This window comes from Streptomyces sp. NPDC006174 (genome assembly GCF_040614075.1).
Taxonomy (GTDB): domain Bacteria; phylum Actinomycetota; class Actinomycetes; order Streptomycetales; family Streptomycetaceae; genus Streptomyces.
The window spans coordinates 338,149-395,819 of record NZ_JBEXTJ010000001.1 but is presented as its reverse complement, the minus strand read 5'-3'; the positions used below and the strand labels follow the sequence as shown (position 1 = coordinate 395,819).

45 protein-coding genes and 1 tRNA gene (2 of these 46 only partly in view) are annotated in these 57,671 nt (G+C 69.6%); 20 read left to right on the top strand and 26 right to left on the bottom strand.

Annotated elements, in window-relative coordinates; translation table 11 throughout:
* Positions 1–404: the 3' portion of a PspA/IM30 family protein gene (locus ABZ267_RS01800; RefSeq protein WP_356746932.1), read on the top strand. The gene continues 313 nt to the left of window position 1, outside the view; only the last 404 of its 717 coding nucleotides appear in the window; the start codon falls outside the window, past its left edge; it ends in the stop codon at positions 402–404.
* 38 nt (positions 405–442) lie between these two features.
* Here ABZ267_RS01800 and ABZ267_RS01795 read toward each other — a convergent pair whose 3' ends face one another.
* From ABZ267_RS01795 to ABZ267_RS01775, 5 genes are all read right to left on the bottom strand, one after another.
* On the bottom strand, positions 443–3,010 hold the full coding sequence (locus ABZ267_RS01795) for a SpoIIE family protein phosphatase (protein WP_356747251.1): 2,568 nt from the start codon (positions 3,008–3,010) through the stop codon (positions 443–445).
* Positions 3,011–3,203: 193 nt separating this feature from the next.
* Positions 3,204–3,713, bottom strand: coding sequence for an ATP-binding protein (locus tag ABZ267_RS01790; RefSeq protein ID WP_356746933.1), 510 nt, complete (start codon positions 3,711–3,713; stop codon positions 3,204–3,206).
* Between the two features lie 139 nt (positions 3,714–3,852).
* Positions 3,853–4,257 (bottom strand): NUDIX domain-containing protein, encoded by a 405-nt coding sequence (locus tag ABZ267_RS01785; RefSeq protein ID WP_356746934.1) that lies wholly within the window; start codon positions 4,255–4,257, stop codon positions 3,853–3,855.
* A gap of 104 nt (positions 4,258–4,361) precedes the next feature.
* Positions 4,362–4,562 carry an SPOR domain-containing protein gene (locus ABZ267_RS01780; protein ID WP_356746935.1) on the bottom strand — a complete coding sequence of 67 codons (201 nt, stop codon included), beginning with the start codon at positions 4,560–4,562 and terminating at the stop codon, positions 4,362–4,364.
* 253 nt (positions 4,563–4,815) lie between these two features.
* Positions 4,816–5,568, bottom strand: coding sequence for a GntR family transcriptional regulator (locus ABZ267_RS01775; protein WP_356746936.1), 753 nt, complete (start codon positions 5,566–5,568; stop codon positions 4,816–4,818).
* Positions 5,569–5,886: 318 nt separating this feature from the next.
* Between ABZ267_RS01775 and ABZ267_RS01770 the strand changes: the two genes are divergently transcribed.
* Positions 5,887–7,296, top strand: a complete 1,410-nt coding sequence (locus ABZ267_RS01770; protein WP_356746938.1) for a glycoside hydrolase family 18 protein — start codon at positions 5,887–5,889, stop codon at positions 7,294–7,296.
* Positions 7,297–7,373: 77 nt separating this feature from the next.
* Here ABZ267_RS01770 and ABZ267_RS01765 read toward each other — a convergent pair whose 3' ends face one another.
* Positions 7,374–8,960, bottom strand: coding sequence for a S8 family serine peptidase (locus tag ABZ267_RS01765; protein ID WP_356746940.1), 1,587 nt, complete (start codon positions 8,958–8,960; stop codon positions 7,374–7,376).
* Between the two features lie 238 nt (positions 8,961–9,198).
* On the opposite strand from ABZ267_RS01765, the gene ABZ267_RS01760 reads away from it, so the two are divergent.
* Positions 9,199–10,311 (top strand): threonine synthase, encoded by a 1,113-nt coding sequence (locus ABZ267_RS01760; RefSeq protein ID WP_356746942.1) that lies wholly within the window; start codon positions 9,199–9,201, stop codon positions 10,309–10,311.
* 31 nt (positions 10,312–10,342) lie between these two features.
* On the opposite strand, the gene ABZ267_RS01755 is transcribed toward ABZ267_RS01760, so the two are convergent.
* Entirely contained in the window at positions 10,343–11,176 is an 834-nt protein-coding gene (locus ABZ267_RS01755; RefSeq protein WP_356747253.1) for a TioE family transcriptional regulator, read from the bottom strand.
* 69 nt (positions 11,177–11,245) lie between these two features.
* Here ABZ267_RS01755 and ABZ267_RS01750 point away from each other — a divergent pair, with 69 nt between their 5' ends.
* Complete coding sequence (locus ABZ267_RS01750) at positions 11,246–12,460, top strand: erythromycin esterase family protein (protein WP_356746944.1); 1,215 nt, start codon at positions 11,246–11,248, stop codon at positions 12,458–12,460.
* Positions 12,461–12,597: 137 nt separating this feature from the next.
* Positions 12,598–15,246, top strand: a complete 2,649-nt coding sequence (locus tag ABZ267_RS01745) for a glycosyl hydrolase family 65 protein (RefSeq protein WP_356746946.1) — start codon at positions 12,598–12,600, stop codon at positions 15,244–15,246.
* A gap of 56 nt (positions 15,247–15,302) precedes the next feature.
* Here the strand turns inward: ABZ267_RS01745 and ABZ267_RS01740 are convergent, their stop codons facing one another.
* On the bottom strand, positions 15,303–16,412 hold the full coding sequence (locus ABZ267_RS01740) for an SPFH domain-containing protein (RefSeq protein WP_356746948.1): 1,110 nt from the start codon (positions 16,410–16,412) through the stop codon (positions 15,303–15,305).
* Positions 16,413–16,450: 38 nt separating this feature from the next.
* Positions 16,451–16,888 carry an NfeD family protein gene (locus tag ABZ267_RS01735; RefSeq protein WP_356746950.1) on the bottom strand — a complete coding sequence of 146 codons (438 nt, stop codon included), beginning with the start codon at positions 16,886–16,888 and terminating at the stop codon, positions 16,451–16,453.
* Positions 16,889–17,622: 734 nt separating this feature from the next.
* Between ABZ267_RS01735 and ABZ267_RS01730 the strand changes: the two genes are divergently transcribed.
* Positions 17,623–17,694: transfer RNA gene (locus ABZ267_RS01730), tRNA-Arg, on the top strand.
* Positions 17,695–17,831: 137 nt separating this feature from the next.
* Here ABZ267_RS01730 and ABZ267_RS01725 read toward each other — a convergent pair.
* From ABZ267_RS01725 to ABZ267_RS01695, 7 genes are all read right to left on the bottom strand, one after another.
* Complete coding sequence (locus ABZ267_RS01725) at positions 17,832–19,010, bottom strand: hypothetical protein (protein WP_356746952.1); 1,179 nt, start codon at positions 19,008–19,010, stop codon at positions 17,832–17,834.
* Positions 18,991–20,397 (bottom strand): N-6 DNA methylase, encoded by a 1,407-nt coding sequence (locus ABZ267_RS01720; protein ID WP_356746954.1) that lies wholly within the window; start codon positions 20,395–20,397, stop codon positions 18,991–18,993. The genes ABZ267_RS01725 and ABZ267_RS01720 overlap by 20 nt, the downstream gene beginning before the upstream one ends.
* Entirely contained in the window at positions 20,394–20,579 is a 186-nt protein-coding gene (locus ABZ267_RS01715) for a hypothetical protein (RefSeq protein ID WP_098019748.1), read from the bottom strand. Before ABZ267_RS01715 ends, ABZ267_RS01720 begins: the two co-directional genes overlap by 4 nt.
* 226 nt (positions 20,580–20,805) lie before the next feature.
* A complete protein-coding gene (locus ABZ267_RS01710) occupies positions 20,806–24,132 on the bottom strand; it encodes a type I restriction endonuclease subunit R (protein WP_356746956.1) in 3,327 nt (1,108 codons plus the stop codon).
* Positions 24,129–25,418, bottom strand: coding sequence for a restriction endonuclease subunit S (locus ABZ267_RS01705; RefSeq protein ID WP_356746958.1), 1,290 nt, complete (start codon positions 25,416–25,418; stop codon positions 24,129–24,131). Before ABZ267_RS01705 ends, ABZ267_RS01710 begins: the two co-directional genes overlap by 4 nt.
* Complete coding sequence (locus tag ABZ267_RS01700) at positions 25,411–27,045, bottom strand: class I SAM-dependent DNA methyltransferase (RefSeq protein WP_356746960.1); 1,635 nt, start codon at positions 27,043–27,045, stop codon at positions 25,411–25,413. Before ABZ267_RS01700 ends, ABZ267_RS01705 begins: the two co-directional genes overlap by 8 nt.
* 37 nt (positions 27,046–27,082) lie before the next feature.
* Positions 27,083–29,230 carry a hypothetical protein gene (locus ABZ267_RS01695; protein ID WP_356746962.1) on the bottom strand — a complete coding sequence of 716 codons (2,148 nt, stop codon included), beginning with the start codon at positions 29,228–29,230 and terminating at the stop codon, positions 27,083–27,085.
* 352 nt (positions 29,231–29,582) lie between these two features.
* Here ABZ267_RS01695 and ABZ267_RS01690 point away from each other — a divergent pair, with 352 nt between their 5' ends.
* Positions 29,583–31,331: a DUF6119 family protein gene (locus tag ABZ267_RS01690; RefSeq protein ID WP_356363241.1), complete on the top strand. Its 1,749-nt coding sequence runs from the start codon at positions 29,583–29,585 to the stop codon at positions 31,329–31,331.
* A 138-nt stretch (positions 31,332–31,469) separates the two neighbouring features.
* Positions 31,470–32,861: a hypothetical protein gene (locus ABZ267_RS01685; protein WP_356746964.1), complete on the top strand. Its 1,392-nt coding sequence runs from the start codon at positions 31,470–31,472 to the stop codon at positions 32,859–32,861.
* 17 nt (positions 32,862–32,878) lie between these two features.
* On the opposite strand, the gene ABZ267_RS01680 is transcribed toward ABZ267_RS01685, so the two are convergent.
* The 3 genes from ABZ267_RS01680 to ychF all read right to left on the bottom strand — a co-directional run bounded on the left by ABZ267_RS01680 (position 32,879) and on the right by ychF (position 34,928).
* The gene (locus tag ABZ267_RS01680; RefSeq protein ID WP_356363566.1) at positions 32,879–33,292 is read right to left on the bottom strand and encodes a PIN domain-containing protein; all 414 of its coding nucleotides are present in this window, start codon (positions 33,290–33,292) and stop codon (positions 32,879–32,881) included.
* Entirely contained in the window at positions 33,274–33,558 is a 285-nt protein-coding gene (locus ABZ267_RS01675; RefSeq protein WP_006138089.1) for a hypothetical protein, read from the bottom strand. Before ABZ267_RS01675 ends, ABZ267_RS01680 begins: the two co-directional genes overlap by 19 nt.
* Before the next feature lie 281 nt (positions 33,559–33,839).
* Positions 33,840–34,928, bottom strand: coding sequence for a redox-regulated ATPase YchF (gene ychF, locus ABZ267_RS01670; RefSeq protein ID WP_356746967.1), 1,089 nt, complete (start codon positions 34,926–34,928; stop codon positions 33,840–33,842).
* A 363-nt stretch (positions 34,929–35,291) separates the two neighbouring features.
* Here ychF and ABZ267_RS01665 point away from each other — a divergent pair, with 363 nt between their 5' ends.
* A complete protein-coding gene (locus ABZ267_RS01665) occupies positions 35,292–35,897 on the top strand; it encodes a DUF6542 domain-containing protein (RefSeq protein WP_356747255.1) in 606 nt (201 codons plus the stop codon).
* Positions 35,898–35,974: 77 nt separating this feature from the next.
* Here the strand turns inward: ABZ267_RS01665 and ppgK are convergent, their stop codons facing one another.
* Positions 35,975–36,712, bottom strand: coding sequence for a polyphosphate--glucose phosphotransferase (gene ppgK / locus ABZ267_RS01660; RefSeq protein ID WP_356746969.1), 738 nt, complete (start codon positions 36,710–36,712; stop codon positions 35,975–35,977).
* Positions 36,713–36,749: 37 nt separating this feature from the next.
* Positions 36,750–37,739 carry a 4-hydroxy-3-methylbut-2-enyl diphosphate reductase gene (locus ABZ267_RS01655; RefSeq protein WP_356746971.1) on the bottom strand — a complete coding sequence of 330 codons (990 nt, stop codon included), beginning with the start codon at positions 37,737–37,739 and terminating at the stop codon, positions 36,750–36,752.
* A gap of 89 nt (positions 37,740–37,828) precedes the next feature.
* On the opposite strand from ABZ267_RS01655, the gene ABZ267_RS01650 reads away from it, so the two are divergent.
* The 4 genes from ABZ267_RS01650 (at position 37,829) to ABZ267_RS01635 (ending at position 41,603) form a co-directional block, all read left to right on the top strand.
* Positions 37,829–39,232, top strand: a complete 1,404-nt coding sequence (locus ABZ267_RS01650) for an APC family permease (protein WP_356746973.1) — start codon at positions 37,829–37,831, stop codon at positions 39,230–39,232.
* 138 nt (positions 39,233–39,370) lie between these two features.
* A complete protein-coding gene (gene xseA / locus ABZ267_RS01645) occupies positions 39,371–40,615 on the top strand; it encodes an exodeoxyribonuclease VII large subunit (RefSeq protein WP_356746975.1) in 1,245 nt (414 codons plus the stop codon).
* A 10-nt stretch (positions 40,616–40,625) separates the two neighbouring features.
* Positions 40,626–40,877 carry an exodeoxyribonuclease VII small subunit gene (locus ABZ267_RS01640; protein ID WP_356746977.1) on the top strand — a complete coding sequence of 84 codons (252 nt, stop codon included), beginning with the start codon at positions 40,626–40,628 and terminating at the stop codon, positions 40,875–40,877.
* 135 nt (positions 40,878–41,012) lie between these two features.
* Positions 41,013–41,603, top strand: a complete 591-nt coding sequence (locus tag ABZ267_RS01635; RefSeq protein ID WP_356746979.1) for a malonic semialdehyde reductase — start codon at positions 41,013–41,015, stop codon at positions 41,601–41,603.
* Between the two features lie 79 nt (positions 41,604–41,682).
* Here the strand turns inward: ABZ267_RS01635 and ABZ267_RS01630 are convergent, their stop codons facing one another.
* Complete coding sequence (locus tag ABZ267_RS01630) at positions 41,683–42,258, bottom strand: DUF4245 domain-containing protein (protein ID WP_356746981.1); 576 nt, start codon at positions 42,256–42,258, stop codon at positions 41,683–41,685.
* 184 nt (positions 42,259–42,442) lie between these two features.
* On the opposite strand from ABZ267_RS01630, the gene glpX reads away from it, so the two are divergent.
* Positions 42,443–43,474: a class II fructose-bisphosphatase gene (gene glpX / locus ABZ267_RS01625; RefSeq protein ID WP_010063347.1), complete on the top strand. Its 1,032-nt coding sequence runs from the start codon at positions 42,443–42,445 to the stop codon at positions 43,472–43,474.
* A gap of 57 nt (positions 43,475–43,531) precedes the next feature.
* Here the strand turns inward: glpX and ABZ267_RS01620 are convergent, their stop codons facing one another.
* Together ABZ267_RS01620 and ABZ267_RS01615 are read right to left on the bottom strand one after the other, a co-directional pair.
* A complete protein-coding gene (locus ABZ267_RS01620; RefSeq protein ID WP_015611061.1) occupies positions 43,532–43,903 on the bottom strand; it encodes a WhiB family transcriptional regulator in 372 nt (123 codons plus the stop codon).
* A gap of 165 nt (positions 43,904–44,068) precedes the next feature.
* A complete protein-coding gene (locus ABZ267_RS01615; RefSeq protein ID WP_356746984.1) occupies positions 44,069–44,764 on the bottom strand; it encodes a DUF1707 domain-containing protein in 696 nt (231 codons plus the stop codon).
* Between the two features lie 191 nt (positions 44,765–44,955).
* On the opposite strand from ABZ267_RS01615, the gene ABZ267_RS01610 reads away from it, so the two are divergent.
* Both ABZ267_RS01610 and ABZ267_RS01605 read left to right on the top strand, forming a co-directional pair.
* A complete protein-coding gene (locus ABZ267_RS01610) occupies positions 44,956–46,626 on the top strand; it encodes a fumarate hydratase (RefSeq protein WP_356746986.1) in 1,671 nt (556 codons plus the stop codon).
* A 583-nt stretch (positions 46,627–47,209) separates the two neighbouring features.
* Positions 47,210–48,514: a M18 family aminopeptidase gene (locus tag ABZ267_RS01605; protein ID WP_356746988.1), complete on the top strand. Its 1,305-nt coding sequence runs from the start codon at positions 47,210–47,212 to the stop codon at positions 48,512–48,514.
* 50 nt (positions 48,515–48,564) lie between these two features.
* On the opposite strand, the gene ABZ267_RS01600 is transcribed toward ABZ267_RS01605, so the two are convergent.
* On the bottom strand, positions 48,565–50,124 hold the full coding sequence (locus tag ABZ267_RS01600; RefSeq protein WP_356746990.1) for a ricin-type beta-trefoil lectin domain protein: 1,560 nt from the start codon (positions 50,122–50,124) through the stop codon (positions 48,565–48,567).
* Positions 50,125–50,231: 107 nt separating this feature from the next.
* Here ABZ267_RS01600 and ABZ267_RS01595 point away from each other — a divergent pair, with 107 nt between their 5' ends.
* The 3 genes from ABZ267_RS01595 (at position 50,232) to ABZ267_RS01585 (ending at position 54,689) form a co-directional block, all read left to right on the top strand.
* Positions 50,232–51,647: a class II fumarate hydratase gene (locus ABZ267_RS01595; protein ID WP_356746992.1), complete on the top strand. Its 1,416-nt coding sequence runs from the start codon at positions 50,232–50,234 to the stop codon at positions 51,645–51,647.
* A gap of 95 nt (positions 51,648–51,742) precedes the next feature.
* A complete protein-coding gene (locus ABZ267_RS01590) occupies positions 51,743–52,429 on the top strand; it encodes a DUF402 domain-containing protein (protein WP_356746994.1) in 687 nt (228 codons plus the stop codon).
* Between the two features lie 367 nt (positions 52,430–52,796).
* Positions 52,797–54,689, top strand: a complete 1,893-nt coding sequence (locus ABZ267_RS01585) for a SpoIIE family protein phosphatase (protein WP_356899700.1) — start codon at positions 52,797–52,799, stop codon at positions 54,687–54,689.
* A gap of 66 nt (positions 54,690–54,755) precedes the next feature.
* On the opposite strand, the gene ABZ267_RS01580 is transcribed toward ABZ267_RS01585, so the two are convergent.
* Positions 54,756–56,993 (bottom strand): transglycosylase domain-containing protein, encoded by a 2,238-nt coding sequence (locus ABZ267_RS01580; protein ID WP_356746998.1) that lies wholly within the window; start codon positions 56,991–56,993, stop codon positions 54,756–54,758.
* A 240-nt stretch (positions 56,994–57,233) separates the two neighbouring features.
* Between ABZ267_RS01580 and ABZ267_RS01575 the strand changes: the two genes are divergently transcribed.
* Positions 57,234–57,671: the beginning of an SPFH domain-containing protein gene (locus ABZ267_RS01575; RefSeq protein WP_356746999.1), read on the top strand. 534 nt of this gene lie beyond the right edge of the window; the window shows 438 of its 972 coding nt (coding positions 1–438); the start codon lies at positions 57,234–57,236; its stop codon lies beyond the right edge, outside the window.

Sequence of the window (57,671 nt, the reverse complement as noted above, 5' to 3'; positions counted from 1 at the left end):
AGGTGGCGCTCGGTCGGCAGCTCCAGTCGGAGCAGGAGGCGAAGACGGCCGAGCCGACGATCGCCTCGCAGACCGAGGTGGTGGCCAAGCTCAAGACCGGGCTCGACCAGATGAAGGCCAAGCTCTCCGAGCTGAAGGCCAAGCGGGACGAGCTGGTGGCGCGCGCCAGGTCCGCACAGGCGCAGAACCAGATGATGGACGCCGTGAAGGACATCGACGTGCTCGATCCGACGAGCGAGCTGAGCCGCTTCGAGGACAAGGTGCGGCGCGAGGAGGCTCGGGCCTTGGGCAAGCAGGAGCTGGCCGCCTCCTCGCTGGACGCGCAGTTCGAGCAGCTGGACAGCCTGGGCGCCGGCGCCGAGGTGGAGGCGCGCCTGGCGGCCCTGAAGTCGGGGTCCTCGTAACCGGTCGTAGCTCCTGAAGTCAGGCTCCACGCAACCGGTCAGTACATGCTCAGGAGCTGCTCCACGGAGAGTTCGGCGGCCGGTGCACCGGTCGGCAGGGCCAGTTCGAACCAGACGGTCTTGCCGCGCGGCGTGCGGCGCGAGCCCCAGGCGGCGCTGAGCAGGCCGACCAGCTGGAGGCCGCGCCCGCCTTCGTCGGTGTCGCGGGCCCGGCGGCGGCGCGGCTGGACGAGTCCGGCGTCCCACACCTCGCAGACCAGGGTCCGGTCGCGCAGGAGCCGGAGCCGGATCTCGCCTTCGCCGTACCGCAGCGCGTTGGTGACCAGCTCGCTGACGAGGAGTTCGGTGGTGTCGACCAGGTCGTCCAGGTCCCAGGCCATGAGCTGCGAGCGGGCCAGCTCGCGTGCGCGGCCCACCGAACGGGGTTCGCGCGGCAGCCGCCAGTCTCCGACGGCCTCCTCCGGCAGGCCCTGGATGCGGGCCATCAGCAGCGCGATGTCGTCCTCGCCGTGGCGGGTGTCGAGCGTGGAGAGGACGAAGTCGCAGGCGTCCTCCAACGGCATCTGCGGCCCGGTGAGCACCGAGCGCAGCGCGTCCAGGCCCTCGTCGAGCGGCTGGTCGCGGGATTCGACGAGTCCGTCGGTGTAGAGGGTGAGCAGCGCGTTCTCGGCCAGCTCCACCTCCACCTCCTCGAACGGCTCGCCGCCGACGCCGAGCGGCATTCCCGGCGGTACGTCGATGAGCCGGGCGGGCCGGCCGGGCTCGACCACGGCCGGCGGGAGGTGGCCGGCGTTGGCGAACGTACAGCGCCGGGTGACCGGGTCGTAGACCGCGTACACACAGGTCGCCAGATACACCTCGGAGAGGTCCGCCTCGCGGGACTTCTGGGCTGCGCGGGAGGGCCACTGGGCGCCTCCGCTGCCGCCGAGCCCTTCGCTGCGCTCGCCGCCGCCCGGTGAGCCGAGGCCGCGTGCGACCTCGTCCAGGGCGGAGAGCACTTCGGCGGGTTCCAGGTCGAGGAGGGCCAGCGTCCTTACGGCGGTGCGGAGTTCGCCCATGGCGACGGCGGCGCGCAGGCCTCGGCCCATGACGTCGCCGACGACCAGCGCGGTGCGGTGTCCTGGCAGCTCGATGACGTCGAACCAGTCGCCGCCGACCTCGGTGGCGGTGTTGCCGGGGAGGTAGCGGCAGGCGATGTCGAGTCCGGCGGCCTCGGGGTCGCCGGGCGGCAGGAGGCTGCGCTGGAGGATCAGGGCGCGTTCGTGCTCGCGGCGGTAGAGGCGGGCGTTGTCGATGCAGACGGCGGCGCGGGCGGCCAGCTCGGTGGCCAGCGCCCGGTCGCGCTCGCCGAACGGCTCGCTCCCTTTCGTACGGGAGAACTGGACGAGGCCGACGACGGTGTCGTGCGCGACCATCGGCACGGCGAGCGTCGACTGCACGAACCCCATGTCGTCGCCGGGCACCGCCTCCACATGGCCCGAGCGCAGCGCGGTGGCGCACGGCGAGCCGAACGGGAAGCGGTGGACGGAGCCGAGCGCGGGCGGCAGGTCGTCCGGGCCCGGCGCGCCGCTGCCGGCCACGGCGGTCGGCAGGGCGTCGGCGACGGCGCTGGCGTGGGCGACCCGGCGCAGCTCCGCCGAACCGCCGGCGGACTCGCGGTGGGCGGGTCCCCAGGAGCCGGGCGCGGCCTCCTCGCCGGTGAGCAGGCCCTGGTAGAGGTCGACGGTGGCCAGGTCGCAGAAGCCCGGGACGGCCACGTCGAGCAGCTCGCGCGCGGTGGTCTCCAGGTCGAGCGAGTTGCCGATACGGGCGCTGGCCTCGTTGAGGAGGGCCAGGTTGCGGCGGGCGCTGGCGGCCTCGCGGGCGGCGATGTGGCGGCGGGTGACATCGGTGGCGAGGCCCGCGACGCCGACGGGCCGGCCGGAGCCGCTGTGCACCCGGTAGAGGTTCATGGACCAGTGGCGGCGGCCGGTCTCGCCGGGCGTGGGGCCGACCAGCTGGAGGTCGGTGACGGACTCGCCGGTCTGCAGGACGCGTTTGAGCGTGGCGGCCAGCCGGTCGGCCTCCGGGCCGGGGAGGTAGTCGTCGACCGTGCGGCCCCGGTGGTCGTCGGCGGCTCCGCCGAAGACGGTCGCGAAGCGCTGGTTGGCGCGGACGACGGTGAAGTCCGTACCGAACAGCACGAAGCCGAACGGAGATTGGCCGAATATGGCCTGCGAGGCGGCGAGGTCCGTCTCGATCCTGCGCAACGCGCGGACGTCCACGACGATACAGAGCGCGGCCCGCTCACCGTCCGCTGTCTCACTGGGCATCACATAGACCTCGGCGAGCCCGTGCGCACCACCCTCGCCCGGCATCCGGAACGGGACGAGGCCCGTCCACTCCTTGCCGTCCAGGATCTCGCCGACTCTCCGGTGGCCGTCGATGCGCAGCTCGGCAGGCATGAAGGCCTCGACCGGGTCGCGGCCGATCGCCACGTCGGCGGCCATGCCGAAGAGGCCGGCGGCCCGGCGGCTCCACTGCTCGATCAGACCGTCGGCCCCGATCGAGAAGGAGGCGACCCTGATGTAGTCGTAGATCGAGCCGGGCGGACTGCTCTGCCACACGACGTCGCCCGTTGTCCCAGGTATTTCGCTCACGCGACCGTCCCCTCCAGCTCACACACCGGACCGGTCCTGCCCGCAGTATTCAGCACTACGGCCCCGACCGACACGGCGTTCACGATCACAGCAAGGTCTCAGTCCCTTTCAGCCAGGTCCTGCCCGACCTCTGGTGATCGCTGTGCGTCCCACCCCACTCCTAACCAGGGAGAGCGAGCTCGAACCACACCGTCTTGCCGCTCTTTCCGCGACGAGTCCCCCAGCGACGTGCGGAACAGGCCACGAGCTGCAGTCCCCGGCCACCTTCGTCGTCGGGTCCCGCACTGCGTTCGGTGGGTGGATCCGGAAGCGGATCGGAGACTTCCACCAGCAGTCCGGGGGCGGCGGACGGGCGGTCGGCGGTACGGGGACGGTCGGTGGCGGCGAGCCGGAGGTCGGTGGAGAAGTCTCCGGTCAGCTCGCCGGATCCGTTGCTCCCGGCGGCCGGCTGGGTGCGCTCGAGCCGTACGCCGATGGGGCCGGAGGCGTACCGCAGGGAGTTGGTGACCAGCTCGCTGACCAGCAGAACCGTCAGGTCACCGACCGCCGTGTCCAGGCCCCAGCAGTCCAGGGCGTCACGGACGGCGTGCCGGGCGCTGCGCACGGAACCCGGTTCGGCCGGGAAGGTCCACTCGGCGCAGTCACCTTCGGTCTCGATCACGCCGATCACTTCCCGGGGCCGGCCACGGACTCACCCCACAGAAAAATGGGGACAAAAAGCCCATACCCACCATTTATGGCTTACTACCGCGCAGCGCGGCGTTTGGTGCAGACGGGCGTACCGGGTCGCGGCCGCCACAGGCCTCGGATCAGCGGAGTTCGCCCGCGGCCGCCAGGTCGTCGAAGAGCAGCTGGTCCACCGGCGGCACGAGCGGGCGGTCGGCGTAGGAGAACCACGCCACCTCCTCGATCTCGCTGCTCGCGGCCAGGACGCCGCGATGGTCGGCGTAGTAGCAGCTCATACGTACGAGGGGGGCGCCGGGACCGTCATGGGCGTGCGCCTCGTACGTACCGGCGTGGACGACGGTCTCCGGGATCAGGCCGACCGTCAGCTCCTCCTCGATCTCGCGCAGGAGCGTCTCCAGGTCGGTCTCGGCGCCTTCGCGCTTGCCGCCCGGGATGTAGAAGACGTCCTTGCCCTGCGGCCGGGCACAGAGGATCCTGCCGTCCTCGATCAGCACCCAGGCCACCGTGTCGATCAGCACCGCCATCACCGCTCCGTCCTCGCTCGCCTCGTCCGGAACGCTCCGACCGGACGGGCGGGACCCTACCGCCTGCGCGGCAGGGTCCTGGAAGACCTCGGCGGGGCTTCAGACCCTCAGGCCCGGCCGCCCTGTCCCACGCGCTCCACCCGGTACACCTGGCGGTGCTTGCGGTCGTCGAGGCCGTCGGCGACCTTCTGCGCCTCGTCCTGCGTGGCGTATCTGCCGACGCGATAGCGGTTGCCACCGTCGTCCTGCCGTATCACCAGCCACGGGAGCACGGCACCGCTGTCGCTCATCGTGTCGCTCCCCCACATGTCGCCCCTCTTTCCACCGACGTACGCGACACCGACGTACACAACACCGGCGTGCGCGCCTCTAAGGATCCCCAGGAAACCGCAGTGCGCATATGCCCGAGCGTACGCCTGACCTTCACTCAGCGCAGGCGTCTTTGCACAAAGAGATACACATCCGGCCATGACGAAGGGGGCGCATCCGCCGGATGCGCCCCCTTCTCGACCTCATCGTCCCTGCTCGCGAAGGAGCGGAACAACCCGACGGGGCGTCAACTCATCTGACCGGCAAGTGATAAGCGACCCGATAGCGGTCGGCGGGCACCACCACGTCCGCGGTCTCCACCGCGCGCCCCGAGGCGTAGTACGTGCGGCCGATCACGATGACCACATGGCCAGGCACCCCGCCGAGCGCCAGCAGCTCCTCCGCGAGCCCGGGCCGCGCGCCGACCTCCTCGGCCACGTTGTCCACGACGATGTCGATCGCCGCCATCCGGTCGACCACACCGCAGCCGCCCAGCGGACCCTCCTCAGGAAGCATCACCGGCGTACGCCCGGTGACAGAGAGGGGCTCCCAGGAGGTGGAGAGCATGATCGGCTCGCCCGCCTCGCGGAACACGTAATGCGTCCGCATGACCCGGTCGCCCGGCTCGATGCCGAGCCGCTCGGCCACCTCGGCGCTCGCTCCCTCCTGCTCGCTGCGGGACTCCCAGGTCCCGCGCACGCCGTCGGCCGTCTGCTCCTGGCGGAACGGACTGGCGCCTTTCTCCGGGCGGTATCCGGACCGGGCGATCATGCGGGGGACGGGACGCTCGCGCACGTACGTACCGGAGCCGGAGCGGCCCTCGACCAGCCCCTCGGCCATCAGGACCTTGCGCGCCTCTAGGGCGACGGTGTCCGAGACCCCGTACTCCTCCCGGATCCGGGCCTGCGACGGCAGGCGGGTATGGGGCGGCAGCGCGCCGTTCACGATCTTCTCCCGCAGATCGCTCGCCACGCGCAGATAGGCGGGCTGCTCACCGAAAGTCACAGGCCACTCCCAACAGGTTGACAGTCTGCAACAGCCTGACAACCGTGGGTTGCACACCGCAAGCATGGGCCAGGGTTTCACTCAATGTGATGACGCTGAAGCGGATCACGCATGGATCGGCCGACGACACCAGAGCGCTTACCGGCCAATCCCTGCCCCGGACGCCGGCGATCGACACGGCCGAAACGGCCCACAACTCCCCACCCCTTGACCGTTTTTGGTCCAGACCAATACCTTCCTGTGCACAGCACGGCTCCACACACCCCCTCCGCATCCGTACGTCCCTCCCGCACCGGATCACGCACAGGAACGAGCCTCATGCCCCGAAGAAACCTGTCCCGCCTGACCATCGCGGGCGTCACCTTCGCCCTGCTGGCGAGTGCCGCCCCCGCCGCCGTGGCCGGCCCGGACCGTGGCCAGAGCCAGGGCGACCGCTCCAAGGGCCACCACCGGCCCGCGTACAAGAACATCGGCTACTTCACCCAATGGGGCGTCTACGGACGCGACTTCCAGGTCAACGACCTGCAGACCAGCGGGAGCGCGGCCAAGCTGACCCACATCAACTACGCCTTCGGCAACGTCAGCGCCGAAGGCAAGTGCTTCACCGGCAACGTCGCCGGCCAGGCCGACGCCTGGGCGGACTACGCCCGTCCGCTCGACGCCGCGAACTCGGTGGACGGCGTCGCCGACTCCGACACCCAGCCGCTCGCGGGCAACTTCAACCAGCTCCGCAAGCTGAAGGCCAAGAACCCCGGCCTCAAGGTCATGATCTCGCTCGGCGGCTGGAGCTGGTCCACGCACTTCTCCGACTCGGTGCGCACGGCGGCCTCCCGCAAGGCGCTCGTCGCCTCCTGCATCGACCTGTACATCAAGGGCAACCTGCCGGTGGACGGCGCACGCGGCGGCCAGGGCGCGGCGGCCGGTGTCTTCGACGGTATCGACGTCGACTGGGAGTGGCCCGGTTCGGCGGCCAACGAGGGCACCGTCTTCCGGCCGGAGGACAAGAAGAACTTCACGGCCCTGATCAGCGAGTTCCGCGTCCAGCTCGACGCGTACGCCAAGAGCCAGGCCAAGGCGAAGGCCGCGCGGTCCGCCAAGGGCAAGGGCCACGGCCACCACAAGCCGAAGCCGATCCACTACGACCTGTCGGCGTACGTCCCCGCCAACCCGAAGGCGATCGACGCGGGCTTCGACGTGAAGCGGCTCATGAAGGACTTCGACTTCGTCAACCTTCAGGGCTACGACTACCACGTGTCGGGTGAGAAGAAGACGGCCCAGCAGTCGGCGCTCTACGCGAAGAACGACTTCAGCGTCGACCAGACCGTGCGGGACTGGATCAAGCGCGGCGCGCCCAAGCACAAGCTCGTGGTCGGCATGCCGACGTACGGGCAGGGCTGGACCGGAGTGAGCGGCGGCGGCAACGGCCTCGGCCAGCCGGCCACCGGCCCGGCTCCGGCCACCTGGGCCGACGGCTACGAGGACTACAAGGTCCTCAAGAAGCTGGCCGAGTCCGGCGCGTTCAAGGTCCACCGCGACACGAAGAACGGGCACGCCTGGCTCTTCGACGGGACCACGCTGTGGACGTACGACGACCCGCAGGTGCTGCGCGCCAAGACCTCGTACATCCGGGACAAGGGCCTGGGCGGCGCGATGTTCTGGTCGCTGGACGGGGACACGGACAACGGTGAGCTGGTGACCGCCGTGGACCGCGGCCTCAACCGGCGGTAGCGGAAACAAGGTTGGGGCGGTCGCCTGGTGCGACCGCCCCAACGTCATGTCACCGCTTCAGTACCGCTTCACCGGGCTCAGAACTGCAGAGCCCAGCTGTTGATCCGGCCGGTGTCGGCCCGCGCGTTGTCGGCGACCCGGAGCTTCCAGGTGCCGTTGGCGACGACGGAGGAGGCGTTGACCGTGTACGTGGTGACCACGTTGTCGCTGCTGCCGCCGGAGCCGAACGCCTTCAGGTTGAAGACCGTGCCGTTGGGCGCGACCAGGTCGATCTTCAGGTCACCGATGTAGGTGTGCGAGATGTTGACCGGAACCTGCAGCGCGGCCGGGGCGTTGCCGGTGATCCCGGTGACGGTGACCGGCGACTCGACCGTGGAGTTGTCGTTGATCGCGTACCCGGTGGTGTTCTCGAACTTCTTGCCGGGCGGGTTGGTGCTGCCCGCGCCCACGTACAGCAGGCGGTTCGGCGAGCCGGTGCCCGGGTTGCCGACGACGTTCGGCGTGGAGGCCGCGACGAGACCGGCGGAGACCTGGGCGGGGGTCGAGCCCGGGTTGTCGGCGAGGTAGATGGCGGCCGCGCCGGCGACGTGCGGGCTGGCCATCGACGTACCGGAGATGGTGTTCGTGGCGGTGTCGCCGGTGTGCCACGACGAGGTGATCGAGGATCCGGGCGCGAAGATGTCCACGACCGCGCCGAAGTTGGAGAAGCTGGAGCGGGCGTCGGTGTTGGTCGTCGAGCCGACCGTGATGGCGTCGGCGACACGGGCCGGCGACTTGGTGTTCGCGTTGGTCGACTCGTTGCCCGCCGCGACGGCGTACGTGATGCCGGAGTTGATGGACCGCTGCACGGCCGCGTCGAGCACCGAGTCCGCGCCACCGCCGAGGCTCATGTTGGCGACGGCGGGCTTGACGGCGTTGGCCGTCACCCAGTCGATGCCGGCGACGACCTGCGCGGTGGTGCCGGAGCCCTGGTTGTTCAGCACCCGGACGCCGACGATCTTCGCCTTCTTGGCGACGCCGTAGGCGGTGCCGCCGACGGTACCGGCCACGTGCGTGCCGTGGCCGTTGCCGTCCTGCGCCACGTTGTCGTTGTCGATGGCGTCGTAGCCGTTGAAGGCCCGGCCGCCGAAGTCGCTGTGGCTGATCCGTACACCGGTGTCGATGACGTACGCGGTGACGCCCTCGCCGGCCTTGTCCGGATAGGTGTACCGCTGGTCCAGCGGGAGGGCCCGCTGGTCGATGCGGTCCAGGCCCCAGGAGGGCGGGTTGTTCTGGGTGGCGGAGACCGTGAAGGTGCGGTTCTGCGAGACGGACGCGACGGCCGGGTCGGCGGCGAACTTCTTCGCCTCCGCGGCGGTGGCCTCGACCGCGTAGCCGTTGAGGGCCGCGCGGTAGGTCCGCTCGATGGACGCGCCGTACTTCTTCGCGAGGGCCCGGCCCTCGGCGGAGTCCGACTTCGCGGCCGAGTCCTTCAGTGTGACGATGTAGCTGTCGCTGACGGTGCCCGGGGCGCCGGCGTTGAGAACCACGCCTTCGGGAGCGCGCTCGGCCGCGGTCGCCGGGAGGGTGCCGGCGGTGGCGAGGGCTACGGCGGCTGCGGTGGCTGTGACGGTCGCCGCGGCGAGTCTTCGACGTGCATGGGGGGTGTGACGCATCACTGACATGTGAGGGGTCCTCCTCATAGGCGGTGCGCTGGTGGGGGGTGGTGCCGGAGCCGCGCGAGACTCCCGACAGGGGCATGACAAATCAGCGATCCGAACGCCCCGTTTTCTGCGTCGTCCGTGACCGGCATGCCCTGCTGCCAGCGAAAGATTGACCGATCCATGGCAAACCCACAAGGGTGCCTTGGGGCTCGCCATACGCACGCCATTCACCTGCCATATGCCTGACATCCTGGCGACCATGACCACCTACCACTGCCCCCAGGACGGAACCCGCTCCTCCACTTCAGCCCTGACCTGGCGGTGTCCGACCTGCCGGGGCCCGTGGGACCTGGACTTCACACCGGCCTCCGGGCTCGCTCCGCATGTGCTTTCCGGGCGTGCCAATTCACTGTGGCGTTACGAAGAGATCTTGCCGCTCGCCACTCCCTCAGCCTCTCTCGGCGAAGGCCGTACGCCGCTCGTCGCGCTCACGGAGACCGTCTCGGCCAAGCTCGACTACCTGATGCCGACGCTCTCCTTCAAGGACCGGGGCGCGGTGATGCTCGCGGAGCTGGCCCGGCGGCTGGGCCCGGACCGGGTGGTGGCCGACAGCAGCGGCAACGCGGGCACGTCGATCGCCGCCTACTGCGCACGGGCCGGACTGCCGTGCACGGTGTACGTCCCCGAAGGCACATCGGCCAAGAAGACCGAGCAGATCCGGGCCCACGGCGCGGTGCTGGTGACCGTCCCCGGCGGCCGGGAGGCGACGGCGCTGGCGGCCCGCGCGGCGGCGGACGAGCCGGGAGTCTTCTACGCCTCGCATGTCTTCAACCCGTACTTCCTGCATGGCACGAAGACGTACGTGTACGAGCTCTGGGAGGATCTCGGCGGCCGTCTCCCGGACACCCTGGTGGTCCCGGTCGGCAACGGCACGCTGCTCCTCGGCGCGGCCCTCGCCACGGCGGAGCTGCACGCGCTGGGCCTGATCGCGGACCGGCCGCGGCTGGTGGCGGTTCAGGCGGAGGTGGTGTCACCGCTGGCGGCCGCGTTCCGGGCGGAGGCGGAGGATCTGCTGCCGGCCGGTCCTGTGGCCCCGACGCTCGCGGAGGGCATCGCGATCCCGCGTCCGCCGCGCGCACGGCAGATCCTGGCGGCGGTACGGGCCTCGGGCGGCACGTTCCTGACGGTGTCGGAGGACGAGATCCGTGACGCGCAGCGGGACTTGGCGGCGCGCGGGTTCTACGTCGAGACGACGGGCGTGGCGTGCTGGGCGGCGGTGCGGGGTGGCTCGGGGCTGGGGCAGAGGCTGGAGCTGGGGAGCGTGGTGGTGCCGTTGTGCGGGGCGGGGGTGAAGACGGGGATGGCGGGTTGAGGGGATGGCGGGTTGAGGGGATGGCGGGTTGTCAGGGGGGTGGGTTGTCAGGGGTGGCTTCGGGTGTGCTGAGGCCTTGCGGGTACGTCTCCGGCTCTTCCCGCGCCAGCAGGTACGCGTCCAGCTCCGCGGCTCCCGTCAGCAGCGCGCGGCCTCGGGCGGCGAGCCGGGAGCGCCAGTCGGTGAGGGCGGTCTCCAGGGGCGCGAGGCCGCCGGCCGTCCGGACCTGGTCGATCAGCGGCGCGATCTGCTCCAGCAGGTAGCCGCCGCGCCGGAGTTGGTGGACGAGCCGGGCGTCCCGGACGTCGGCCCCGCCGTACACGCGGTAGCCGGTCAGCGGGTCGCGGCGCGGGCGGACCAGCCCGGCCGCCTCCCACTTGCGCAAGGTGGCGGGCCGGATGGCGAGGCGGTCCGCCAGGGGCCCGATGAAGGTGAGGGCGGGGCTTCCGGGCGGCCCGGCCTCGGCGGCTCCGGGCCGCTGATCACACGCTCCGGGCCCAGGATCGCTCGCCTCGGGTCCCAGGTCGCGCAGCGCGGTCTCCACCGCCCGTAGGGTCCGCCGGTCCTCCAGGAGCTGGGCGTGGCTCTCGTCGATGAGCAGGAACGCCTCGTCGGCCGCGCCCCGGTGCACGGCCCGCATGATGCCGGCCGCCGTCCGGTGGCCGTGGCCGGGCAGGAGCGCGAGGAAGGCCGCCAGGGCGCGTGCGTGGAGCGGGGTGTAGGTGCGGTAGCCGCTCGTCGTGCGTTCGGCGGCCGGGAGGATGCCGGCCTCCTCGTAGTTCCGTACGGCCTGGGTGGAGAGCCCGTGCGGACGGGCCAGGTCGACCGGCCGAAGGCGTACCCGGCTTTGAAGGTCTTCCTCCACCGGAACCGTGACCTCCAGGCCCTGGATCACAAAAGTCTCCACCGAAGGTTCAACGATACCGTTGAATGCATGGCCCCTGACACCGCGCGTCTCGCGCACCTCACGCATGCCGTCGAAGCCTCCGCCGTCATGAAGCTGTTCCCGTCCCGCCCTCGTGTCCTCGCTCTGGGCGAGCCGACGCACGGCGAGGACACGTTGCTCGACATCCGTAACGAACTCTTCCGGCACCTCGTCGAGGAGGAGGGTTTCCGGACGATCGCCATCGAGAGCGACTGCCTGGCGGGCCTGCGCGTGGACGCGTACGTGACCTCCGGCGCCGGCACGCTGGACGAGGCCATGGCGCATGGATTCAGCCACGAGCTCGGCGCGTCCGCCGCCAACCGTGAACTGGTGCGCTGGGCACGGGAGTTCAACACCGGCCGCGACGCCTCCGACCACCTCCGCTTCGCCGGTTTCGACGGCCCTCTGGAGATCACCGGCGCCGCGAGCCCCCGGCAGGCTCTCACCGCGCTCCACACCTTCCTCGCCTCCTGGCTGGACGCGGACGGCCTGCTGTCCTGCACCGCCGCCACACTCGATCACCTCCTCGGCCCCGACGACCGGTGGACCGAACCGGCCGCGATGACGGACCCGTCCCGGTCCTTCGGCCGCTCCTCCGAGGCGGCGGAACTCCACCTCCTCGCCGCCGACCTGGTGTCGCTGTTCGACGAGCGGACCCCGCACCTGATCGCGACGGCCGGCCGGGAGGCCTGGGACCGCGCACGGCTTCACGGCCGCACCGCCACCGGCCTGCTGCGCTACCACTTCTGGATGGCCGACACCTCGCCCGCCCGCCTGACCCGGCTGCTCGGCGTGCGGGACCGGATGATGGCCGAGAACCTCCTCGCGCTCGCCGCACGCGGCCCGGTCCTCGCCTTCGCCCACAACAGCCACCTCCAGCGGGAGAGGAGTTCGATGCGGATGGGCGGCCGGCGGCTGGAGTGGTGGAGCGCCGGCTCGCTCGTGAGCGCGCGTCTGGGAGCGGAGTACGGGTTCCTCGCCACGGCTCTCGGCACGATCCGGCACCAGGGTGTGGACGAGCCGCCGCCGGAGACGGTGGAGGGCCTGCTGTACGCGCTCCCGGAGCCTCGCTTCCTGGTCGACCCGCGCACGTTGGCCGCCGCCTTGGACGACCCGCGACCCGCGCCTCGTGTCTCGCCGTGGTTCGGCTACTTCGGCCTGGACCCGGCACACCTGGCGGAGACGGACGGCTTGATCTTCGTCAAGGACCTCGCGCAGGCCTGAGAACCTCGGCGAGGGCCGGAACCGAGAGCCTCGGCGAGGGCCGGCGCAGGGCCATCCGGCGGGCGCGTTCACGCCAAGTTTCCGAGGCGGGCGTGCCGTACCGCCCGCCCGTACGGCCGTCTCCCTACCTTCGTACCGTGAGCCTCTCGCGTATCTCCGTCCTCGCCTCCCTGGTCGCGGCCGCCCTGATCGCACCGCTGCCGCCACTCCCCCACGCAACCGCCGCCACTCCGAAGCCGCCGCCGTCCACGGCCGTGCCCGCCTGCGGCCGGACGGATGGCCAGGACCCCACCTGGGCCCTGACCTCCACGCGCTTCGGAGAGGCGGAGGGCTACGACGCGTACGTCGGTAACGGCTATCTCGGCCACCGCGTCCCGGCCGCCGGTACCGGCTACGCGGCCACCGGCGAGAAGACCGGCTGGCCGCTCTACACACCGCGCTACGACGGCGCGTTCGTCTCCGGGCTCTACGCACGGGACAAGGCGGTCTCCGAGGGCCGCGAGGTGATCGCCGCGCTGCCGAGCTGGACGACCGTCGAAGTGGCCGTCGGCAACGAGAAGTTCGGCGCGGACACACCGGCCGGCCGGGTCTCCGACTACCGCCAGACGGTCTTCCTCAGCTGCGGCCTGGTCCGCACCTCGCTGCGGTGGACGACGGCGGACGGCCGGGCCACGGACCTTGACTACGACGTCCTCGCCGACCGGTCCGACGTCCACACCGGAGCCGTACGCCTGCGGATGACACCGCGCTGGAGCGGTACGGCGACAGTCACCGGCCGCCTCGACGACCGGGGCGCACGCCGGATCACGCTGCGCAAGGACGGCACGTTCAGGACGCTCGGCACCGGCGTGGAGGGCGCGGTGGCACAGGCGATGCGGCGCGGCTCGGGCGTCGTGGAGACGCTGCGTCCCGAGTCGCGTACGGCCCCGAGGCCGACGCCGGTCCGCGAGGGCCGGACGTACACCTTCGAGAAGTACGTCGGCGTGGACACCGCCCTCACCTCCACGGCCCCGGCCGACGACGCCCGCGAGGCCGCCCACCGCGCGGCCCGGCGCGGCTGGGACCGGATCTTCGCGGCGAACGAGACGGCGTGGCGCGGGGCCTGGTCCGCCGATGTGCTGGTCCCGGGCGACCGTCGGCTCCAGAGGTGGCTGCGCTCGACCCAGTACGGCCTGCTCGCCAACACCCGGCGCGGCTCCTCCGACAGCATCGCGCCGGCCGGTCTGACCAGCGACAACTACGCCGGCATGATCTTCTGGGACGCCGAGACGTGGATGTTCCCGGGTCTGCTCGCCACCCGTCCGGAGCTGGCGCGCTCGGTCGTCGAGTACCGCTACCGCACGCGGGACGCGGCCCGCGCGAACGCCGAGAAGTACGGCCACCGCGGCCTGTTCTACCCGTGGACCAGCGCGAGCAAGGGCCGCATCGACTCCGAGTGCCAGAGCTGGGACCCGCCGCACTGCCTGACCCAGAACCACCTCCAGGGCGATGTGTCGCTCGCCGTCTGGCAGTACTACCTGGCCACCGGCGACCGCGACTGGCTGGCGGCGCGCGGCTGGCCGCTCCTGCGCGGCATCGCGGAGTTCTGGCAGTCACGGGCCACGGCGAACGCGGACGGCGGCTACTCGATCAAGAACGTGGCCGGGCCCGACGAGTACAGCAACGGCGTGGACGACGCCGTCTTCACCAACGCCGTCGCCGCCACGGCGCTGCGCAACGCGACCCGCGCGGCCGAACTCCTCGGCCGCCGCCCGCCGACCGGCTGGAACCGCGTGGCGGACGGTCTCCGCATCCCGTACGACTCCGCCCGGAAGGTCTTCCTCCAGTACGCGGGCTACAACGGCTCCACGATCAAGCAGGCGGACACGGTCCTGCTGATGTACCCGCTGGAGTGGCCCATGGAGCCCGGCGCCGCCGCCGCCACGCTCGACTACTACGCGGCTCGCACCGACCCGGACGGCCCGGCGATGACGGACTCCGTGCACGCGATCGACGCGGCGGCGATCGGTGAGCCGGGCTGCTCGACGTACACGTACCTTCAGCGTGCGGTACGACCGTTCATGCGCGGTCCCTACGACCTCTTCTCCGAGGCGCGCGGCGAGAAGTCCGGTGCCGAGGACCCCTTGTCCGGTTTCCCGGCCGAGGACTTCCTGACCGGAAAGGGCGGCTTCCTCCAGGTCTTCACGCACGGCCTGACGGGCCTGCGCCTGCGCGAGGACGGCGTCCGCCTGGACCCGCTGCTGCCGCCGCAGCTGAGCGAGGGCGTGCGGCTGACGGGGCTGCGGTACCGGGACGCGTCGTACGAGGTCGAGATCGGCGCCCGGACGAGCACGGTCCGCCTGACGTCGGGCACGCCGTTCACGGTCCACACGGCCAAGGGCCCGCGCCGCCTGGACGCGCCGCTGACGCTTCCCACCCGCCGCCCGGACCTGACCCCGACTCCGGACGCGGCCCGCTGCCGCCCGGTCACGGCCACCTCACAGTCGCCGGGCCTCTACGCGGAGGCGGCGGTGGACGGCTCTTCGACGACGTCCTGGTCGCCGGACGGCGCGACGGGGACGCTGACGGTGGACCTGGGCCCGCACCCGCTGCGGATCACGGCGGTGAGCCCGCGCTGGAGCGACGTACCGCCTGCGTCCCACACGTTGGAGACCTCCGTCGACGGCCGCTTCTGGCGCCCGTACCTGGCCGGCGACACGGCCCGGAAGGTCCGGGTGACGGTGGTCTCGGAGGACCCGGAGAAGCCGGCGGGGGTGGCGGAGCTGCGGGTGGAGGCGGGGCGGTAGGCGAGGAGGCCGGGGCGGCGAACGCCCCGGCCTCCCTCACGTAACCGCTCGACAGCTCAGCCGCCGGACGCCTTCCCACGGCCCGGCATCTGCGTCTCGCCCGCCGCCTCCGCCTCGGCCTTCGCGTCGCTCACCGCGACCTCGGCCTGCTTCGCGGCCTCGTTGGCGGCAGCGGCGGCGTCCAGAGCGAGCGTCGAATCGCCCTCGATCTCCGGAGTCGTCGCCTCGTCCGACGTACCGTCCGTACCGTTGTCCGCCGCGTCCCCACGCTCCGCGGCCACAGGAGACCCCATCGCGGACCGGTCGCCGAACGCGCTGGTGACGGTACGGACCGCCTCCGTCAGCTCGCCCGGGATCACCCAGAACGTGTTGTTGTCGCTCTGCGCCAGGTGCGGAAGCGTTTCGAGGTACTTGTACGCCAGCACCTTCGCGTCGGCGTTGTTGCGGTGGACGGACTGGAAGACCAGCTCCACCGCCTTGGACTCGCCGTCCGCCCGGAGGATCATGGCCTGCTGCGTACCTTGGGCCTCCAGGATGTCCTTCTGCTTCGTACCCTCGGCCGTGAGGATCTTGGCCTGCCGCTCACCTTCGGCGTGCAGGATGGCCGCGCGCTTGTCCCGCTCGGCCCGCATCTGCTTCTCCATCGCCTCCTTGATGGTGTTCGGCGGATCGATGGCCTTGATCTCGACCCGGTTGACGCGGATGCCCCACTTGCCGGTCGCGTCGTCGAGGACGGCGCGGAGCCGGGCGTTGATCTCCTCACGCGAGGTGAGCGTGCCCTCCAGGTCCATGGAGCCGATGACGTTCCGCAGCGTGGTCACGGTGAGCTGGTCGATCGCCTGCAGATAGTCGGCGACCTCGTAGGCCGCCGCCCGCGGGTCGGTGATCTGGTAGTAGAGGACGGTGTCGATGTTGACCACGAGGTTGTCCTCGGTGATCACCGGCTTGGGGTCGGAGGAGTACACCTGCTCACGGACGTCGAGCTTGGTGTTGACCCGGTCCGCCACCGGCAGGACGAAGTTCAGGCCCGGCTGCAGCGTCCGGCGGTATCTGCCGAACCGCTCGATGTTGTAGCGGCGCGCCTGCGGAACGATCCGTACCGTCGCGGCCACAAGAAAGACGACGACGATCGCCGCCACAAGGATCGGGATGACCACCGGATCCATGCGTCCTCCTTCACTGGGTGCGCTGCGTGTTCAGCCGTTCACGGAAGCAGCTCGCGCGGGTACACGACCGCTGTGGCGCCTTCGATCTCCATGACGTCCACCAGCGCTCCCACCGGGATCACATGGCTTTCGTCGAGCGCGCGAGCGGACCACTCCTCACCGGAGACCTTGACCAGACCGTGGGTCGCGGTCACCTCCTGCATGACCTCGGCCCGCTTGCCGATCAGCGCGTCGCTGCCCTCACGGGTGAGGGGTGAGGAGGACAGGGCCCGCAGAGCGACCGGACGTACGAGAACGAGCCCGGCCGCCGCCGCCAGGGCCAGCGCCACGAGCTGGCCGAGCAGACCGATACCGACGCCGGCCACCACAGCGGCGACCAGTGCGGCACCGGCCAGCAGTCCGAAGACCAGCGTCAGGGTGAAGAACTCCGCGACGCCCAGCGCAGCGGCGGCGAGCAACCATGCGAGCCACGGCATCGAAGCAGCCTCCTCAGGAGGACCCTCTTACACCCAAACGTACCCTCAACATGCCGAATGGAACCGTTCGAAGTCATTCGAGCTGTTCGGAACCTTTTTCACGTCTTGACCGGCGAGCATGACGAAGCAGCGGATGGCCGCCGAGTCGCTTCTGCACCTTTGTGTACACATGGCACACCCGGTTCACTCGGGCGCATGACGCTGCCACTGCCCATAGAGTCCAGCTCGGAAGGTGATCCAGCACCCATCCAGCACGGGGAAAGGCCAGAGGCCCACCTCTGGAGAGGTGGACCCCATCTGACCTGCATGTTTGCCACGTCGGCGACGTAGTGTTGTTTCATCCGCTCACACGTTGAAGCGGAACTCCACCACAAGGCTGTGACCTGCGGAAATGAGGGCCCATCCCAGCACCATCCCAGCACGGGATGCGCGACAAAGCACAAGATGACCGAAGATCGCCAACGCTACCCGGAAGCGCCCGCACACGCCTGAAGTCTGCGGAACTTCTACGAGCGCCGCATCAGGCTCGTGCCACCGCACCGAACCTCGCAGAGCAGCACAACGCTCGCGCTCACTCGCGGTCTCCATGGACGCCAGCGGCCAGTTCCGACGCCTGGCCGCCGCCCAGAATGCACGTCCAGATCTCGGGGCCCGAGCGAGCATCCACAGGTCCCGTATACCCCCGGTTTGGCGGGGCAAAGTCAGAAGCTTCCGCGCTGTCGCAGGTCAGCCTGCATAGCTCAGCGGGTGGAGCAGGCGCCTTCTAAGCGCTTGGCCGCAGGTTCGAGTCCTGCCGAGGCGCCCCAAACATGTCTGGTCAGGGCGCTCTCGGACCACTAGCGGAGAAACGGTGCGCGCGGTACTGCGCCGTTCGTTCAGCGCGTTGGATTCCGTGCTCCAGAGAGGGGCAACATGGATCAGCTCGGCATTCAGCTGGCCGAAGTTAGACGCGCCAGGCCCCCTTCTCCAGCTCGTGCACCACCAGCTCCTCCATCACGTGTCGCTCCTTGGCGGAGGCGTAGGCGAGGTCGTGCAGGGCAGCGGCACGCGTGGCGAAACCCTGCCTGACCACATCTGCCGGCCAGGGGATCTTGTAACGCGAGAAGTCCTTGCGCCTCATCGCACGAGCCTGCTCGCCTTGCGTTACGGACGTCAACTCCCGCCGCTGGTACCGCAATGTGTGCAGCAACCACATTCGGTCGGCCTCGGACCCCGTGTGAAGTGCAAGCGTCCGCCGCCCCGGAACTAGCGGAGTCGTGGTGAGCACGGTCCGCACCTCACCGGGACGGGGCGCGATCAACAGGCTGCCGGCCGGACACACAGTGTCCCCTCGCGCCACGGTTCGTGACGTCATTGCGCCCAGATGCACTTCCCTGCAGTTCAGTACTTGCCGGGGAGACACCCACGGCACGGTCGGCTGCTCACGGTCCGGCGGGAGCTGCGCCACACCCGCCGTGATCTGAGCCACCTCGCCTATCGCGCGCTCGGCAGTGGGACCTTGTCCGCATGCCCTCAGCGTCTCTATATAGTGCGCGTCCGCCAGTTCCGTCGCACACGTCGCAATCCGGTTGTTCAACACATTCTTGCGCTCGGCAAGGGAGATCAGCGCAAGCAGCTTCTCCCGCACCCGGTCCGGAGGCTTCGGCACCGGAAGTCGGTTGAGCGCTTGCAAAGGCAAGGTCATGTGCTCGGAGTTCGAAGAGGACACCGTGAGATAGCTGCGACTCTGCGATGTTTTCAGCCACCATCGAAGCCACAGGTCCCACTGCTGCACGTGGCCCTCCGGTTTCCAGTGGACAACTGCGAGCGACCTGGCGGCATTCCATCCCCCATGTTCTTCCGTCGCTACTGCAGTCTCCCCCACACGCCCTACGAGCACGACAAGAAGGTCTCCTGCTCTCAGGGTGCTGCGGGGGTGGCGTTCGGCTACCTCCGGAGGCACGAACGTGAACTCCTGGACGTGCACCTCCCCTTCGATGATCTCCGTTGCGCCGATCATCGGGACTCCATCGGGTGCCTTCTGCGGTTGCGTAATGCCATAAGCGGCGTACTCGATCCCAGGTAAATCCCGCAACTCGACGATGGACCACGGGGCGGTGAGGTCATCCGGCTCTGTAGTCATGTCTGCCCTCCAACGCATCGCGGACTCGGCGTCTGGCTGAGGCGCTACGGTCCAAACACTCATAAAGCTCGGCTTTCCGGCTGCGTTCTACGTCTCCTGAATTCTCCTGCACGGCCTCCCGGTGCCGTACGTAGCGTGCGGGAGTCAGATCGAAGCCCGCCTCAGCGATTTCCTCGTGGCTCGCCGCACGGCACCATGGGACGGATTCAGGATCCCCCTCGCCTTCACGGCGTCGAAGTCCTTGCCATTCACCGAAGATCTTCAGCAGGCGTTCGACCGAATCCTTTACGAAGTGACGCCGCGCCCCCTCCTTCGCTGCTGGCAGTTTCCCTGCATCCGCGAACAAGACCTGATCGGAGTGCGGCCGCTCCCCTTTGGCCAGCAGCCACAGCGCCGTGCTCGCACTGGTGTGCGGAAACAGCCACGTCGGCAAGGCCACAACACCCACGACCAGACCGTTCTCCAGCAGCCCGCGGCGGATCAGTCCGTCGGTGCTGTTGCTGCTGTGCGCCGCGCCGGAAGACAGCAGAACGACGGCCCGTCCTTGTGGCGTGAGATCGGCAAGGATGTGCTGGACCCAGGCGAAGTTCGCGTTACCCGGACGTGGCACCCCCAGGGTCCACCGCCGGTCGTCCTTCAGTTCACCGTGCCCCCAGTCCCGCTGGTTCACTGGAGGGTTAGCGACGATCACGTCGGCCGGTATCGGTGAAGTGCCCGCTCTGAGGGTGTCAGCTCCTTCCTTGCCGAGGTCGGCGTGGAATCCGTGCAGGGCAAGGTTGACGGCTGCGGCATAGCGCGCCGTCCGGTTGATATCCGCACCGGACAAGCGCACTTCACTTCCCTGTGCCCGAGCCCGGTGTGCGGCTGCGCGCAGCAGTCGCCCGCTGCCGCACACCGGGTCCCGAACAACCTCGCCTCCTCGAGGAACAGCCAGCCCCGCGAAGAGATACGCCAGGTCGTTCGATGTGAAGTAGTCATCGCCACGCGCGTAGCGTGCCGAGTACATGTCGAGGAGCGTGTCAAGGAGCTTCACGTCCGGATCCAGCTGCCGCACTTCCGCGATCAGCTCATGGAGGGCCGGGTCGATGAGCTCGAAGGGACGGCTCGCACCTTCGTCGCGATACGCGGGAAGGCCGTGAGCGCGAGCAACGGGGGTATGCGGCCACATTGCACCGAGCCTGGCCCCCGCTGACTCCGAGCCCGGCCCCCACAGCCGGTCCACCTCTACCGCCGTTCCGTGTTGGAACAGGCAGTGAAAATAGACCACTTGAAAGGCGAGCCGGTACGTTGTCGCGGCATCGGCGACGCTGCGCAGCCTCTCGACGGCCCGCAGCACTCGCCGGTACTTCAGCCGCCCCTCTTCGTTCGCCCATTTCTCCTGGGTCACAACGACCTCAGCCAGGAGACGACCGCCAGCCCGATGAGAACAGTGGCTCCGCAGGCGGCGCCACCGTTCTGGATGGCCGTGACGACCTCTCCCGCGCCCACGAACTCGAGGATGCCGGCCACGAGCCCCACCACCACGGACGCCAGGACGACCACCACCAACAGCAGCGCTCGCTGCGACATGCTACAACTCCCTTGGTTCCACCAGCAGTTAGCAGTTCTGCGGTTCGTTCCGCGGACTTGAAAGTAGCGGCCCGACGCACCTCACGTCTCACAGCACGGGATTTTGCTTTTGCGGTAAGGCAGTTGGGCGCAGCCCCTGCCGGCCCCCACGAAGGACATCCGGTCAGGCAGAGAACGGCCCCGGCAAGCAGGCGCTTGCCGGGGCCGGGAGCGATATAGGCGAGGGCTATGCGTCGACGGCCGAGCCGTCCTGGGACCACTTGTCGGCGAAGTGTTCCATCTGGCGGATCACCAGGTCGATCGCTTCCTTGGACTGCTCCGGCGGGTAGCCGTGGCGGGCCAGGAGGCGCCTGATGGTGGCGCGAAGCCTGGCCCGGACCGGTTCGCGGGCGATCCAATCCTTCTTGAGGTTCTTGCGGACCTGGACCACGAGATCCCGGGCGATACCCGAGAGGATCTCGTCGCCCATGAGGTCGCGGGCGCTGCCGAGGTCGGCGACCGCGTCGTAGAAGGCGAGTTCGTCGTTCCCCAGCGGCGGGGTGAACTTCTCACCTCGCCGGGCGTCTTCCGCAACCGTCTTGGCCAGTTCCACCAGCTGGGCGATGATCTCGGCGCTGGTGAGCTGCTGGCGCATGTAGCGGGTCATCAGGTCCTGGAGGCGCACCGAGAACGCGGTCTGGCGGACGATGTTGTGCCGGGTCTGCTCGCGCATCTTCTGCTCGACGAGACGGCGCAGGGCTTCGGCGGCCAGGTGCGGGGTTTCGCTGTTCTGCAGGCGGCCGACGAGTGCGTCGTTGAGGTGGGTGAGGTCGGCCTTGTCCAGGCCGGCCTCGGAGAAGAGGTCGGTAACGCCGCCGGTCTCCACGACGGCGGAGGTGAGCTGGGAGAGGTAGAGGGCGACGTCGCGGGCGACGGGCAGACCCTGGGCTTCGCGGTCCATGGCGTCGAGCTTCGCCATGTACGTACGGACCTCGACGAGGAACTGGATGTCGCGCTTCCAGTACGGCTGGTCGGTGAACCGGCAGGAGATGTCGGCGGAGGAGCCGGCCAGGGCGAAGAAGCGTTCCAGGCGGTAGCCGTGTTCGCGGAAGCGGCGGCTGAGGGTTTGGTTCGGGTTGTCGAGCTGGTCGGGGTTGTTGCCCGGGGTAGCGGGGCTTCGGAGGTACTCGGCCGTGGTGTAGGCCGCCTTGATGAATGCCTTCGGGTCGGGGCGCGAGAGGCGTTCGCGCCAGTTCCAGCCGAGGAGCATCTGATCGAGGATGTCGTACTCGTTGCGTAGCTCGTCCAGGGCGCGGTCGATGTCCTGGCCGAGGGTCTGGTCCGCTTGGTCGTCGGCAGAGTACTCAGCGATGGCCTTCTGGAGATTTTCGGTGAGCGGCGCGTAGCCGACGAGGAGGCCGTCCTCCTTCTTGCGGAAGCGGCGGTTGACGCGGGCGAGGGCCTGCATCAGGCCGGCGCCGCGCAGCGGCCGGTCCAGGTACATGGTGTGGATGGACGGCGCGTCGAAGCCGGTCAGGAGCATGTTGTTGACGATGAGGAGCTGGAGTTCGTCCTCGGGGTCCTTGGCACGGTTGATGACAGCCTTGCGCTGGGAGTCGCGCAGGGCGTGGGCGCGCAGTTCCTTGGAGTCCTTGCGGGAGTCCGAGGAGTAGACGATCTTCATGGCGCCAGTGGTCGGATCGTCCGTGTGCCAGTCGGGGCGCAGGATCTTAAGGGCGTCGTAGACGCGGACGCAGATCTCACGGGTGGCGCAGACCAGCATCGCCTTGCCGGGGGCTCCGCCGGGTGCGTCGTCGGTGTCCGCGACGAACGGCAGCATCGCCGCACGGCGCGCTTCCCAGTGTTCGACCAGGTCCTGGGTCAGGTCGCGTATCCGGGCGGGGGCGCCGTACATGGCGTTCATGGTGGCAACGGCCTGCTCAACGCGGGTGCGCTCGGTGTCGTCCAGGCCGTCGGTGATGCGGTCGGCCTCGGTGTCGATGGTGGTGGGGTCGACGTCGTGGTCGAGGACGAGCTGGACGACGCGGCTCTCGTGGTAGACCTTCACGGTCGCGCCGTCGTCGGCGGCCCGCTTGAGGTCGTAGGTGTCGATGTAGTCGCCGAAGACCTCGCGGGTGTTGCGGTCGGCCTCGGAGATCGGGGTGCCGGTGAAGGCGAGGAGCGTGGCGTGCGGGAGCGCGTCGCGCAGGTGGCGGGCGTAGCCGTCGAGGTGGTCGTAGTGGCTGCGGTGGGCCTCGTCGACCACGACGACGATGTTGCGCCGCTCGGAGAGGAGCGGGTGGTCGGTCCCGGATTCCTTCTCCTGCTTCGTGCGGCCGAACTTCTGCAGGGTGGTGAAGAGGATGCCGCCGGTGCGCTTGGCGGCGAGCTCTTCGCGGAGGGCGGCGCGGTTGAGGAACTGGTGGGGTTGTTCCGGGAGGACCTCGCTCTCCTTGAACGTGTCGAAGAGCTGGTCGTCGAGGTCGGTGCGGTCGGTGACGACCACCACCGTGGGGTTGTGCAGGGCAGGGTCGCGCATGACGAGGTTGGTGGTCAGCACCATCTCCTCGGACTTGCCCGAGCCCTGGGTGTGCCAGACCACGCCCGCCTTGCCGTCGGTCGCGGCGGCACGGCGCACGGCGTCGGCGGCACGGGTGACCGCGAAGTACTGGTGCGGCTTCGCGATCCGTTTCATGCGCTTGGCCGGCACAAAATTGATGAAGGACCGGACGAGAGCGAGGAAGCGGGGCTGGGTGAACAGGCCGTGCAGGGCGAGGTCCTGGCCGGTCGGGATGTCGACATCGGCGTGTACGGCGGCAGCGTCCACGGTGTCCACGCGGGCGCCGAACTCGTCGGTGTTCCACGGGGCGAAGTGCTCGTACGGGGTGAAGGGCGTGCCGTACTTCGCGGTGATCCCGTCGGAGAGCAGCACGACCGCGTTGTAGCGGAAAGCGGTGGGGAACTCCTCGACGTAGTGCCGGATCTGGGTGTGTGCGGCAGCAAGGGTGGCGTTCGGGTCGCCCGCCCGCTTGAGCTCGATGACGGCAAGCGGAAGCCCGTTGACGTACAGAACGAGGTCGAAGCGGCGGTTGCGCTCGCCGTTGATCACGGTCACCTGGCGGACGGCGCGGTACGTGTTCGCGTCCGCGTGCTCCAGGTCGATGATCCGGACGGTCGGTGTGTGCTCGGCGCCGAGTGCGTCGGTGTACGTGACGGAGTGGACGCCGTCGGTCAGGAAGCCGTGCGCGGTCCGGTTCTCCTCGTACGTGTCCTGCGAGGTGGGGGTCGCGGCGGTCGCGAGGGCCTCGCGGACGGCGTCCGGGGGGAGGGCCGGGTTGAGCCTCTCAATGGCCTCGCCGAGGTCGGAGTAGAGAATCAGGTCGTCCCAGGAACGGCGGTGGCCGGATCCGGGGGCGAGCTCGTTGCCCTCGGCCTTCGGCCAGTCGAGCTCCACGAGCTCTTCGAGGGCGAGGAGCTCCCAGTCGAGTTCGAGGGGGCGGAAATTGTCGGGGGTGGGAGTGTCGGAGTTGTCGGGGGTGTCGCTGCTGCCGTTGTCGTTCCCGTGCGTGGTCATACGTGGTCCTCGACAATCTTCTCGGCGTCCTTGACGCGGATGCGGCCGGACATGAGCTGGGGGAGGAGGGTGTCGCGGAGGGTGGCGAGCGAGCGGCTTTCCTCTGCGGCATGCGCTGCGCTCTCATGCAGAGGCGCGGCGACCATCGCGAACTCCTCGATCACCTCCGCAGCGGGAAGACGAACCTGCATGGCCTTAAAGTTCTTTCGACTCAGCTCCAGGAACGTAGACCCGTTACAGAGACTAACCATCTCAGGTACACGCGACCGCATCTCATGGAAGAGCCACCATCGCATTGAATCATCGGGAGGCGTTACCACAATGAATCCCTGATTCACGGCAGCGGGGATCTGCGGCAAAGCAAACACCCCAATGGTTGCGCGCGAAGTCATGAAGATGGATTTGGTGGAGTACAGCGGAGACGCGCATGAATCCAATCCATCAGAGGTGATACTCCGCCCGGTATCGAAGAGATAGGGGGACAGCAAAGCCGTCACATCCGATGGTGTCGTCCAGGCAATGTCACCACCCCAGTAGGACTCGACCTTCGTGCTCGGAGTTCCACCTCCACCCACCCCAGCGACGCTCCCAAAGGTCGCTTCACCAGGCTCAACGCCAGAAACCGCCCATAGGAAGGTCACATCGGCTAGCTCAAGCGCCGTGGCCGCGATGCGCTCATTGACGGCGATCTTTTCGTCCAGCGCCCCAAGCATGGCCCCGATGCGGTCCTGCTCAGCACGATCAGGGACGCACACATGGAACGCCTTCGCCTCGGGGAAGTAGACCGTCTGATGCGTCGTCCCATGAGCGAAGCGCCGGATCGCTTCCTGCTCACTGAGGAGGAGGTAATGAAGGTAACGCGATGACAACTCGGGCCCGCATACCCAGTTGATGAAATCCTGACTGGTCGCCATGGGAACACCCATGGTCACCACATATCCAACCGATGCAGTACGAGACAGACACACCGTACCTGCTGGCAGCAAGCGGGCTGATGAGTTTTCTAGCCCTGCTTCAGAAATCCACTGCAAGGTCGAACTGATCGTACGTCCATGATTTCCCGTTGCATCTTTGATTCCGACCCACGGAACGTCCCCGTCCCAATACTCAGGACTACGACGACTCGGTGTGTGCCCGCTTTCCAGCCTAGCCAGATCCGTAAGCCGCCTCCAGGCGAACCCAGGGGCCGCAGCCGTTCCAGGGTTACCAACGCTCAGAGCCCACCTTCCAGGAATGATCCCGGTGGTGGCTGCACGCCCTCCGGTCTGAGTGGTCCTGCTAGCCATCAAGCTCTCCCAGCTGCTCGCGCACCGTCTTCGCCAGCTGGTCCGACTCGTCGAACAGCTCGTACAGCTCCCCCGTCAACCGTGCGATCTTCTCCGCGACCGCCTCGGCGTCCTCTTCCTCCGCCTCGGCCGCTCCGACGTATCGCCCCGGCGTCAGCGCGTACCCGTGCTCCTGGACCGTCTTCAGGTCCGCGCTGGCGCAGAACCCCGACACGTCCGCGTACGTCTCCCCCGCGTCCTTCGCGCTCGTCGTCCCACGCCACGCGTGGTATGTCCCCGCGATCTTCGCGAGGTCGGCGTCCGTCAGGATGCGCTCGGTACGGTCGACCATCTCGCCCATGTCCCGAGCGTCGATGAACAGGATCTCGCCCCGGCGATCCGCAGCAGCGACCTTCTGCCCCTTCACGCCCCCCGGAGACTTGTCCTTCGCCAGGAACCACAGGCAGGCAGGAATCTGCGTCGTGCGGAATAGCTGAGAAGGCAGCGCAACCATGCAAGCCACCATGTCCCCGTCCACCAACGCCTGCCGGATCTCCCCCTCCCCGCTCTGCTGACTGCTCATCGAGCCATTAGCCAGGACGACGCCGGCCGCGCCCCGCTCCCCCAGCTTGCTGATCATGTGCTGAAGCCAGGCGTAGTTGGCGTTACCCCTCGGCGGGACGCCGTACTTCCACCGCGAATCCGACTCGTTGCGCGCCCAGTCCTTGATGTTGAAGGGCGGGTTGGCCATGACGTAGTCGGCCTTGAGGTCCGGGTGCTTGTCGTCGGCGAAGGTGTCGCCCCAGCGGGCGGCGAGGTTGCCGTCGATGCCGTGGATGGCGAGGTTCATCTTGGCCAGGCGCCAGGTGCGTTCGTTGAGCTCCTGGCCGTAGACGGAGATGTCAGCCTTGTGGCCGCGGCCACGGTGGGCCTCGATGAACTTGGCGGCCTGGACGAACATGCCGCCCGAGCCGCAGGCCGGGTCGTACACGCGGCCCTCGTACGGCTCCAGGACCTCCACCAGCAGGCGGACGACACTGCTCGGGGTGTAGAACTCGCCGCCCCGCTTGCCCTCCGCCCGCGCGAAGTTGCCGAGGAAGTACTCGTAGACCTCACCGAGGACATCCTGGGCAGGCTTGTCGTCGCTGCCGCCGAAACGGGCGTCGGTGATGAGGTCGACGAGTTCGGCCAGGCGCTTCTTGTCGACGTTGTCCTTGTTGAAGATCTTGGGGAGGACGCCGGTCAGAGACGGGTTGGCCTTCATGATGGCGTCCATGGCCTGGTCGAGGACCTCGCCGACGTTGCCGCTCTTGGCGTTGGCGGAGATCGAGGACCAGCGGGCGCTCTCGGGGACCCAGAAGACGTGGTGCCCGGTGTACTCGTCCTGGTCCTCCAGGAACTCCTCCAGGCGGTCTTCGGCGATGCCTTCCTCCGCCAGTTCCTTGGCGAGCTGTTCGCGGCGCTCTTCGAAGGCGTCGGAGACGTACTTGAGGAAGATCAGGCCGAGGACGAACTCCTTGTACTGGTTGGCGTCCATGGAGCCGCGCAGCTTGTCGGCGGCCTTCCAGAGGATGGCCTGGATCTCCTTGGGCGTGGAGGCGGTGAACAGCTCCGCCTGGTCGGTGGGCTTCTTCTTCCGGGGCGGCATGGGCGCTCGGGTCTCCTTCAAGAGTTCGGACGAGAGATCAGGCGAGAGGGGGTTCGGTGAGGGTCAGCGTGCCGTCGACGAGGCCGGCGGCGGTCAGGGAAGTCAGGTCGTCGAGGGCCGCCGCGTGCTGGCGCAGCAGGGCCGTACGGCGGGCGATGTCGGCCAGGAGCGCGTCGTACCGCTCGGCCTCGTCGCCGGGGAGGTCGGGGATGAGAAGGTCCTCTATGCGGCGGGCGGAGCGGACCGCGCCACTCACCCGCCGGTGTTCGGTGGCCGCCGAGCGCAGGAGCGCCGCCAGGACGCGAGGCCGTACGGGGTACTCGGCGTCAGACCGTGCGCGCAGGACGCGTGCGGGGAAGGCGACCACGGACAGGCCCTCGTCGTCGACGTACGCGCCGAAGCTCGGGGTGGCGGTGACGACGATGTCGCCGGGTTCGGTGAAGTAGGCGTGCTCGTAGGTGTTGAGCAGTACGGCGCGGTCTATGCGGTGACTGTCGACCGGCGCACTGCCGGTGATCTCGGCCGGGGTGAGGACGGGGTAGTGGCCCTTGCCTCCAGTGAGGAGGTGTTCGGCGGCGATGCGGTGGCCGGGCAGTCGGCGCAGGCGGCGGTCCTTGAGCAGGCGGGCCACGGTGGTACGGCGGGCCGGCTGGTCGTCGGGGCGCAGGACGGCGTTGGCGCGGATCGTGGGCGCGTGGTCGAGTGCGCTACGGGTGGCGTCGATCAGCTGCTGAAGGCGGAGTTCGGTCTCGGAGATGCGGGCCGGGCGTTCGACGACGGTGCGGGTGTAGCGGTCGGCGTGCGGGCGGTGCTGCGGGGTGAACGCGGCACCGGGTGCGCTGGTCAGCGCGGTGGCCCGGACGACGACGGCGTTGCGCGGTTCGTGGCGGCTGTCCGCCCGCCAGCCGGCCTCACGGAAGATGTCGATGTCCTCGGCCAGCGCGTCCAGGGCCTGCGCGGTAAGGGTGCGTGAGGAGAGGTCGGCGAGGAGGATCTGGCCGGTGCGCTGTGCTTCGGGGGTGCGGTGCAGGACCCAGACCGCGGTGCGGTGGGCCGGGCGGAAAGGGAGCACGCCTTCGGGGAGGCTGATCGCGGCCTTGAGGAGGTGCTGTTCCAGGAAGCCCCGGCGCAGGCGGTCTGCTTCCCCGCGTGCGGGCAGGGGGCGGACGAGCGCATCGGCGGGGCCCAGGACGATGGCCGTGCAGTCCTCGGCGAGGAGGTCGGTGAGGTCCTGCAGGTTCTGCAGGACGGCGAGCGAGCTGCGGGTCTCGGCCGCCTCGTAGGGGAGGGCACAGACGACGACGTGCGGGTCTCCCCAGTCGTCCGTGGCCAGTTCCTCGCCGTCCACGAGGTCCATCTCGTACTCCTGGACGCCTTGGGCCATGAGGCGGCGGCGGGCGAGCCGGGCTAGGTCCGGCATCGGGTCCGCGGAGAGGAAGAAGGGCATGCCCTCGGCGTCGGACACGGCTTCGCGCAGGGCGACCAGCAGATCTCCGCTCCTGGGGTACAGGACGGCGGCCGTCGTCCCTTGCTCGCGCTCGTTCAGACGCGCAATGCCGGACAGGTGGGCCATCGCCCGACTCACCAGCGGAATCGGTTCGTCGGCGGCGAGGTCGTCGCAGCCCAGGCGGCGGCGCGCGTCCATGACCCGTTCGAGCGCGTCGGCCGGGGTGTAGGCGGCCTCGGTGAGCTGGTCGGCGAGCACGGCGAGCAGGGGGCCCTGACGTTCGGCGTCCGGCAGGTCGCGCAGTTCCTTGTGGAGATAGGTGTCCTCGAAGTCGGTCTCCGAGGCGCGCTCCAGGATCGTGCGCCACGGCAGCTCGGAGAGCGGTTCGTCGAGGAGCTGGCGCAGGCAGAGCAGCGCGGTCACCGTGTCGACCAGCGTGCGGGCCGGGATCGTGCGCCGCCAGGCGGACAGGGTGTGCAGCACCCACTCCGTCTGGATCTGGTCGGAGCCAGCATTGCCTCGGCCGGTTGACAGCAGCCATTCGGCGACTTCGCCGCCGTCGAAGAGCGGGCTGGCTCCCTCATATGCGACGGGCTCAGGGAAGTCCGCGTGCCGACGCACCCAGGTGGTGACGACGGGCCGTTGAACCTGAGCCAAGGTCCCGATTTCGGCGTAACTGATCCGCCAGGAGGTCTCCTCCGGCAGGATGGGAGCGGTTGCCTCACGTGCGTCGGCCATGCGGTTCCGCTCCCTTCGTGACGACTGCCTCGTGCTCTCGGTCGAGAACGTTTCTCCCAGTGCACCTCACACGCTACAGCCGGTCGAGCTCTCAGCTTCACCAGCGGTTGATAACCAGGGTTATCAGGTTCTCGAAAAATTTCACATCCAGTCTTCTGGCACCTTCGTCACCATCACCCCGGCACCACCCGCCGGGACGCCAGCCCCATACGAGTCCGACCGCACCGGCGTCCTCATCGCCGCACCTCTGCTCCCTTGCCGGGCACTCACCCCTGTCCGCCTCGACAGCACCCGTCCCGTAAGGCCGCTCGTGTTACCGAACCGCACCGCACCCTCGCCCCAGGAGACCTCTGTGTCCAGCACCGCGTCGAAGCGCACCCTGTACCGCCTGACCCACGTCAAGGCGACCCCTGAGTCGATGCTCGAAGCCCTCGACGTCGAAGCCCTCGACACCCTGGACGCGGTCGTGCGCGACGTCAGCGATCACATGGGAGTTCCCGCTCTCGCGGTGTCCTTCGCCGTAGCGAAGGAGGAAGCCGCCTGGGGCAAGGACGTCCTCCGGCTCGCCGACGAATCGGACCTGCTGCAGAGCGAGCAGCGCACCGGCGCGCTGCTCGTGCTCGCCGTCGACGACCTGGTGTACGCGATCGGCTTCGACCAGGGCTACCGGCTTCTCCCCGCCCAGCTCAAGGACGCGCACTTCGGTCTGTCATTCGGTATCCGCGCGATCAACCCGCGGCAGGTGCGGGACTTCACCGCCAGCGTCCTCGGCCAGGCGCGCATCGACAGTTCCCTGATCCCTGCCGGCGCCTCCGTACCGGCACTCGGACTCAGGGACCACGGGCGGATCATCCGCCACCTCGGCGGCTACCTCGACGAAGTCGACCTCACCGCAGGGAGCGGCACCAGGAACGGGGCCATGACCGCGGACGGCGGCATCGGTCTCCGTATCAAACTCGGCACCACCCCTACCACACTGATCAAGGACATCCGCGCCATCGCCGCGATCTGTGAGCACGTCGTTCCCCACCCCGACCTGGCCTTCGTCGAGCACATCACCGCGGTCAAGGACCCTTCCCTCATCGACGCGCTCGACGCGGAACTGGACGCCACGCTCGGCCGCCCCGCAGACGGCCGGATCATCACCGCCGTCCCCTTCTCCCAGAGCACCGATCTGCCCCGGTCCACCGCCTGCACCATCAAGATCGGGTCCTGCCCGCCCCACCTGCGGGACGAGTTCAGTCTCGACTACGTCCTGGAGCGGGCCCGTGTGATCAAGGCAGGCGCCCGCGTCACGGCGCTCCGGCAGGGCACCGTCGAACTGTTCCGTGACACGCTCGCCGCACGGACCGCGCTCGCCCCGCGCACCGCTTCCCTGGAAGCCCTGTCCAAGGAAACCGCCATAAAGTGGATCGAGGCCACCTTCTCCCTCAGCTCCCGCACGTTCTGTCTGCTCGACGGTGAGTGGTACGAGCTCGGGGCGGGCTACCTGCGCAACGTCAACGAGACCGTGGCTCCCTTGTTCCCCGACGCGCCCTCAGTCGATCTCCCCCGCTGGCCGCTCGTCGAGAAGCTCAACAGGAAGGGTATGCGCGTGATGCGTCCCGTAGACGAAGGCGACTACAACAAGCTGGCCGCCCAGGCCCGTCGCGGCTGGGTCTGCCTGGACAAGAAGAACGTCCACAACCCCTTTCGGGCAAGCAACTCCGTCGAGATCTGCGACCTGTTCACCGAGGACGACGCTCTTGTCCTCGTGAAGCCCGCGCACTCCTCTAGCCCGCTGAGTCACCTGTTCAGCCAGGCGCGCGTCTCCGTTGAGCTGCTCTTCGAGAACGCGGCCGTACGCGCGGAGTTCGCCCGGTCCGTACACGTCAACAGCAATCCGGCCCGCAGCATCCCCGAGGACTTCACCCCGCGCCGCGTCGTCTTCGCGATCCTTCTGAAGGACGGAGCCAAGCTCACGCCGGACTCCCTCTTTCCGTTCTCCGCCATCACCCTGGCCCAGACCGCGAAGGCCCTCGCCGCTCGCGGCGTGACCGTCGAAGTCATCGGCGTCGAAAGCGAGTCGGCCCAGTCCGCCATGCGCGACGAGGCTGCGTAGCCGCCCAGGACTCTCGCCGTAAACACGCCCTCTATATCTCTCATCCGAACGAGGAGTCCTTTCACAACCCAGAATTCCCGCAAGGGCAGCGGGCATCGTCTCCGGGGACGGGGCACCCAGGAAGCGGCGGGAGGCTACATGGAACAGGCCCTCAACAAGCGGCAGCAGGCCGTGCTCGACTGGGTGGGCCAGGGGTGTCCCGACGGAGTCTGGCCGGACAGCACCTACAAGACGAGCGGACAGGCCCTGCAGAACCGAGGGCTCATCAAAATCACCAAACGCCGCGGACATTGGAGCGCCCACCTCACCGAGAAGGGGTGGCAGCACCTCATCGAAGGCGGCATCCACCCCGTGGAGCAGAGCACCCGACCGCCGGAACGACCTGCCCGAAAACCGACATCGCGGCGCCCCAGAGCCGCGCCGAAGGCCCTTGCGAACCACGCGGACCAGCTACTCGAAGAACTGGCCGCTGCGAACGACAGCTGTCTCATCAAGCCCATCGAATCCGGCCCGCACGCCGTGAATTGGGCGTCACGAGTCAATGCCGCCCGCAAGTCCGGCAAGATCCCCCACACGCAGGAACTCCACGTATACCGCACCCACCGCGGCTACGAGATCAAGCTGGTCGACATCCCTGCCTGGCGCCTCGCGGAACTCTCCCCGCTCCATGTGCCAGTCAGACTCTCCAAACCCCATGCCGTCGTGAACGCCCTTCAAAAGCAGCCGCAGCCCATGGGACTGACCAAACCCCTCCAGGGTCGAGCCCTGCGCATCATCCACACCCTCATCACCGCCACCGAAGCCCAAGGCCACAAGGCATCGCTCGGAACCACACAAGGCGTGCCCCCGCCCCATCGGCGGCGCAAGGCACCACCGCACTTCTCCATCACTGCCCAAGGCGAAAGTGTCGGCTTCCTCGTCCTTCAAGAACAGGACCGCAGCGAACACGTCCCCACGGACAAAGAACTCGCCGACGCCAAGAAGTACTCATGGATGCGCATCCCCCGCTTCGACTACACCCCCTCCAGCCGGCTGCGTTTCATACTCCGCGGCGGCAGCCCGCACCGTGCAAGCGAATGGGCGGATCTCCCCGACCGGCCTCTGGAAGAACAACTCGCCGAGATCGTGCAGGAGGTCGGCCTCCGTGGCGAAGCCGCGGAGCGCAAACGCCTCGCGGATCAGAAAGCCAGAGAGGTAGAGCGAAAGCGCTGGGAAGCCGCCATGCAGGAAGCCCATGCCGCCTACGCCCACGCCTACCGCGTCAAACACCTCGGAGAACAGGCAGACACCTGGTACCAGGCCAGCCGCCTGACTGAATACGTCGCAGCAGTAGGCGTCCATGCCACATCACTTCCGCCCGGGCAGGAGCGGACCGAGGTCGAGGCGTGGCTCGCGTTCGCGGACGCGCACCTCCAAAACCTCACCGAATCGGCCTCAGCGCCGAAACTGCCCACGCCGCCGAAACCCAGCGGCGACGATCTCAAGCCCTTCCTCGGTCACTGGAGCCCCTACGGACCCCGCTCCTACTGAGCCGCACCAAAGGGAAATCACACCGCCACGAGCCGGACCCGCTCGCCGCACAGCTTGGTCATGTCGTCAATATCGGAAGTCAGCATGACCACGGGGCGGTGCTGTCGCAGCGCGGCCTCGGCGACGGCCGCATCGATCGCGTATTTGTGTCCGTGCAACCCGGCGTTCATCAGCAGCTTCGAGGCCGCCCTTGCCTCTTCGTCACCGACCGGGACGACCCGCAGCCCGGAAAGCACCCAGTTCAGGCGTGATTTGTTCGTACGGGCATGGACGACCTCGATGATGGTGAGCGCACTGATCACGACCTCCATGCCGCGCGAGCGCGCCTCAGCGATCAGAGCCACCACCTGCTCGTCATCGGCGAGCAGCTTCGAGAGCCCTTCGCTGTCCAGGACGAGCGTCCCCTCGTGACTCAGCCTGCGGCGGGCCACTCGGCCTCCTCGGCGAACACCTCGTCAAAGACCTGCCGCGCCCGCTGACGAGCCGGCTCGGAGACCGGCCCTTTGCGGCTCTCGTAGTCCGCCAGGTACTCGTCCAGGACCTGCCCGCGCAACTCACGCTCGACCGCCTCGGCGATGAACGCGGAGAACTCCCGCTTCCCCACTCGCGCCCGGATCGCCTCCGCCGTCCCCTCTGGCAGCGACAGGCTCACCCGCGTCGCCGGCCCTTCCCCGATGCTGTACGTCGTCTCAGCCATGCCCCCGATTGTGTCAAACGAGTAGGAAAAGCGCCACGCCCGCACTACCTTCACAGCTCGGCCTGTGCCCTGCTCGCGCAAATCCCAGCACGGGCGCCCCCATCCCATCCCAGCACGATCCCAGCACGGTAGGGATGAGCAGGGGTGATGACAGGTGACGAGGGGTCAGCTATCCCAGCACCATCCCAGCACGGGAAAAAACTAAGGGCCCGACCCCGAAGAGTCGGACCCTCCCTGACCTGCAAGTTTGCCAGATCAGCGACGTGGTGATATGTCAGCCGCTACACGTTGAAGCGGAACTCCACCACGTCCCCGTCCTGCATCACGTACTCCTTGCCCTCCATGCGCGCCTTGCCCTTGGCGCGGGCCTCGGCGACCGAGCCTGTCTCGACCAGGTCGTCGAAGGAGACGATCTCCGCCTTGATGAAGCCCTTCTGGAAGTCGGTGTGGATCACACCGGCAGCCTCCGGGGCCGTGGCGCCCTTCTTGATGGTCCAGGCGCGGGCTTCCTTCGGGCCGGCCGTGAGGTAGGTCTGGAGGCCCAGGGTGGCGAAGCCGACGCGGCCGAGGGTGGCGAGGCCGGGCTCTTCCTGGCCCATGGACTGGAGGAGTTCCAGGGCCTCGTCGTCGTCGAGCTCGATGAGCTCGGACTCGATCTTGGCGTTGAGGAAGATCGCCTCGGCGGGAGCGACCAGGGCGCGCTGTTCGTTCTTGAAGTCCTCGTCGACCAGCTCGTCCTCGTCGACGTTGAAGACGTAGAGGAACGGCTTGACCGTGAGCAGGTGCAGCTCGTGGAGGAGCTTGCCCTTCTCCGTCGCGGCCGTGATGCCGGCCGAGAAGAGCGTCTGACCGGACTCCAGGATCTTCTGCGCGTCCTCGACCGCGGCGAGCACCGCGACCTTGTCCTTCTGGAGGCGGGACTCCTTCGTCAGGCGCGGGACGGCCTTCTCGACGGACTGGAGGTCGGCGAGGATCAGCTCGGTGTTGATCGTCTCGATGTCGTCCTTCGGCGAGACCTTGCCGTCGACGTGGACGACGTTCTCGTCCTTGAAGGCACGGATGACCTGGCAGATCGCGTCGGACTCACGGATGTTCGCCAGGAACTTGTTGCCCAGGCCCTCACCCTCCGACGCGCCCCGGACGATGCCGGCGATGTCCACGAAGTCCACCGTGGCCGGCAGGAGCTTCTGGGAGCTGAAGATCTCCGCGAGCTTGTTCAGGCGTGGGTCCGGGACGCCGACCACGCCGACGTTCGGCTCGATCGTGGCGAACGGGTAGTTGGCCGCCAGCACGTCGTTCTTGGTCAGGGCGTTGAACAGGGTCGACTTGCCGACATTCGGCAGACCGACGATTCCGATCGTGAGCGACACTTTGGCGACTTCCTGGAGTGAGGAGGGGGTCAGGGGCGTCCGGGGCCGGCTCGGCTGTTCGGGCCGGGTCGCGGAGTGGACCGATTCTCCAGTTTACGGGCGGGCGCGCGCTGGCCCGCACGGGTCCGCCGAAGGTCCTGAGCACGGAGGTTCCAGCACGCCTCGACACCGTACGTACACCGCCGAACAGGTGCCTTTCGGCCGCGCGGCCTCGAACGCAACGCCAAGGTCGGCCAAAGCGCGTGTCCAACGCCTGATTCCTCCGGCCCCGCGACCTACGTTGTCCAGGTGGAGCAGCCCAGGACACGTCCCCCGCAGCGCAGGCCGGCCCCGCAGGCCGCGCCCGTACCTCCCGTCGCGCCCGTGCCGGGTGTCTTCGGTGAGTCCGCCACCGTCTACCGAGCGGCCGGGAGCTCCGGCGGACGGGTCCGTGCCGTGCCGCCCGTGCTGCTCGCGCTGCGGCGCTTCCCCAACCCCCGGCTCACCGGGATCGGGGCCGGACTGTTCGCCGCGCTGACCATGTTCGTGCTCGCCTGTCTGGACCGGCTGCTGTTCGACAGCTCCGATATCGTCTACGGGCTGCTCTTCCTGCCGGTCAGCGCGCTCACCGCGCTCTGGGTCCGGCCCGCCGACCTCGTCACCGCGCCGATCAGCGTGCCCATCGCCTTCGCCGTCGGCGTCTTCCCGATCTCCGGCGGCTCCGGTGGCTTCGGCGGGCAGACCATGGCCCTCGTCACCGCGCTCGCCGTGCACGCCGGCTGGCTGTACGGCGGCACGCTGGTCGCCGGCCTCATCGCCTCCGTACGGAAGGTTCTGCACATGCGGGCCCGGCAGCGGTATCTGCTGGCCCAGGAGCGTACGGCAGGAGCGGAGAAGGCCCCGCGGCCCGCGGCGGCCCGGGTACCCAAGAAGGTTACCGGGGCGGGCGCACCCGCCGGGCGTGCCGAGCGGCCCCGCGCCAGCAGGTAGCGCCACCCCGCGTGGTGGCGCCGCCTCGCGCAAAGCCTGCCGCGCAGTAGCGCCGCCCCGGCAGGTAGCGCCGCCTCCTACTTCCCCGCCGCCGCCATCGCCGCGCCCACGATCCCCGCGTTGTTCTGCAGCTCCGCCGGGACCATCTCCGCGCGGACCTTCTCGATCAGCGGCAGGAACTTCTCCGCCTTGCGGCTCACGCCTCCGCCGATGATGAACAGCTCGGGCGAGAACAGCATCTCCACGTGCAGCAGATACTTCTGCACCCGGTGCGCCCAGTGCTGCCAGCTGAGGTCCTCGTCCTCCTTGGCCTTCGTGGAGGCGCGCTTCTCCGCGTCGTGGCCGTGCAGCTCCAGGTGGCCCAGCTCGGTGTTGGGGACGAGGCGGCCGTCGACGAAGAGCGCGCTGCCGATGCCCGTACCCAAGGTCAGCATGATGACCGTGCCCTTGCGGCCCCGGCCCGCGCCGAACGTCATCTCCGCGACCCCGGCCGCGTCCGCGTCGTTCAGGATCGTCACCGGCTGTCCCACCCGCTCGCCCAGCAGCGCGCGGGCGTCCGTGTCGATCCAGCCCTTGTCGACATTTGCCGCCGTGCGCGTGGTGCCGTCCGTGACCACGCCCGGGAACGTGACGCCGATGGGTCCCTGCCAGTCGAAGTGGCCGACCACCTCGGCCACGCAGTCGGCCACGCGGTCGGGCGTGGCCGGATGCGGTGTCAGCACTTTGTGGCGCTCCTGCGCCAGGTCGCCTCGGTCCAGGTCCACGGGAGCGCCCTTGATCCCTGAACCGCCGATGTCCACGCCGAAGATCTTCATGGCAACACCGTACGGGCAGGCCGGGCGCTGTGCCCTGCTACTCGGCGGAAAGGGCGGCGGCCTCGGCGCGCAGGTCGCGGCGGAGCTCCTTGGGAAGGGAGAAGGTGATGGACTCGTCGGCCGTCTTGACCGTCTCCACGTCCGCGTACCCGCGCTCCGCGAGCCACTCGATGACCCCGTCGACCAGGACGTCCGGCACCGAGGCACCGGAGGTCAGGCCGACCGTCGTCACGCCTTCCAGCCACGCCTCGTCGATCTCGCTCGCGAAGTCGACCAGGTACGCGGCGGCGGCACCGGCGTCGAGAGCGACCTCGACCATGCGGATGGAGTTCGAGGAGTTCTTGGAGCCGACCACGATGACCAGCTCGGCGTCCTCGGCCAGCTTCTTCACCGCGATCTGGCGGTTCTGCGTGGCGTAGCAGATGTCGTCGCTGGGCGGCGAGAGGAGGTTCGGGAACTTCGACTTGAGCGCGTCCACCGTCTCCATCGTCTCGTCGACGGAGAGCGTGGTCTGGGAGAGCCAGACGACCTTCGACTCGTCGCGGACCTCGACGTTCGCGACGTCCTCGGGGCCGTCGACCAGCTGGATGTGGTCGGGCGCCTCGCCGGAGGTGCCGATGACCTCCTCGTGGCCCTCGTGGCCGATCAGGAGGATGTCGTAGTCCTCCTTGGCGAACCGGACGGCTTCCTTGTGGACCTTGGTGACCAGCGGGCAGGTCGCGTCGATGGTCGCGAGCTTGCGCTCGGCGGCCTCCGCGTGGACGGTGGGCGCGACTCCGTGCGCGGAGAACATCACGATGGAGCCCTCGGGCACCTCCGCGGTGACGTCCACGAAGATCGCACCCTTCTTCTCCAGGGTCTGCACGACGTACTTGTTGTGCACGATCTCGTGGCGGACGTAGATCGGGGCCCCGTACTGCTCCAGGGCCTTCTCGACGGCGATCACGGCGCGGTCCACGCCCGCGCAGTAGCCACGGGGCGCGGCGAGCAGGACACGGCGGGCAGGAGTTGCAGTCATGCGTCCCATCGTAAGGCCGTACCGAACAGGCGCCATGACGGCCGGGTCGGGAGACTGATGGCTGCACGTGTGTGGCGGACGGTGACTGTGGAGGGTTCATGACGTCTGACTCGGGGAGCGGTACGGGGTCCGCGGGCGGCAGCGGCGTTGGAAGCAGCGTCGAGGAGGGCAAACTGCGGCGGACCCTCGGCTTCCGGGATCTCGTCGTCTACGGGCTCCTGTTCATCGCGCCCATGGCCCCCGTCGGCATCTTCGGCACCCTGGACGCCAAGTCCGGCGGGTCGGTCGCCCTGGTCTACATCGTGGCCACCGTCGTCATGGGCTTCACCGCCTTCAGTTACGCGCAGATGGTGCGGGTCGCACCCTTCGCCGGGTCGGTCTTCACGTATGCGCGCAAGGGACTCGGCGAAGGGCCCGGGTTCATCGCCGGGTGGATGGCGATGCTCGACTATCTGCTGATCCCGGCCGTCGCCTACCTCTTCTCCGGGATCGCGATGAACGCGCTGGTCCCGGAGGTGTCGCGGTGGGTGTGGACCGCGATCGCGGTGCTGGTGACCACGCTGCTCAATCTGTGGGGCGTACGGGCGGCCGCGCGGGTCGGGTTCGTGGTGCTGGCCATGGAGATCGTGGTGCTGCTGGTCTTCGTGGTGTCGGCCGTGGTCGTCCTCGTACGGGACGGGGCGCAGCGCGGGTGGCTGACGCCGCTGACCGGCGACGCCGCGTTCTCCATGGCGGCGGTGCTCGGCGCGGTGTCGGTGGCCGTGCTGTCGTATCTGGGGTTCGACGCCATCGCCTCGTTCGCGGAGGAGGTGACGGGCGGGTCGCAGAAGGTGGCGCGGGCGGTGCTGTTCTGCCTGGTGCTGGCGGGTGTCCTGTTCATCGCTCAGACCTATCTGGCAGCGCTCCTGGAGCCGATGAGCTCGGCCGAGCTGGCGGCGGATCCGGCGGCACAGGGGTCGGCCTTCTACGACGCGGTCGACGCCTCCGTCGGGACCTGGCTGCATGACCTGGTGGCGGTCAGCAAGGCGATCGGTGCGGCGTTCGCGGCGCTGGCGGGACAGGCGGCTGCCGGACGGCTGGTCTTCGCGATGGCCCGGGAGCGGCGGCTGCCGCGCCTCCTCGCGAAGGTCGACCCGAAGTCGGGCGTGCCGCGCCTCGCGATCCTGGGTGCGGCGATCGTGACGCTGGTGGCGGCGGTGTGGGCGGCCCGGCGCGACGACGGGCTGGACCACCTGGTGTCGGTGGTGGACATCGGTGCGCTGACGGCGTTCGTGCTGCTGCACGCGTCGGTGGTCGGCTGGTTCGTCGTACGCCGGATGTCGGGGCCGCCCGTCTGGTGGAAGCACGTGCTCATGCCGGTGGTCGGTGCGGGGATCCTCGTCGCCGTGATCGTGGAGGCGACGACGAGCGCGCAGGTGGTGGGACTGTGCTGGCTGGCGGTGGGGTTCATGGTGCTGGCGGTGCAGGGTGCGGGCGGGCGCGGGATGGAGCGTTCTCGGTAAGGGGCTGTCCTTCCCGGATCGCCGTCACTGTCAGTCCGTCAGGGATCGGCGTCGCTGTCAGTCCGTCCCGGATCGGCGTCACTGTCAGTCCGTCCCGGATCGCCGTCACTGTCAGTCCGTCCCGATACGCTCGGGCGCATGGCTCTCAACACGTCCGCGGAAGCGCCGCTGCCCGTCGGTGAGGTGTCGCGCCTGATCGGAGGCTGGATCGACCGGCTCGGTGCCATCTGGGTGGAGGGACAGATCACCCAGCTCTCACGGCGGCCGGGTGCCGGCGTCGTCTTCCTGACCCTGCGCGACCCGGCGCATGACATCTCGGTGAGCGTGACCTGCTTCCGGCAGGTGTTCGACCGGATCGCGGACGTGGTGAGCGAAGGTGCGCGCGTCGTCGTGCTCGCCAAGCCCGAGTGGTACGCGCCGCGCGGACAGCTGTCGCTGCGGGCCACCGACATACGGCCGGTCGGCATCGGTGAGCTGCTGGTGCGGCTGGAGCAGCTGAAGAAGTCGCTCGCCGCCGAAGGACTCTTCGCGCTGGACCGGAAGAGGCCGCTCCCCTTCCTTCCGCAGCTCATCGGACTGGTCTGCGGACGGGCCTCCGCCGCCGAGCGCGATGTCCTGGAGAACGCGCGCCGCCGCTGGCCCGCCGTGCGCTTCGAGGTCCGCAACACCGCCGTGCAAGGCGTGAACGCGGTCGGTCAGGTGGTCCAGGCGGTCGAGGAGCTGGACGCGCTCGCCGAGGTGGACGTGATCGTCGTGGCGCGCGGCGGCGGCAGCGTGGAGGACCTGCTGCCGTTCTCCGACGAGCGGCTGATCCGGGCCGTCGCCGCCTGTCGTACGCCGGTGGTCTCCGCGATCGGCCACGAGCCGGACTCACCGCTGCTGGACCTGGTGGCCGACCTGCGCGCCTCCACGCCCACGGACGCGGCCAAGAAGGTCGTACCGGACGTCGGCGAGGAGCTGGACCGGGTGCAGCAGCTCCGGGACCGGGCGCTGCGGACCGTACGAGGGATCCTGGACCGCGAGGAGCGAGGGCTCGCGCACGCGCTGGGCCGGCCCGCGATGGAGCGGCCGCAGCGGCTGGTGGACGAGCGGGCGGCGGAGGTCGACGCGCTCGTTAGGCGGAGCCGCCGGGTGCTGGGCCATCTGCTGGACCGGGCCGATTCGGAGCTCGCGCACACCCGGGCCCGGGTGGTGTCGCTGTCGCCGGCCGCCACGCTGGAGCGCGGTTACGCGGTGCTCCAGCGGCCCGACGGCCATGTGGTGCGCTCCCCCGACGAGGCCGGTGCGCCCGGTGAGCCGTTGCGGGCACGGGTGTCGGAGGGCGAGTTCACGGTGCGGGTGGACGGGGACGGGCCCCGCGATGACGTTGCAGCCGACATCTAGGGTGGATCACATGACGGACGACGGTACGGCGGCGGCTGCCGCGACGAGCACGCTCGGGTACGAGCAGGCGCGGGACGAGCTGATCGAGGTCGTACGCCGGCTGGAGGCGGGCGGCACGACGCTGGAGGAGTCGCTGGCCCTGTGGGAGCGTGGTGAGGAGCTGGCGAAGGTCTGCCGCCACTGGCTGGAGGGCGCCCGGGCCCGGCTGGACGCGGCGCTGGCCCGGCCGGACGGTGAGTCCGTTGCGGCTTCCGACGGCTGATCACGCGGCCGAGTCGAGGCGCGCGGAGTTGTGGAGTGGATCACTCCCCTCCGAGTTTAGTTGAAAGTTAACCTACCTCTCCGTTACGGTTCAGTGCGTCACTTCCCCGTGCCCTTTCGGAAGGTTTGCCCTCACATGTCCCTCGTTCTCGACCCCGCCGCCCAGGACCTCCTTTTCCGTGAGGCCCGCACCGCCAACACCTTCACCGACGAGCCGGTGACCGACGAGCAGGTCCAGGCGATCTACGACCTGGTCAAGTTCGGTCCGACCGCCTTCAACCAGTCGCCGCTGCGCGTCGTCCTGGTCCGCTCCGCCGAGGGCCGCGAGCGTCTGGTGCAGCACATGGCCGAGGGCAACCGCCCGAAGACCGCCACCGCTCCGCTGGTCGCGATCCTGGCCGCCGACAACGAGTTCCACGAGGAGCTCCCGGCGCTGCTGCCGCACTTCCCGCAGGCCAAGGACCTCTTCTTCACCGAGCGCCCGGTCCGTGAGTCGGCCGCCGGCCTCAACGCCGCGCTCCAGGCCGCCTACTTCATCATCGGTGTCCGCGCCGCCGGTCTGGCCGCCGGACCGATGACCGGTTACGACGCCGTCGGTATCCAGAAGGAGTTCCTGGACGGCGACCACACCCCGCTGATGGTCGTCAACATCGGCAAGCCGGGCGAGGACGCCTGGTTCCCGCGCAGCCCGCGCCTCTCCTACGACGAGGTCATCAAGACCGTCTGAGCGGCCGAGCGGCCATGTGAAGGGGCCCCGGAACACCTGGTGTTCCGGGGCCCCTTCACGTACGTACGGCTGCGAAAGCTCAGGAGACCGGCGAGGCCGACGGCGACGGCACGGCTCCGCCGACCGGCCCCGTCTTCAGCGCCTCGGCCATCTCCACCAGCCGCTCCTTCGGCGCCGAGCCCGTCACCACGGTGGTGTGGCCTTTGCCGGGCAGGACGAGCGCGTCGTACTTCTCGCCCTCCCAGACCTGCCAGGCGCGGCCCGCGACCGTCTCGGTGGTGCCGGTGTCCCTGGCCTTCTGGCTGACCTGCGGGATGTAGGTGCGCGCGTCGGCGGTGGACTGCTCGACCGCGACGTACCGGCCGTCCGGGTCGTGGAAGCCGAGGTGCCAGGCCTTGCCGGCGGCGCGGTCGAAGGAGACGGAGGTCGGCTTCCACTTCTCCGGCAGACCCTCCGGCGCGGCGACCGGATACGGCGCGGCGGTGCGCACCGTCGCCAGTTCCACCGTGAAGTCGACGGCCTTGACCGGGTCGAGGCTCTCGTCGTGCGGAACGAAGATGTAGATGACGCCCGCGCAGGCGGCGGTCACCAAGGTCGACAGGAACATGTTCCTGGCCGTCTGCTTGCCTCGCTTGCTCTCTGCCACGGCATCCATGGTGGCACGCGGCCCGGTACGCCCGGCCGCAGGGTGGGGCCGGAGGCGGGTGCTGACCGTGGGTGGCGGCGGGGACACGGACCGAGGTGCTCATGCGTGACCCGCACTGCTCATTTTATCGACCTACCGATAGAGTCACAGCACCCTCATATCCGGTCGTCGCCGTACAGAAAGGTGCGCTCCGATGTCCGAGCATCATCTGCCGTCCCAACTGGAGGTCTCTCCGGAGGCTCCCGACCGCAACCTGGCCCTGGAGTTGGTCCGGGTCACCGAGGCCGCCGCGATGGCCGCCGGGCGCTGGGTGGGCCGCGGCGACAAGATCGGCGCCGACGGCGCCGCCGTGAAGGCCATGCGCACCCTCGTCTCGACCGTCTCGATGAACGGCGTCGTCGTCATCGGTGAAGGCGAGAAGGACGAAGCCCCCATGCTGTTCAACGGCGAGCGGGTCGGCGACGGCACCGGCGCCGAGGTCGACATCGCGGTCGACCCGATCGACGGCACCACGCTCAACGCCAAGGGCATGCCGAACGCGATCGCCGTGCTGGCGGCCGCCGACCGCGGCGCGATGTTCGACCCGTCGGCGGTCTTCTACATGGACAAGCTGGTGACGGGGCCCGAGGCGGCGGACTTCGTCGACATCAACGCGCCCGTGGCGGTGAACATCCGGCGCGTCGCACGGGCGAAGAACTCCACGCCCGAGGACGTCACCGTCGTCATCCTCGACCGGCCCCGGCACGAGGGCATCGTCAAGGAGATCCGCGAGACCGGCGCGCGGATCAAGTTCATCTCGGACGGCGATGTCGCGGGCTCGATCATGGCGGCCCGCGAGGGCACCGGCGTCGACCTGCTGATGGGCGTCGGCGGAACGCCCGAAGGCATCATCTCGGCATGCGCCATAAAGTGCCTCGGCGGCGTCATCCAGGGCAAGCTCTGGCCCAAGGACGAGGCGGAGCGGCAGAAGGCGCTGGACGCGGGCCACGACCTGGACCGGGTGCTGTCGACCGACGACCTGGTCAGCGGCGACAACGTGTTCTTCGTGGCGACGGGGATCACCGACGGTGAGCTGATGCGCGGTGTGCGGTACCGCGCGGAGACGGCGACCACCGAGTCGATCGTGATGCGCTCCAAGTCCGGCACGATCCGGTCGATCTCCTCGACGCACCGGCTGTCGAAGCTGCGCGCCTACAGCGCCATCGACTTCGACCGCGCGAAGTAACGGAGGAGTCGAGGGAGAGGAGGCGCGAGAACCGCGCCCCCTCTCCCTTTCGCGGTCTCAGCCCGCCGCGGCTATGCGCTCCGCCGGTGCGGCGGCGGTCAGTTCGATGTCGCGCCGGCGACGGCGGGCCAGCGCGACCCGGCGCTCGGCGGCGGTGAGCCCGCCCCACACCCCGTACGGCTCCGGCTGCATCAGCGCGTGCTCCCGGCACGCCACCATGACCGGGCAGCGGGCACAGACCCGCTTGGCGGCCTCCTCCCGGGCCAGTCGGGCGGCGGTCGGCTCCTTCGACGGGGCGAAGAACAGCCCGGCTTCGTCCCGGCGGCACACCGCCTCCGAGTGCCAGGGGCCCGCCTCGTCCTCCCGGGCGGGAGTCCGCTGGGCAGGAACGGCGGCGACCTGCAGAGGCTGATGCGGCGGTTGCAGCACGGTCTACTCCTGACGACGGCTACGGCTTCGCGAGCGAGAGACGATGCAGCAGTCCATACCCGTTGCGTGTACGCCTATGCACTGAGCGGCACCGGCGCACGGCGTACGACAAGGGCTTCAGGAGGTGTTCTGGCTGATTCTCGAATGCGTGCCGGCCTGCCTCGTTCAGTGGCCGAGGTGCTTGCGCAGCCGCCTCTGGAGGTCCGCGACGAACTTGCCGCGCTTCGGCTTGGCCTCCACACCGCCGAACACCGCATAGCCGTTCACCACGACGACCGGCGCCTCCGGGTCCACCGACTCCAGCGAGCGGATGTCGAAGCCGCCGAGGACGCCCGTGCCGCTGCCGCGCAGCGTGATGTTCTCCGGCACCCGGATCTCGACGCTGCCGAAGATGGCGGTCGCGTTGATGACGGTGAGTCGTTGGCCGAAAAGCGCCTCGGTCAGATCGATCTCCACGCTGCCGAAGAGCGAGAAGGCGTTGGTGCGGGGTCCGACGCGCCAACGGCCCTTGCGGGTGGCGCTGCTGAAGACCGCGACGAGGTTGTCGACCGGGCCGTCGGCGACCTCGGGACCGTACGCGTACGACTGCGACTCCGGGCGCGAGGTGGCGGCGCCGGAGGAGGCGGCGGGCAGATCGCGGACCAGCGACTGGAGTTCGCCGACGGTCTTGGCCCGGTAGACGAGGTCGACCCGCTCCGCGTGCTCGTCCGCCGTCAGACGCCCCTCGGCCATCGCCTCGCGCAGGATGTCCGCGATCCGGTCGCGGTCGGCGTCGGAGGCGCGGATCGAGTCGCCGGGCACGGCCTCGGCGGGCGAGACGGGCGGCCGGGCGGGCTGCTGGGGCTGCTTCTCTAGGTCCACCGCCCCAGCCTACCCAAACGCGATAGATCGCGACTACCCCTCCGAGCGGCGCGCCCGCCTCCCGGAAGAGCCGGTGACCGGCCTCCAGGTGAGCCTTACCTCACAGGATCCGCCGAGGAGGCGCGTTCTACCCTGGTTGATGCGCTGCCCAAGGGAGGTCAGCCGCTGTCGCCGAGTGAGGAATGGCCGTAATGCCAGAGTTTGCGTACTCCGATCTGCTCCCGCTGGGAGAGGACACCACGCCGTACCGTCTGGTGACCGCCGAAGGTGTCTCCACCTTCGAGGCCGACGGCCGTACGTTCCTCAAGGTCGAGCCGGAGGCGCTGCGCACGCTGGCCGCCGAGGCGATGCACGACATCTCGCACTACCTGCGCCCGGCCCACCTGGCGCAGCTGCGGCGGATCGTGGACGACCCGGAGGCCTCCTCCAACGACAAGTTCGTGGCGCTGGACCTCCTGAAGAACGCCAACATCGCCGCCGCCGGTGTCCTGCCGATGTGCCAGGACACCGGCACCGCGATCGTCATGGGCAAGCGCGGGCAGAACGTGCTGACGGAGGGCGGTGACGAGGAGGCGCTGTCGCACGGCATCTTCGACGCTTACACCGAGCTCAATCTGCGCTACTCGCAGATGGCCCCGCTGACCATGTGGGACGAGAAGAACACCGGCTCCAACCTTCCGGCCCAGATCGAGCTGTACGCCACCGACGGCGGCGCGTACAAGTTCCTGTTCATGGCGAAGGGCGGCGGCTCGGCCAACAAGTCGTTCCTCTACCAGGAGACGAAGGCCGTCCTCAACGATGCCTCCATGATGAAGTTCCTGGAGGAGAAGATCCGCTCGCTCGGCACCGCGGCCTGCCCGCCGTACCACCTGGCGATCGTGGTCGGCGGTACGTCGGCGGAGTTCGCGCTGAAGACCGCCAAGTACGCCTCCGCGCACTACCTGGACGAGCTGCCCGCCGAGGGCTCGCCGACCGGCCACGGCTTCCGGGACAAGGAGCTGGAGGAGAAGGTCTTCGAGCTGACGCAGAAGATCGGGATCGGCGCGCAGTTCGGCGGCAAGTACTTCTGCCACGACGTCCGCGTGGTCCGCCTGCCCCGCCACGGCGCCTCGCTGCCCGTCGCCATCGCCGTCTCCTGCTCGGCCGACCGCCAGGCCACCGCGAAGATCACCGCCGAAGGTGTCTTCCTGGAGAAGCTGGAGAAGGACCCGGCGCGCTTCCTCCCGGACACCACCGACGAGCACCTCGACGAGGCCGGCGGGGACGTCGTGGAGATCGACCTCAACCGGCCGATGGACGAGGTGCTGGCCGAGCTGACCAAGTACCCGGTCAAGACCAGGCTCTCGCTGACCGGCCCGCTGGTCGTGGCGCGCGACATCGCGCACGCCAAGATCAAGGAGCGGCTGGACGCCGGCGAGGAGATGCCGCAGTACCTGAAGGACCATCCGGTCTACTACGCGGGCCCGGCGAAGACTCCCGAGGGGTACGCCTCCGGCTCCTTCGGCCCGACGACGGCCGGCCGGATGGACTCGTACGTGGAGCAGTTCCAGGCGGCGGGCGGCTCCAAGGTGATGCTCGCGAAGGGCAACCGCAGCAAACAGGTCACCGACGCCTGCGGCTCGCACGGCGGCTTCTACCTCGGCTCGATCGGCGGCCCGGCGGCGCGGCTCGCACAGGACTGCATCAAGAAGGTCGAGGTCGTCGAGTACGAGGAGCTCGGCATGGAGGCGGTCTGGCGGATCGAGGTCGAGGACTTCCCGGCGTTCATCGTGGTGGACGACAAGGGCAACGACTTCTTCACCGAGCCCGCGCCGGCGCCGACGTTCACCAGCATTCCGGTCCGCGGTCCCGGCCTGGGCTGACCGGCCGCCGGTCACGGCACGCGCGGCACACGGAGAGAGGAGGCGTCCGAACGGGCGCCTCCTCTTCCGCGTTCGTACAGCGCTCGGACAGTGCTCGGACCTCGTTCGGGCGCTACTCGGGCGGCACCCGAGCCGCGTCCCGTCGTGAAGGCGACTCTCGTACGTCGAAATCAAGCCAATCTCGCACCAGCGGACGCCACCGGCCCGATCGGCCCCGGAACAGGCGCGACGGCCTCCACCGCACGCCGGCCGGAAGCCGCACAGGCCGGATGAACATCCCGGCAGGGCGCTGTCAGCTCGCCCGAACGGACACCACACGCAACGACCTTGGAAAACTCGCCCCGGCCGGACCCCGCTCCCCCAGGCCACCGCGCCGGTCAGGTGGCCGGTCCCGCACCGCCGCTTTCCCGCAGCCCGCCGCCTTCCGGGCTTGCGCCGCGCCGGGCGCGCCGCCAAGGGTTGTGCAACGTTCCTGACCATCTCCACCGGGCTGACTCCACCGGCCTGATCCGCCGGGCACCCTCGGCGCCCTGCGGCCCTTCGCCGCGCAGCCACTGCCGAACTCCGGAAAGGCGGACGCCGCATGACCCCGGCCCCCCACCGCAGCCACACCGACGACCTGCTCGCCTTCATCGCCGCAAGCCCTTCGCCGTACCACGTGGTCGCGAGCGCGGCCCAGCGGCTGGAGAAGGCCGGATTCCGCGAGCTGCTCGGCACGGACGACTGGACCGGGGCGACCGGCGGCTGCTTCGTCAGCCGGGCCGGAGCGCTGATCGCGTGGTACGTCCCCGAAGGCGCGCCCGCGCACACGCCGTTCCGGATCGTCGGCACGCACACCGACTCACCGAACCTGCGGATCAAACCGGCTCCGGACACCGGCAGTTCGGGCTGGCGGCAGATCGGAGTGGAGATCTACGGCGGAGTCCCGCTGAACACCTGGCTCGACCGCGACCTCGGCATCTCCGGCCGGCTGGCCCTGCGCGGCGGCCCGGACGGCACTCCGCGCAGCCGCCTCGTACAGATCGACGAACCGCTGCTGCGCGTACCGCAGTTGGCGATCCACCTGGACCGTACGGTCAATGACGGCGTGGCGCTGGACCGGCAGCGCCACATCGCGCCGATCTGGGCGCTCGGCGATCCTCGCGAGGGCGAGCTGCTGCGGCTGGTCGCGGCGGCGGCCGGCGAGGACGCGGCGGACGTGCTGGGCTGGGACCTGATGCTGCACGACATCCAGCAGCCCGGATACCTGGGCGCGGAGCGGGAATTCGTGGTGGCGTCACGGCTGGACAACCAGGTCTCCGTGCACGCCGGCGTGACCGCTCTGGTGGACGCCGCGACCGGCGTCACCGAGCCGTCCTTCGTGCCCGTGCTGGCCGCCTTCGACCACGAGGAGGTCGGCAGCGGTTCCGAGACCGGCGCGCAGAGCCCGCTGCTGGAGCGGGTGCTCTCGCGCTCGGTCGCGGCTCGCGGCGGCTGCGACGAGGACTGGTCGCGGGCCCTGTCGGGCGCCTTCTGCGTCTCCGCCGACATGGCCCACGCCGTGCACCCGAACTACGCGGAGCGCCACGACCCCGACCACCGCCCGCTGCCCAACGGCGGCCCGACGGTCAAGGTGAACGTCAACCAGCGGTACGCCACCGACTCCACCGGCATCGCCATGTTCACGGCCGCCTGCGAGCGTGCGGACGCGCCGTGGCAGCCGTTCGTCTCCAACAACGCGATGCCGTGCGGCACGTCGATCGGCCCGCTGACGGCGGCCCGCCTCGGCGTGACCACGGTGGACGTAGGCGTGCCGGGCCTCTCGATGCACTCGGCGCGCGAGCTGTGCGGCGTGGACGACCCGGCGTATCTGGCGGCGATCCTCGGCGCGGTGATGACGGGCGGCTGACGGCCGACGGTGGGTGGCGGAGGACCCGCCACCCACCACCGGAATCCGTCCTACACGAAGCGCTGCTTCGCGCTGCCGTCACACGTCTGGAGCTTGAGCGGGTCCTTGGCCCCGGCCAGCGTCAGACAGAGCCCGGTCGCGGCGGCCGGGCGGATGGTGCCCGCCTGGCGGACGAACTTCTGGTTGGCCGCGCCCGCGCAGTTCCACACCACGAGCGTGGCGCCGGCGTTGTACTTCGCGCCCGAGACGTCCAGGCACCGGTCATGGCTGAGCGCGGTGCGCAGGGTCTGCGTACCGGTGTCGTACCACCAGTTCTGGTTGCGGCCGCCGTGGCAGTCCCAGCCGCCGATCGCGGTGCCGTTACGGGTCACCGAGGCGGGTACGTCCAGACAGGTGCCGGTGGCCTCGTTCTTCACCGGCCGGAACAGGTCGTCCCAGGCGGCCCCTTGGAGGACCGGGTTGCCGGTGCTCGCCGGGTCGGCGCAGCTGGCCTCGCGGAGGCCGGAGCCGTACAGCTGGGTCAGGCAGGAGGCGAAGGCGCGGTGGCCGGCCGCGTTGGGGTGGAAGGACTGGCGTACGGAGTTCTCGTCCGGCAGGCCGGGCTTGCTCAGGTCGATGTAGAGCCCGCGCGCCCACGGTGCCTCGCTGCACACCTCGTGGCCGTGGAAGAGGCGGGAGTTGTCCAGGTAGGCGGCGCCCGTGCTGGCTGCCGCCTTGCGCATGCCCACCTGGAAGGCGGGCACGGCGGTGTTGCGGCCCCAGGCGGTGTCGGAGTCGTAGCCGAGGCCGCCGCAGATGAGCTTGCCGGGGAAGTTCGGGTTGTCGTAGAAGTCCGGGCCGATCGGGCTCGGGTAGCCCATCAGGACGAGCTTGTAGTCGCTGTCGGCGTACCCGGCGTCGGTCATCACCGTACGCAGGTCGCGGACGGTCGCCTCGACCTTGGGGACCAGCGCGTCGACGCGGGCCTGCCAGCCGCCGGCGTACTTGGGCTCGCACGGGCCCTGGAGGCTGATGTAGCGGACCACGCAGTCGGTCATGACCGGACCGAACTGGAGGTCGTCGTTGGCTCCGGCGACCAGGACGACCATCTTGATCCGGGTGTTGCGGGCCTTGATGGCGAGGCTGTCGCTCTGGACCAGTTCATCGGCGTACTGCTTGTTTCCGCCGATTTTGATGTTCCCGGTATAGGCGCCGGAGCAGGAGACGTTGTACGTGACGTCCGCCGCGATGCCCGTGCGGTGGATGGCGGCCTCCGGCGAGCGGTGGCACCAGTTGTCCGGTCCGTTGGTGCCGGGGTCGTAGGTGCCGACGCCTTCGCCGGAGATCTCGCTGTCGCCCAGTGAGATGAGCCCGGTCTTCCGTTCGGCGAGCGGCCGTTCGGCGGGGCTGCCGTACAGCCGGGTGGCCTCGGCCGCGCGGATCGTTTCCAGCGCGGGCGGGAGAGGAGTCGATGCGATAGTGCTGGTGCCGGTACCCGACTCGGCCGCGCCCGCCGGTCCGGCGACCGCCAACGTGGTGGCGGCCACCGCGAACGCGGCGGTGACGGCGGCCGTACAGCGGAGCCGGCGAAGGCTGCGGAGCCCTCGAAGTCTGAGCCTGGTGCGCCTCATTGCGCCTCCCGGGTGAGTGGTTACCAGGGGTATTTACTGGCCGGTAGGCGACTTGGGAATAGCTGGAACAAGACACGTGCTCATCTTTTGCAGGAGGTTTAAACACGATGGTCGACACGTCGGCAGCCGCGCAGGGCGGTCCGGAGTTCCGGATCGAGCACGACTCGATGGGTGAGGTGCGGGTTCCCGCCCACGCCAAGTGGCGTGCGCAGACCCAGCGCGCCGTGGAGAACTTCCCGATCTCCGGACAGCGTCTGGAGCGGGCCCACATCGAGGCGCTGGCGCGGATCAAGGGCGCGGCCGCCAAGGTCAACGCCGAGCTGGAGGTGGTGGATCCGGAGATCGCGGCCGCGATCCAGGAGGCGGCCGCCGAGGTCGCGTCGGGCCGCTGGGACGAGCACTTCCCGGTCGACGTCTTCCAGACGGGCTCCGGCACCTCATCCAACATGAACACCAACGAGGTCATCGCCACGCTCGCCTCCGAGCGGCTCGGCGGCCCGGTCCATCCCAACGACCATGTCAACGCCTCACAGTCCTCCAACGACGTCTTCCCGTCCTCCATCCACATCGCGGCCACCGCCGCCGTCACCGCCGACCTGATCCCCGCGCTGGACCACCTGGCGGAATCGCTGGGGCGGAAATCGGCCGAGTTCGCGGAGGTCGTCAAGTCCGGCCGTACGCATCTGATGGACGCCACGCCGGTCACGCTCGGCCAGGAGTTCGGCGGCTACGCGGCCCAGATCCGGTACGGCGTGGAGCGGCTGCGCGCCTCGCTGCCGCGCCTGGCCGAACTCCCGCTCGGCGGTACGGCGGTGGGCACCGGCATCAACACGCCGCCCGGCTTCTCCGCCGCCGTGATCGCGGAGGTCGCGGCGGCCACCGGACTGCCGCTGACCGAGGCCCGCGACCACTTCGAGGCGCAAGGAGCGCGGGACGGGCTGGTGGAGACCTCGGGCCAGCTCCGTACGATCGCGGTCTCGCTGACCAAGATCTGCAACGACCTGCGGTGGATGGCCTCCGGACCGCGCACCGGCCTCGCCGAGATCAACCTGCCCGACCTCCAGCCCGGCTCGTCGATCATGCCCGGCAAGGTCAACCCGGTCATCCCGGAGGCGGTCCTGATGGTCGCCGCCCAGGTCACCGGCAACGACGCCACGGTCGCCACGGCGGGCGCGGCCGGCAACTTCGAGCTGAACGTGATGCTTCCGGTCATCGCGAAGAACCTGCTGGAGTCCGTACGGCTGCTCGCGGGCGCCTCCCGGCTGCTGGCCGACCGCACGGTCGACGGCATCACCGCCAACGTGGAGCGGGCCCGCGCCTACGCGGAGTCCTCGCCTTCGGTGGTCACGCCGCTCAACAAGTACATCGGTTACGAGGAGGCGGCGAAGGTCGCCAAGCAGTCGCTCAAGGACGGCACGACGATCCGCGAGACCGTCCTGGCATCGGGCTATGTCGAGCGCGGCGATCTGACGGTGGAGCAACTGGACGAGGCGCTGGACGTGTTGCGCATGACACGGCCGTGACGGACGAGGCGCGCGAGGGTCACCCGGGGCCCGTGGGCACACCCGGGTGACCTGAGTCGCAGCGGGCGGGCGCGGACGATCCGTAAGATCCCTCCATGACAGGTACGGGAGAGTGCGCACGCTGGGCGCCGGGGGACCAGATCCTCTGGCGCTACCGCGACAACGGCCGGGACCACCGGGCGCCCGGGGCCCCGCCCGTGCACATCTGCCGCCCGGTGACCGTCGTCCAGGACACCGCCGAGCTGCTCGCCGTCTGGATGGCGCCCGGCACCGAATGCGTACGACCGGTCCTGGCGAACGGCACGCAGGTGCACGCCGAGCCGCTCGCCACCCGCTACACCGCGCCGCGCACCACCGCACGCTCCACCTGGTTCGGCACCGGCGTGCTGAAGCTGGCCCGGCCCGGCGACCCGTGGTCGGTCTGGCTGTTCTGGGACCGGGGCTGGCTCTTCCGGAACTGGTACGTGAACCTGGAGGAGCCGCGCACCCGGTGGTCCGGAGGAGTGGATTCCGAGGATCACTTTCTCGACATCTCCGTGAACCCGGACCGGAGCTGGAGGTGGCTCGACGAGGACGAGTTCGCCCAGGCGCAGCAGGTCGGTCTGATGGACCGTGCGACCGCCGCAGGCGTCCGGGAGGCGGGCCTCGCGGCGGTCGAGGTGATCACCGGCTGGGGCTCGCCGTTCCGGGACGGCTGGGAGCACTGGCGGCCCGATCCGCGGTGGCAGGTTCCGCCGCTGCCGGATGACTGGGACCGCACCCCTGCCCATATGCCGTCGTGAGACCCTGGATACACCCCGCGGGAGCCCGGTCGGCAGGCCCGGCTCTCCGAGGGACACACCGGATCTGACCACAAGTCATCGCACCGGTCGTGCGGAACGGCGGGCCACGGACCCGGACCGGCCGCCCGGTCGCAGGACCACCACGAGGGGGTGGAGACGTGTTCGCTGCCCGCTGCCGCCTCGCCGTGACCAGACCGGCGTCCGCGCGGAACGTCGTCCTCCGGCCATCTCGCGGACGCACGGTTTCGGCCCCGTGTGCCGGGGCATCCGCAGACAGCCGTTGTCCTCATCGCGGTCGCCGGGGCACAGTGGCGCCCCACGAGGCGACTGCCTCATACAACCGGCCCGGACGGACGGAATCCCACGCGTGACGGAGCACCCCACCTCCCACGAAGGCCGGCAGCCTCTCGCGGCACGGCAACAGGAGCGCACCCGGCCCCGGCAGCAGGACACGGCGGCCGCGGCCGCCGCGGCCGCGATCCCGTCGCCGGCCGCCGCGCCGAACCCCGGACCCGCCGCCGTCGCCGAGGCACAGGCGGCCACCCGCCGCGAGGGCGACCGGCTGCGCTTCGTCGGGGCCGCGACCCGGCGCATCGCGCGCGGCATCGACCTGGACGAGATCGTGCTCGGTCTCTGCCGGGCGAGCGTGCCGACGTTCTCCGACGCGATCCTGGTCTACCTGCGCGACCCGCTGCCGGTCGGCGACGAGCGGCCGGTGAGCCCGTTCGTGCTGCGGCTGCGCCGCTCCGACCGGCTCCGGCACACCGGCGAGGAGAGCGGCGAGGCGGGCCCGGAGAGCGAGCGGCTGCGGCCGCTGCTCAGCGACCCGACGGCCGACCTGATGCCGGCGTCCGAGCTGTGCGAGGTGCGGGCGGGCGGCGCGCTGGCCGAGGTGCTGCGCGGCGTGCGTCCGGTCTTCGGCGACTCGGCGGCGGCCCGCGCCGCGCTGCCCGAGCTGCTCGGCCCCGGCCGTCCCGTTCCCACCGGCCACCGCGCGATCCTGGCCCCGCTGCGTGGCCGGCGCCGGGTGATCGGCGCCGCCGTCTTCGTACGGTCCACCGAGCGGTCCGCGTTCGAGGCCAGCGACCTGCTGGTGGCCGCGCAGCTGGCGACGCACACCGCGCTCGGCATCGACAAGGCCGTGCTGTACGGGCGCGAGGCCTACATCGCCGACGAGCTCCAGCGCACCATGCTCCCCGACTCGCTCCCGCAGCCCACCGGCGTACGCCTCGCCTCGCGCTACCTCCCGGCGGCCGAGACGGCCCGGGTCGGCGGCGACTGGTACGACGCGATCCCGCTGCCCGGCAGCCGGGTCGCGCTGGTCGTCGGCGATGTGATGGGCCACTCCATGACCTCCGCCGCGATCATGGGCCAGCTCCGTACGACGGCCCAGACCCTCGCGCAGCTCGACCTGCCGCCGCAGGAGGTGCTGCACCACCTGGACGAGCAGGCGCAGCGGCTCGGCAGCGACCGCATGGCGACCTGCCTGTACGCCGTGTACGACCCGGTCGCGCACCGGATCACCATCGCCAACGCCGGCCACCCGCCGCCCGTCCTGCTCCACCTGGGCGGCCGGGCCGAAGTGCTGCGGGTGCCGCCGGGCGCTCCGATCGGCGTCGGCGGGGTCGACTTCGAGGCCGTGGAGCTGGACGCGCCGGCCGGTGCCACGCTGCTGCTCTACACCGACGGGCTGGTCGAGTCGCGGCTGCGGGACGTGTGGACGGGCATCGAGCAGCTGCGGGAGCGCCTGGCGGCGACCGCGCAGCTCACCGGCCCGGACCACTCGCCGCCGCTGGAGGCCCTCTGCGACGACGTGCTCGACATGCTGGGGCCGGGTGACCGGGACGACGACATCGCGCTGCTCGCCGCCCGCTTCGACGGGATCGCGCCGAGCGACGTGGCGTACTGGTACCTGGAGCCGGAGGACGCGGCTCCGGGCCGGGCCCGCAGGCTGGCCCGGCGGGCGCTGAGCCGGTGGGGCCTGGACGAGATGTCCGACGAGGTGGAGCTGCTGGTCAGCGAGGTCGTCACCAACGCGGTGCGCTACGCGGAGCGGCCGGTGACGCTGCGGCTGCTGCGGACGGACATCCTGCGCTGCGAGGTCGGCGACGACTCGCCGCAGCTGCCGCGGCAGCGCCGGGCGCGCGAGACGGACGAGGGCGGCCGCGGGCTGTTCCTGGTGAACCGGCTGGCCCGGCGGTGGGGCGCGACGCGGCTGTCGACCGGCAAGGTGGTCTGGTTCGAGATGGCGACGCGCTGACCGGACGTACGTGAGAGAGGGGCGGCGCCGACATCGGCACCGCCCCTCTCCGTCATGCGCGCGGTATCAGTCTCCCCGGAAGCCGGGCCGCTCGCCCGGCTGCCCGTCGTCCTCGCCGGGCTCGGGCGGCAGCTCCGGGCTCTTCGTGGGCGGAATGGTCGGCGGTGTGATCGTCGGCGGGGTCGAAGGAGTCGTCGGCGGCGACGACGACGGAGTCTCGCTGGGCGTCGTGCTCGGCGTCTTGGACGGCGTCTTCGACGGCGTCGGCTCCTTCGACGGGGTCGGCTCTTCGGACGGCGTCTTCGACGGCGTGGGCGGCGGCGGGACCTCGCCGCGCTCCACGTCCTGGAGGTCGAACTCGGCGTCCGAGCCGCCGCCGAGGGCGCCGAGCGTGTAGTCCGCCCAGATCCGGGCCGGGAAGCCGCCGCCGTTGGCGCGGCCGGAGTTGGCCGTACCGGTGAGGGAGACCTGCCGTCCGCCCTTGGGCGACTCGCCGAAGAGGGCCACGACCGTGGTCAGCTCGGGCGTGTACCCGGCGAACCAGGCGGACTTGTTCTCCTCCGAGGTGCCCGTCTTGCCGGCCGCCTTGTAGGCGGAGGTGTTGGCGGCGCTGCCGGAACCGGACTCGACGACGCCGGTGAGCGCGGAGGTCACGGTGTCGGCCGAGGCGCGGCTGATCACCTGTTCGCGCTTGGGCTTCTCCGGCTTCACCGTACGGTCGCGGTGCTCGGCGGACTGGAGGATGTGCGGCGTGACCTTGCGGCCGTGGTTGTCGAGGGTCGCGTAGACGCCGGCCATGTCCCAGGTGGAGGCGTTCATGGTGCCGAGCGTGACGGCGGGACGCTCGGGGAAGTTCTTGTCCGGTACGCCGAGGGCGAGCGCGGTCCGCTTGGTGGCGGCGGGTGTCACGTCCACGATCATCTGCGCGAAGACGGAGTTGACCGAACTGTTCATCGCCTTCTGCACGGAGATCGGACCGTAGCTGCGGTCGTCCTCGTTCTGCGGCGCGAAGTCGGTGTCGCCGCCGACGACCGGCCGCTTGCTGGTGCCGTCGTAGATCGTGTTGAGCCCGATCAGGTTGCCGTTCTGCGTCTCCGACCCGTTCTCCAGAGCCGAGGCGAGCACCAGCGGCTTGAAGGTGGAGGCCGGCTGGTAGTCCTGGCGGGTGGCGTTGTTGACGTAGTGCTTGACGTAGTCCTCGCCGCCGTACATCGCGAGGACCTTGCCGGTCTTCGGGTCGACGGAGGTGGCGCCGGCCTGGACGGTGGCGTCGACCTTGCTGCCGTCCCGGTCCAGCTTCGACTCCAGCTCCTTGTCCACCGACTTCTCCAGCTGCTGCTGGCGCTTCTTGTCTATGGTGAGCGTGAAGGTCCAGCCGCCGGCCTCACGGTCCTCGGCGGAGATGCCCTGCCTGTCGAGCTCCTTGTTGACCGCCTCGACGAGATAGCCGGTCTGGCCCTCCATGCCCTTGGCGGGCTTGGGCTTCTGCGGGACGGGGAACTCCTGCTTGGCGCGCTCGGCCTCGCTGAGCCAGTCCATCTCGACCATGTTCTTCAGCGTGTAGGCCCAGCGGTCCTTCACCAGGCGCTTGCCGGTGTCGGTCGCGGTGGCCCAGTCGTACTGGCTGGGAGCCTGGAGGAGCGATGCGAGGTACGCGCCCTGCGAGACGTTCAGGTCCTCGGCGTCGATGCCGTAGTACGCCTGGGCGGCGGCCTGGATGCCGCTGGCGCCGCGTCCGTAGTAGGCGGTGTTGATGTACCCGGCGAGGATCTGGCCCTTGGACTGGTCCTGGTCGACCTTGAGCGAGATCACCATTTCTTCGAGCTTGCGGGTGATCGTCGGGTCCTGCGTCAGGTAGAAGTTCTTCACGTACTGCTGGGTGATGGTCGACCCGCCCTGCTTGCCCTTGCCGCTGACCGTGTTGAGCAGCGCGCGGGTCGTGCCCTTGAGGTCGATGCCGTCGTCCTCGTAGAAGGTCTTGTTCTCCGCGGCGACGAAGGTGTGCTGCACCTCCTTGGGCACCTGGGCCAGGTCGACGATCTGCCGGTTGACGCCGCTGTCGGAGCGGGCGAGGACCGTGCCGTCGCTGTACTGGTAGACGTTGCTCTGCCGCTGCGCCAAGGCGTTCGGCGCGGGCACGTCGACGTACAGGTAGAGCGCGCCGAAGGCGCCCATGCCCAGCAGGACGATCCCGAAGAACGTGCCCAGCAACTTCTTCCACGTGAAGAGTCTGCGTATGCCGCCGCTCTTCGCAGCCCGGCGCGACTCCTGCGCCCGGGCTCGTCGCGCATCCGCTCGACCCATCGCTGTGTTGCTCCCGCTTCTCTGCTCGACCGGCTCGCTCGGTTCACCCGATTCCGTTCAGACCTGCCAGCTAACACCGTCGGCAGGGACGAAAGGCAAGCGATCCAGTCTTTTCCGGACGTGACAATCAGCACCTGTTCCTCAGGGAACCGACTCCTCAGGGGTGCGCAAGGTTGCGAGAACCGTTAATGTGACATCACATTGATAGCGCGGCACGAGCCGCACGGAACGGGGGATCCCATGACCGGACAGCACGACGGCCACCACCCGGAGGCCCTGTCGGCCGAGCTCGACATCGACGCCCCCGACATGCCCGCACCGCAGGTCACCGAGGTCACCGCGCACTCGATCCCGGGCGGCCTCGGGCTGCTGCTGACGGTGTTCGGCGTGCTGGCGGGGGTCGGGCTGGCCATCGTCGGCGGTGTGCTCGGGGCGGGCGGCAACAACGCGGTCGGCGTCCCGCTCTTCATCCTCGGCGTGCTCCTGGTGGTCACCTCCTTCTTCTGCATGAGCGGTGTGAAGATGGTCGCTCCGGGCGAGGCCCGCGTGATCCAGCTCTTCGGCCGGTACGTCGGCACCATCCGCGCCGACGGACTGCGCTGGATCAACCCGCTGACCTCCAGCCGGAAGATCTCGACCCGCGTCCGCAACCACGAGACCGCCGTCCTCAAGGTCAAC

Bases quoted from the DNA above. Each gene is read 5' to 3' on its own strand.
- ABZ267_RS01675 (WP_006138089.1), bottom strand. From the start codon at position 33,558: ATGGCTGAGACGACGTACAGCATCGGGGAAGGGCCGGCGACGCGGGTG.
- ABZ267_RS01630 (WP_356746981.1), bottom strand. From the start codon at position 42,258: ATGGATGCCGTGGCAGAGAGCAAGCGAGGCAAGCAGACGGCCAGGAAC.
- ABZ267_RS01640 (WP_356746977.1), top strand. From the start codon at position 40,626: ATGACGGACGACGGTACGGCGGCGGCTGCCGCGACGAGCACGCTCGGG.
- ABZ267_RS01770 (WP_356746938.1), top strand. From the start codon at position 5,887: ATGCCCCGAAGAAACCTGTCCCGCCTGACCATCGCGGGCGTCACCTTC.
- ppgK (WP_356746969.1), bottom strand. From the start codon at position 36,712: ATGAAGATCTTCGGCGTGGACATCGGCGGTTCAGGGATCAAGGGCGCT.
- ABZ267_RS01725 (WP_356746952.1), bottom strand. From the start codon at position 19,010: ATGACTACAGAGCCGGATGACCTCACCGCCCCGTGGTCCATCGTCGAG.
- ABZ267_RS01635 (WP_356746979.1), top strand. From the start codon at position 41,013: ATGTCCCTCGTTCTCGACCCCGCCGCCCAGGACCTCCTTTTCCGTGAG.
- ABZ267_RS01600 (WP_356746990.1), bottom strand. From the start codon at position 50,124: ATGAGGCGCACCAGGCTCAGACTTCGAGGGCTCCGCAGCCTTCGCCGG.
- ABZ267_RS01695 (WP_356746962.1), bottom strand. From the start codon at position 29,230: ATGGCCGACGCACGTGAGGCAACCGCTCCCATCCTGCCGGAGGAGACC.
- ABZ267_RS01685 (WP_356746964.1), top strand. From the start codon at position 31,470: ATGGAACAGGCCCTCAACAAGCGGCAGCAGGCCGTGCTCGACTGGGTG.
- ABZ267_RS01780 (WP_356746935.1), bottom strand. From the start codon at position 4,562: ATGTGGGGGAGCGACACGATGAGCGACAGCGGTGCCGTGCTCCCGTGG.
- glpX (WP_010063347.1), top strand. From the start codon at position 42,443: ATGTCCGAGCATCATCTGCCGTCCCAACTGGAGGTCTCTCCGGAGGCT.
- ABZ267_RS01740 (WP_356746948.1), bottom strand. From the start codon at position 16,412: ATGGATCCGGTGGTCATCCCGATCCTTGTGGCGGCGATCGTCGTCGTC.
- ABZ267_RS01610 (WP_356746986.1), top strand. From the start codon at position 44,956: ATGCCAGAGTTTGCGTACTCCGATCTGCTCCCGCTGGGAGAGGACACC.
- ABZ267_RS01715 (WP_098019748.1), bottom strand. From the start codon at position 20,579: ATGTCGCAGCGAGCGCTGCTGTTGGTGGTGGTCGTCCTGGCGTCCGTG.
- ABZ267_RS01710 (WP_356746956.1), bottom strand. From the start codon at position 24,132: ATGACCACGCACGGGAACGACAACGGCAGCAGCGACACCCCCGACAAC.
- ABZ267_RS01705 (WP_356746958.1), bottom strand. From the start codon at position 25,418: ATGGCTAGCAGGACCACTCAGACCGGAGGGCGTGCAGCCACCACCGGG.
- ABZ267_RS01700 (WP_356746960.1), bottom strand. From the start codon at position 27,045: ATGCCGCCCCGGAAGAAGAAGCCCACCGACCAGGCGGAGCTGTTCACC.
- ABZ267_RS01655 (WP_356746971.1), bottom strand. From the start codon at position 37,739: ATGGGACGCATGACTGCAACTCCTGCCCGCCGTGTCCTGCTCGCCGCG.
- ABZ267_RS01595 (WP_356746992.1), top strand. From the start codon at position 50,232: ATGGTCGACACGTCGGCAGCCGCGCAGGGCGGTCCGGAGTTCCGGATC.
- xseA (WP_356746975.1), top strand. From the start codon at position 39,371: ATGGCTCTCAACACGTCCGCGGAAGCGCCGCTGCCCGTCGGTGAGGTG.
- ABZ267_RS01590 (WP_356746994.1), top strand. From the start codon at position 51,743: ATGACAGGTACGGGAGAGTGCGCACGCTGGGCGCCGGGGGACCAGATC.
- ABZ267_RS01580 (WP_356746998.1), bottom strand. From the start codon at position 56,993: ATGGGTCGAGCGGATGCGCGACGAGCCCGGGCGCAGGAGTCGCGCCGG.
- ABZ267_RS01735 (WP_356746950.1), bottom strand. From the start codon at position 16,888: ATGCCGTGGCTCGCATGGTTGCTCGCCGCCGCTGCGCTGGGCGTCGCG.
- ABZ267_RS01750 (WP_356746944.1), top strand. From the start codon at position 11,246: ATGGCCCCTGACACCGCGCGTCTCGCGCACCTCACGCATGCCGTCGAA.
- ABZ267_RS01650 (WP_356746973.1), top strand. From the start codon at position 37,829: ATGACGTCTGACTCGGGGAGCGGTACGGGGTCCGCGGGCGGCAGCGGC.
- ABZ267_RS01760 (WP_356746942.1), top strand. From the start codon at position 9,199: ATGACCACCTACCACTGCCCCCAGGACGGAACCCGCTCCTCCACTTCA.
- ABZ267_RS01605 (WP_356746988.1), top strand. From the start codon at position 47,210: ATGACCCCGGCCCCCCACCGCAGCCACACCGACGACCTGCTCGCCTTC.
- ABZ267_RS01765 (WP_356746940.1), bottom strand. From the start codon at position 8,960: ATGTCAGTGATGCGTCACACCCCCCATGCACGTCGAAGACTCGCCGCG.